This is a genomic window from Myxosarcina sp. GI1(2024) (assembly GCF_053543375.1).
Genome location: NZ_JBKGTY010000002.1, coordinates 95267 through 152294, shown reverse-complemented (window position 1 = coordinate 152294; position 57028 = coordinate 95267). Strand labels below are relative to the sequence as shown.

The 57028-nt window shown below is 42.4% G+C and carries 58 protein-coding genes and 4 pseudogenes (1 of these 62 only partly in view); 26 read left to right on the top strand and 36 right to left on the bottom strand.

What is annotated here, in order from left to right; genetic code table 11:
- The 10 genes from ACLFKQ_RS09665 to ACLFKQ_RS09620 form a co-directional block, all read right to left on the bottom strand.
- Positions 1-440 carry the start of a CobW family GTP-binding protein gene (locus ACLFKQ_RS09665; RefSeq protein ID WP_448999623.1) on the bottom strand. 532 nt of this gene lie to the left of the window's left edge, so 440 of the gene's 972 nt are visible here — the first part of the coding sequence; its start codon is at positions 438-440; the stop codon falls past the left edge of the window.
- Positions 427-783 (bottom strand): nitrile hydratase accessory protein, encoded by a 357-nt coding sequence (locus ACLFKQ_RS09660; protein ID WP_448999622.1) that lies wholly within the window; start codon positions 781-783, stop codon positions 427-429. The genes ACLFKQ_RS09665 and ACLFKQ_RS09660 overlap by 14 nt, the downstream gene beginning before the upstream one ends.
- Positions 784-833: 50 nt before the next feature.
- On the bottom strand, positions 834-1463 hold the full coding sequence (gene nthA, locus ACLFKQ_RS09655) for a nitrile hydratase subunit alpha (protein WP_448999621.1): 630 nt from the start codon (positions 1461-1463) through the stop codon (positions 834-836).
- A gap of 14 nt (positions 1464-1477) precedes the next feature.
- On the bottom strand, positions 1478-2224 hold the full coding sequence (gene nthB / locus ACLFKQ_RS09650; protein WP_448999620.1) for a nitrile hydratase subunit beta: 747 nt from the start codon (positions 2222-2224) through the stop codon (positions 1478-1480).
- A gap of 139 nt (positions 2225-2363) precedes the next feature.
- Positions 2364-3305: a formylglycine-generating enzyme family protein gene (locus ACLFKQ_RS09645; protein ID WP_448999619.1), complete on the bottom strand. Its 942-nt coding sequence runs from the start codon at positions 3303-3305 to the stop codon at positions 2364-2366.
- A 320-nt stretch (positions 3306-3625) separates the two neighbouring features.
- The gene (cynS, locus tag ACLFKQ_RS09640) at positions 3626-4072 is read right to left on the bottom strand and encodes a cyanase (RefSeq protein WP_448999618.1); all 447 of its coding nucleotides are present in this window, start codon (positions 4070-4072) and stop codon (positions 3626-3628) included.
- Between the two features lie 64 nt (positions 4073-4136).
- Entirely contained in the window at positions 4137-5024 is an 888-nt protein-coding gene (locus tag ACLFKQ_RS09635; RefSeq protein ID WP_448999617.1) for an ABC transporter ATP-binding protein, read from the bottom strand.
- Positions 5021-5851, bottom strand: coding sequence for a nitrate ABC transporter permease (gene ntrB / locus ACLFKQ_RS09630; protein ID WP_448999616.1), 831 nt, complete (start codon positions 5849-5851; stop codon positions 5021-5023). Before ntrB ends, ACLFKQ_RS09635 begins: the two co-directional genes overlap by 4 nt.
- 78 nt (positions 5852-5929) lie before the next feature.
- Entirely contained in the window at positions 5930-7579 is a 1650-nt protein-coding gene (locus ACLFKQ_RS09625) for an ABC transporter substrate-binding protein (protein WP_448999615.1), read from the bottom strand.
- A gap of 662 nt (positions 7580-8241) precedes the next feature.
- Positions 8242-9465 carry an ATP-binding protein gene (locus ACLFKQ_RS09620; RefSeq protein WP_448999614.1) on the bottom strand — a complete coding sequence of 408 codons (1224 nt, stop codon included), beginning with the start codon at positions 9463-9465 and terminating at the stop codon, positions 8242-8244.
- Between the two features lie 135 nt (positions 9466-9600).
- Here ACLFKQ_RS09620 and ACLFKQ_RS09615 point away from each other — a divergent pair, with 135 nt between their 5' ends.
- Positions 9601-10371, top strand: coding sequence for a response regulator transcription factor (locus ACLFKQ_RS09615; protein WP_448999613.1), 771 nt, complete (start codon positions 9601-9603; stop codon positions 10369-10371).
- Between the two features lie 205 nt (positions 10372-10576).
- Here the strand turns inward: ACLFKQ_RS09615 and ACLFKQ_RS09610 are convergent, their stop codons facing one another.
- The gene (locus ACLFKQ_RS09610; RefSeq protein ID WP_448999612.1) at positions 10577-10906 is read right to left on the bottom strand and encodes a hypothetical protein; all 330 of its coding nucleotides are present in this window, start codon (positions 10904-10906) and stop codon (positions 10577-10579) included.
- A gap of 856 nt (positions 10907-11762) precedes the next feature.
- Complete coding sequence (locus ACLFKQ_RS09605; RefSeq protein WP_448999611.1) at positions 11763-12704, bottom strand: DUF1186 domain-containing protein; 942 nt, start codon at positions 12702-12704, stop codon at positions 11763-11765.
- 553 nt (positions 12705-13257) lie between these two features.
- Here ACLFKQ_RS09605 and ACLFKQ_RS09600 point away from each other — a divergent pair.
- From ACLFKQ_RS09600 to ACLFKQ_RS09585, 4 genes are read left to right on the top strand one after another with little or no spacing between them, the layout of a single operon-like run.
- Entirely contained in the window at positions 13258-13581 is a 324-nt protein-coding gene (locus ACLFKQ_RS09600; RefSeq protein WP_448999610.1) for a hypothetical protein, read from the top strand.
- Positions 13582-13595: 14 nt separating this feature from the next.
- Positions 13596-15722 carry a hypothetical protein gene (locus ACLFKQ_RS09595; RefSeq protein WP_448999609.1) on the top strand — a complete coding sequence of 709 codons (2127 nt, stop codon included), beginning with the start codon at positions 13596-13598 and terminating at the stop codon, positions 15720-15722.
- Positions 15707-15883, top strand: a complete 177-nt coding sequence (locus tag ACLFKQ_RS09590; RefSeq protein ID WP_448999608.1) for a hypothetical protein — start codon at positions 15707-15709, stop codon at positions 15881-15883. Before ACLFKQ_RS09595 ends, ACLFKQ_RS09590 begins: the two co-directional genes overlap by 16 nt.
- A complete protein-coding gene (locus ACLFKQ_RS09585; RefSeq protein WP_448999607.1) occupies positions 15813-18404 on the top strand; it encodes a hypothetical protein in 2592 nt (863 codons plus the stop codon). Before ACLFKQ_RS09590 ends, ACLFKQ_RS09585 begins: the two co-directional genes overlap by 71 nt.
- Positions 18405-18663: 259 nt before the next feature.
- Here the strand turns inward: ACLFKQ_RS09585 and ACLFKQ_RS09580 are convergent, their stop codons facing one another.
- Both ACLFKQ_RS09580 and mtnA read right to left on the bottom strand, forming a co-directional pair.
- A complete protein-coding gene (locus ACLFKQ_RS09580; protein WP_448999606.1) occupies positions 18664-19275 on the bottom strand; it encodes a class II aldolase/adducin family protein in 612 nt (203 codons plus the stop codon).
- Between the two features lie 4 nt (positions 19276-19279).
- Entirely contained in the window at positions 19280-20452 is a 1173-nt protein-coding gene (gene mtnA, locus ACLFKQ_RS09575) for an S-methyl-5-thioribose-1-phosphate isomerase (protein WP_448999605.1), read from the bottom strand.
- 77 nt (positions 20453-20529) lie between these two features.
- Here mtnA and ACLFKQ_RS09570 point away from each other — a divergent pair.
- Positions 20530-20688, top strand: a pseudogene (locus ACLFKQ_RS09570) (ISAzo13-like element transposase-related protein); the annotation flags it as partial.
- Between the two features lie 46 nt (positions 20689-20734).
- Here ACLFKQ_RS09570 and ACLFKQ_RS09565 read toward each other — a convergent pair.
- Positions 20735-22447: a M48 family metalloprotease gene (locus tag ACLFKQ_RS09565; RefSeq protein WP_448999604.1), complete on the bottom strand. Its 1713-nt coding sequence runs from the start codon at positions 22445-22447 to the stop codon at positions 20735-20737.
- A gap of 329 nt (positions 22448-22776) precedes the next feature.
- Between ACLFKQ_RS09565 and ACLFKQ_RS09560 the strand changes: the two genes are divergently transcribed.
- The 5 genes from ACLFKQ_RS09560 to ACLFKQ_RS09540 all read left to right on the top strand — a co-directional run bounded on the left by ACLFKQ_RS09560 (position 22777) and on the right by ACLFKQ_RS09540 (position 27550).
- Positions 22777-22971, top strand: coding sequence for a hypothetical protein (locus ACLFKQ_RS09560; RefSeq protein WP_448999603.1), 195 nt, complete (start codon positions 22777-22779; stop codon positions 22969-22971).
- A gap of 28 nt (positions 22972-22999) precedes the next feature.
- Positions 23000-24181, top strand: a complete 1182-nt coding sequence (locus tag ACLFKQ_RS09555) for a DUF3326 domain-containing protein (protein ID WP_448999602.1) — start codon at positions 23000-23002, stop codon at positions 24179-24181.
- Between the two features lie 6 nt (positions 24182-24187).
- The gene (locus ACLFKQ_RS09550) at positions 24188-24775 is read left to right on the top strand and encodes a CPBP family intramembrane glutamic endopeptidase (protein ID WP_448999601.1); all 588 of its coding nucleotides are present in this window, start codon (positions 24188-24190) and stop codon (positions 24773-24775) included.
- Positions 24776-25164: 389 nt separating this feature from the next.
- On the top strand, positions 25165-26235 hold the full coding sequence (locus ACLFKQ_RS09545) for a hypothetical protein (protein WP_448999600.1): 1071 nt from the start codon (positions 25165-25167) through the stop codon (positions 26233-26235).
- Positions 26236-26470: 235 nt separating this feature from the next.
- Entirely contained in the window at positions 26471-27550 is a 1080-nt protein-coding gene (locus tag ACLFKQ_RS09540; protein WP_448999599.1) for an ATP-dependent 6-phosphofructokinase, read from the top strand.
- Positions 27551-27589: 39 nt separating this feature from the next.
- On the opposite strand, the gene ACLFKQ_RS09535 is transcribed toward ACLFKQ_RS09540, so the two are convergent.
- Both ACLFKQ_RS09535 and ACLFKQ_RS09530 read right to left on the bottom strand, forming a co-directional pair.
- Positions 27590-27763 (bottom strand): hypothetical protein, encoded by a 174-nt coding sequence (locus ACLFKQ_RS09535; RefSeq protein WP_448999598.1) that lies wholly within the window; start codon positions 27761-27763, stop codon positions 27590-27592.
- Positions 27754-28941, bottom strand: coding sequence for a methyltransferase domain-containing protein (locus ACLFKQ_RS09530; RefSeq protein ID WP_448999597.1), 1188 nt, complete (start codon positions 28939-28941; stop codon positions 27754-27756). Before ACLFKQ_RS09530 ends, ACLFKQ_RS09535 begins: the two co-directional genes overlap by 10 nt.
- A gap of 319 nt (positions 28942-29260) precedes the next feature.
- Between ACLFKQ_RS09530 and ACLFKQ_RS09525 the strand changes: the two genes are divergently transcribed.
- Both ACLFKQ_RS09525 and ACLFKQ_RS09520 read left to right on the top strand, forming a co-directional pair.
- On the top strand, positions 29261-30124 hold the full coding sequence (locus ACLFKQ_RS09525) for a class I SAM-dependent methyltransferase (RefSeq protein ID WP_448999596.1): 864 nt from the start codon (positions 29261-29263) through the stop codon (positions 30122-30124).
- Positions 30125-30185: 61 nt separating this feature from the next.
- A complete protein-coding gene (locus ACLFKQ_RS09520) occupies positions 30186-30878 on the top strand; it encodes an HAD family hydrolase (RefSeq protein WP_448999595.1) in 693 nt (230 codons plus the stop codon).
- Positions 30879-30935: 57 nt separating this feature from the next.
- On the opposite strand, the gene glcD is transcribed toward ACLFKQ_RS09520, so the two are convergent.
- The 3 genes from glcD to ACLFKQ_RS09505 all read right to left on the bottom strand — a co-directional run bounded on the left by glcD (position 30936) and on the right by ACLFKQ_RS09505 (position 33921).
- Positions 30936-32417 carry a glycolate oxidase subunit GlcD gene (gene glcD, locus ACLFKQ_RS09515; RefSeq protein WP_448999594.1) on the bottom strand — a complete coding sequence of 494 codons (1482 nt, stop codon included), beginning with the start codon at positions 32415-32417 and terminating at the stop codon, positions 30936-30938.
- 109 nt (positions 32418-32526) lie between these two features.
- A complete protein-coding gene (locus tag ACLFKQ_RS09510; protein WP_448999593.1) occupies positions 32527-33000 on the bottom strand; it encodes a peroxiredoxin in 474 nt (157 codons plus the stop codon).
- Between the two features lie 15 nt (positions 33001-33015).
- Positions 33016-33921, bottom strand: a complete 906-nt coding sequence (locus tag ACLFKQ_RS09505; RefSeq protein ID WP_448999592.1) for a tetratricopeptide repeat protein — start codon at positions 33919-33921, stop codon at positions 33016-33018.
- Positions 33922-34248: 327 nt separating this feature from the next.
- Here ACLFKQ_RS09505 and ACLFKQ_RS09500 point away from each other — a divergent pair, with 327 nt between their 5' ends.
- Entirely contained in the window at positions 34249-34479 is a 231-nt protein-coding gene (locus ACLFKQ_RS09500) for a hypothetical protein (RefSeq protein WP_448999591.1), read from the top strand.
- Positions 34480-34519: 40 nt separating this feature from the next.
- Here ACLFKQ_RS09500 and ACLFKQ_RS09495 read toward each other — a convergent pair whose 3' ends face one another.
- The 4 genes from ACLFKQ_RS09495 to ACLFKQ_RS09480 all read right to left on the bottom strand — a co-directional run bounded on the left by ACLFKQ_RS09495 (position 34520) and on the right by ACLFKQ_RS09480 (position 37889).
- On the bottom strand, positions 34520-34702 hold the full coding sequence (locus ACLFKQ_RS09495; protein ID WP_448999590.1) for a hypothetical protein: 183 nt from the start codon (positions 34700-34702) through the stop codon (positions 34520-34522).
- 223 nt (positions 34703-34925) lie between these two features.
- Entirely contained in the window at positions 34926-35513 is a 588-nt protein-coding gene (locus ACLFKQ_RS09490) for a DUF1802 family protein (protein WP_448999589.1), read from the bottom strand.
- Between the two features lie 109 nt (positions 35514-35622).
- Positions 35623-37728 carry a hypothetical protein gene (locus ACLFKQ_RS09485; protein ID WP_448999588.1) on the bottom strand — a complete coding sequence of 702 codons (2106 nt, stop codon included), beginning with the start codon at positions 37726-37728 and terminating at the stop codon, positions 35623-35625.
- Positions 37729-37754: 26 nt separating this feature from the next.
- Positions 37755-37889 carry a hypothetical protein gene (locus ACLFKQ_RS09480; RefSeq protein WP_448999587.1) on the bottom strand — a complete coding sequence of 45 codons (135 nt, stop codon included), beginning with the start codon at positions 37887-37889 and terminating at the stop codon, positions 37755-37757.
- A gap of 299 nt (positions 37890-38188) precedes the next feature.
- Here ACLFKQ_RS09480 and ACLFKQ_RS09475 point away from each other — a divergent pair, with 299 nt between their 5' ends.
- The 3 genes and pseudogenes from ACLFKQ_RS09475 (at position 38189) to ACLFKQ_RS09465 (ending at position 38959) form a co-directional block, all read left to right on the top strand.
- Positions 38189-38485, top strand: coding sequence for a helix-turn-helix domain-containing protein (locus ACLFKQ_RS09475; protein WP_449000323.1), 297 nt, complete (start codon positions 38189-38191; stop codon positions 38483-38485).
- Positions 38394-38654: pseudogene (locus tag ACLFKQ_RS09470) on the top strand (transposase); the annotation flags it as partial. The gene ACLFKQ_RS09475 and the pseudogene ACLFKQ_RS09470, both read left to right, overlap by 92 nt.
- Before the next feature lie 35 nt (positions 38655-38689).
- The gene (locus tag ACLFKQ_RS09465) at positions 38690-38959 is read left to right on the top strand and encodes a hypothetical protein (RefSeq protein WP_448999586.1); all 270 of its coding nucleotides are present in this window, start codon (positions 38690-38692) and stop codon (positions 38957-38959) included.
- Between the two features lie 59 nt (positions 38960-39018).
- Here the strand turns inward: ACLFKQ_RS09465 and ACLFKQ_RS09460 are convergent, their stop codons facing one another.
- On the bottom strand, positions 39019-40308 hold the full coding sequence (locus ACLFKQ_RS09460) for an MFS transporter (RefSeq protein WP_449000322.1): 1290 nt from the start codon (positions 40306-40308) through the stop codon (positions 39019-39021).
- Positions 40309-40469: 161 nt separating this feature from the next.
- On the opposite strand from ACLFKQ_RS09460, the gene ACLFKQ_RS09455 reads away from it, so the two are divergent.
- Both ACLFKQ_RS09455 and ACLFKQ_RS09450 read left to right on the top strand, forming a co-directional pair.
- Entirely contained in the window at positions 40470-40718 is a 249-nt protein-coding gene (locus ACLFKQ_RS09455) for a type II toxin-antitoxin system Phd/YefM family antitoxin (RefSeq protein ID WP_448999585.1), read from the top strand.
- A gap of 213 nt (positions 40719-40931) precedes the next feature.
- Positions 40932-41093, top strand: coding sequence for a PIN domain-containing protein (locus ACLFKQ_RS09450; protein ID WP_448999584.1), 162 nt, complete (start codon positions 40932-40934; stop codon positions 41091-41093).
- Between the two features lie 37 nt (positions 41094-41130).
- Here the strand turns inward: ACLFKQ_RS09450 and ACLFKQ_RS09445 are convergent.
- From ACLFKQ_RS09445 to ACLFKQ_RS09410, 8 genes and pseudogenes are all read right to left on the bottom strand, one after another.
- Positions 41131-41352, bottom strand: a pseudogene (locus tag ACLFKQ_RS09445) (MFS transporter); the annotation flags it as partial.
- Positions 41353-41366: 14 nt separating this feature from the next.
- Complete coding sequence (locus ACLFKQ_RS09440; protein WP_448999583.1) at positions 41367-41933, bottom strand: ABC transporter substrate-binding protein; 567 nt, start codon at positions 41931-41933, stop codon at positions 41367-41369.
- Positions 41896-42108: an ABC transporter substrate-binding protein gene (locus ACLFKQ_RS09435; protein WP_449000321.1), complete on the bottom strand. Its 213-nt coding sequence runs from the start codon at positions 42106-42108 to the stop codon at positions 41896-41898. The genes ACLFKQ_RS09440 and ACLFKQ_RS09435 overlap by 38 nt, the downstream gene beginning before the upstream one ends.
- Before the next feature lie 9 nt (positions 42109-42117).
- Positions 42118-42408, bottom strand: a complete 291-nt coding sequence (locus ACLFKQ_RS09430; protein WP_448999582.1) for a hypothetical protein — start codon at positions 42406-42408, stop codon at positions 42118-42120.
- A 56-nt stretch (positions 42409-42464) separates the two neighbouring features.
- Positions 42465-44780, bottom strand: coding sequence for a TonB-dependent siderophore receptor (locus ACLFKQ_RS09425; protein WP_448999581.1), 2316 nt, complete (start codon positions 44778-44780; stop codon positions 42465-42467).
- Positions 44781-45013: 233 nt separating this feature from the next.
- Positions 45014-45412, bottom strand: coding sequence for a PIN domain-containing protein (locus ACLFKQ_RS09420; RefSeq protein WP_448999580.1), 399 nt, complete (start codon positions 45410-45412; stop codon positions 45014-45016).
- Positions 45409-45603: a type II toxin-antitoxin system VapB family antitoxin gene (locus ACLFKQ_RS09415; RefSeq protein WP_448999579.1), complete on the bottom strand. Its 195-nt coding sequence runs from the start codon at positions 45601-45603 to the stop codon at positions 45409-45411. The genes ACLFKQ_RS09420 and ACLFKQ_RS09415 overlap by 4 nt, the downstream gene beginning before the upstream one ends.
- 93 nt (positions 45604-45696) lie before the next feature.
- Positions 45697-45909, bottom strand: a pseudogene (locus tag ACLFKQ_RS09410) (hypothetical protein); the annotation flags it as partial.
- Positions 45910-45920: 11 nt separating this feature from the next.
- Between ACLFKQ_RS09410 and ACLFKQ_RS09405 the strand changes: the two are divergent.
- From ACLFKQ_RS09405 to ACLFKQ_RS09395, 3 genes are all read left to right on the top strand, one after another.
- Positions 45921-46685, top strand: coding sequence for an NACHT domain-containing protein (locus tag ACLFKQ_RS09405; protein ID WP_448999578.1), 765 nt, complete (start codon positions 45921-45923; stop codon positions 46683-46685).
- A gap of 93 nt (positions 46686-46778) precedes the next feature.
- A complete protein-coding gene (locus ACLFKQ_RS09400) occupies positions 46779-47159 on the top strand; it encodes a hypothetical protein (RefSeq protein WP_448999577.1) in 381 nt (126 codons plus the stop codon).
- A gap of 3 nt (positions 47160-47162) precedes the next feature.
- Positions 47163-47387, top strand: a complete 225-nt coding sequence (locus tag ACLFKQ_RS09395) for a DUF1822 family protein (RefSeq protein ID WP_448999576.1) — start codon at positions 47163-47165, stop codon at positions 47385-47387.
- A gap of 440 nt (positions 47388-47827) precedes the next feature.
- On the opposite strand, the gene ACLFKQ_RS09390 is transcribed toward ACLFKQ_RS09395, so the two are convergent.
- Positions 47828-49903, bottom strand: a complete 2076-nt coding sequence (locus ACLFKQ_RS09390; RefSeq protein ID WP_448999575.1) for an HlyD family efflux transporter periplasmic adaptor subunit — start codon at positions 49901-49903, stop codon at positions 47828-47830.
- 5 nt (positions 49904-49908) lie between these two features.
- A complete protein-coding gene (locus ACLFKQ_RS09385) occupies positions 49909-52059 on the bottom strand; it encodes a peptidase domain-containing ABC transporter (protein ID WP_448999574.1) in 2151 nt (716 codons plus the stop codon).
- Between the two features lie 451 nt (positions 52060-52510).
- Between ACLFKQ_RS09385 and ACLFKQ_RS09380 the strand changes: the two genes are divergently transcribed.
- The 4 genes from ACLFKQ_RS09380 to ACLFKQ_RS09365 all read left to right on the top strand — a co-directional run bounded on the left by ACLFKQ_RS09380 (position 52511) and on the right by ACLFKQ_RS09365 (position 55372).
- Positions 52511-53593, top strand: coding sequence for a DJ-1/PfpI family protein (locus ACLFKQ_RS09380; protein WP_448999573.1), 1083 nt, complete (start codon positions 52511-52513; stop codon positions 53591-53593).
- Between the two features lie 279 nt (positions 53594-53872).
- Positions 53873-54493 carry a protein-L-isoaspartate(D-aspartate) O-methyltransferase gene (locus tag ACLFKQ_RS09375; RefSeq protein ID WP_449000320.1) on the top strand — a complete coding sequence of 207 codons (621 nt, stop codon included), beginning with the start codon at positions 53873-53875 and terminating at the stop codon, positions 54491-54493.
- A gap of 139 nt (positions 54494-54632) precedes the next feature.
- Positions 54633-54881 (top strand): UPF0175 family protein, encoded by a 249-nt coding sequence (locus ACLFKQ_RS09370; protein ID WP_448999572.1) that lies wholly within the window; start codon positions 54633-54635, stop codon positions 54879-54881.
- A complete protein-coding gene (locus ACLFKQ_RS09365; RefSeq protein ID WP_448999571.1) occupies positions 54878-55372 on the top strand; it encodes a DUF3368 domain-containing protein in 495 nt (164 codons plus the stop codon). The genes ACLFKQ_RS09370 and ACLFKQ_RS09365 overlap by 4 nt, the downstream gene beginning before the upstream one ends.
- Positions 55373-55412: 40 nt before the next feature.
- Here ACLFKQ_RS09365 and ACLFKQ_RS09360 read toward each other — a convergent pair whose 3' ends face one another.
- Positions 55413-56720 (bottom strand): APC family permease, encoded by a 1308-nt coding sequence (locus ACLFKQ_RS09360; RefSeq protein WP_448999570.1) that lies wholly within the window; start codon positions 56718-56720, stop codon positions 55413-55415.
- Positions 56721-57028 lie beyond the last annotated feature (308 nt).

Below are 57028 nucleotides of genomic sequence, written 5' to 3'. Positions count from 1 at the left end.
CCTGCTTCATCGCTATCCCAATGGTTTTGAATGTGTTTGGCATCGACCACGGTAACAATAGCATCTAATTGGGTTCGTTTATATAAAATTTCATCTACAAAAAAAGATTGAATTACGGGTGCGGGGTCGGCAAGACCAGTAGTTTCAATTACTATACAATCGAAGCGGTCGCGACGAGCGAGTAATTTACCAATTAGACGAATGAGATCGCCCCTTACGGTACAGCAGATGCAGCCGTTGTTCATTTCCAAGATTTCTTCATTGGCATCGATAACTAACTGATTGTCAATGCCTATTTCACCAAATTCATTGACGATGACCGCTACTTTTTTACCGTGTTCTTGGGTAAGAATCTGATTGAGCAAGGTGGTTTTACCCGCTCCTAAATATCCCGTCAGGACGGTTACAGGTATTTTACTTAGTCGATTACTTCGTCTCATAATGCTGACAATGAATTATCTCATTGGTGCGTCGTTCTAATTCGGCAGGGTCGATTAGTTCTGCCTCAATTGCCATTTGTTCTAAAGCCTCTAACCAGCGTTGATAGTAATCCCAACTAGGATCGTCGCGGTCGTGTTCTGATTCCCATTCGGCGATCACGGTAATTAGTTCTTGGCGAAAATCTTCCCATTCATAATGACCTTGTTTGGCTAGAGCGAGCGCCATCCCAAAAGCCAAACCTTCCCAGTCGCGATCAAACTTAAGTTCTCCGTTAGTTCTTGGGGGAGATTCTTCACTCCCCATTAAGCTGGTTGCAGCAAAATGTTCGAATTTGAGTTGCATTTTGGTGGTTAGTAGTTAGTGGTTTTGGTTAGTTGTAATCCATACTTTGTCTATGCTGAAGGTGATTCCACTAAAGCCACACCCATCATCGTTTCGGGTGTGACTAAGGCTGCTAATTCTGCTTCGCTCATGCCTTCCGTACCAGCTGGTCTTTGGGGCAAAACAAACCAGCGAATCTGTGCGCTACTATCCCAGAGGCGGATTTCTACATCGTCAGATAGTTCTACGCCAAATTCTGCTAAAACGGCTCTTGGCTCTCTGACAGCTCTAGCGCGAAATGTGGGGTCTTTGTACCAGTATGGAGGTAAACCTAGAGTGGGCCAGGGATAACAGGAGCAGAGAGTACAGATAATTAGATTGTGGACTTTAGGGGTGTTTTCCACTACTTTCATGTGTTCCCCTTCCGCTCCAGACATCCCAGGCGGCAAACCAATGTTAGAAACCGCAGCATTACAATCTTCTAGGAGACTGGCTTTAAACTCCGGGTTAGTCCAAGCTTTCGCCACAATTTTTGCCCCGTTAAATGGTCCCATTTCCGTCTCAAAATAGTTGAGAACTTTATCGATGGTTTCACTGGAGATAATGCCTTTTTCAATTAACAGAGATTCTAAAGCGCGAACGCGAGCGGCACTATAAATTTCGCGATCGCTGTCGTAACTAAAGCCGTCATATGTGGTCATAAATCATTGCTCCTCTACGCTGCTTCCAAATAGGTTTCAAATAAATCGTTATAGTAAACGTTATTTGGTTCTGCTAACTCTCCCCATAACTCGGTGGCTGCAAACTTGACGTTGTAGACTGGCATCGGTTCGCCTAAGCCGTCGGTAGTAGGAAAGAAGTAAGTGTAGGGTGCATCGTAAACTACCTCGATGGTGCCAGTTTTGCCCCTCAGGTTTCCTGGTAAACGAGTATGTTCTGTAGGTGGAATATCTTTGACTCGAATTTTGTCCCCTACCGAAAATTTTGGCGCAAACCCTACATCCCTTTGGGGCGAATCTCCCTCTCGCAAATATTTAATTACTTGTTCGTCGATCGCAGGTTCTTTTTTATCGGGTAAGGGCGCGTTATCTAAATTACCGTCTTCTAAATAGAGTGCGGTTTTGGCATCTAGCTCTGCTTCGGTGATGTAACCCTCTTCAATAAAATAGCTAGAAATTCCGCTCAACCATTTTTCGTAATAGCGGTATTTAAAGTAGTCAAAGGGATTCATTGCCTCGGCACCCTGACGCAAATGTCCCCAACTCCAGAAACTTTCAAAAGAGGTGGGTACTATACTCAAGGAATAATCGGGTAAAGCATCTGTTTCTAAATGGTTGCTCAATCCCATCATCGCTACATGAATGCCAAAAATTCTTTCTTCCCAGGGAACGACAAAGACTCGTTTTTGAAAATCAATTGCTCCTAATCCTTCTAGTCCTGCTAGATTGTGCTGTAGTTTCATACTTGTTTGTCATTAGTCATTGGTTTTTCGCTTTTGTATCAAGTTAGTAGTAATAACTTTTTCTTCTCGATTCTCTATTTCTCAGTCCTGACTTCTGCTTGCCTCTGCCGAGAACATATCTATTGAAGAGAACAAGACTTTAAAGACTCATTGCTACTCGAAACCCTACCGCTCGATTTAAAGAGTCTGCTGGATAGCCAGAACGATGTGCGGAACGACAGTGGGCTGGTTTGTTTGCCCAAGAGCCACCGCGCAGCACTCGCCATTGCGATCTGCCACCACGCTGCCAAACCGAACCGTTAGTGGGTGCGCCACCATAGTTTTCGTGCCAGGGATCGGCACACCACTCGCAGACGTTGCCGTGAAGGTCGTACAAACCAAAGGCATTAGGTAGAAACCTCCCCACCTCGGTGGTTTGATGACGATAGAAAGTTTCTGTTTCGGAGGCATAAGCATAGGTACTGCCATAGTCGGCTAATTGCCCAGTTAGAGTAGCTCCGTAGGCAAAAGGTGTTTGGGTATTTGCCCTGCAAGCGTATTCCCACTCAGCTTCACTGGGTAAGCGGTATTGCTTTCCCATATGTTGAGAAAGGCGATCGCAAAACTCTACCGCATTTAACCAGGAAACACATTCAACAGGCTGGCGATCGCTTTGGAAGTGTGAAGGATTGGGGTTTAGTTCCCGTTTGATTTTCGGTAGATTAGCTACCGTACGCCACTGTGCCTGAGTTACGGGATACTTACCTATCAAAAAATTCGGTATTCTCACTTCATGTAAGGGGCGTTCGCGATCGCTACTGAATTTCTCACTCGCTGGCGCACCCATAGTAAATTTACCACTAGGAATCTCAACCATAGCCAGAGTTTGGTAGTTGCCCAAAGGCTCGATGTAAAGACGGGCTTGATGGTAACTGTGCCTCTTGATTTCTCCCTGGCAATCGACTTTTATAGTTGCAAAATCAAAGCTCGTTTGAGTCAAATCAGAATTGGGTGCAGAAGCTATAGAACGAGTCGCCCCTATCGCCGTTGCCAAACCCGCTCCACTATAACCCGTTAGCTTAAAAAAGTTCCGTCTTTTCATTTTGAATGCGAGCTTTTATCAAAAGTAATTAGTTTTTTATAGTTATCAACAATTATAAAAACAACGCTAATACCAAAATTTTGTTAGGTGTAGCTTGCTATACCAAAAACAATAGCATTAGTGTAAAAAACTGTTAATTTTAACTATAAAAGTATTAGTTATTTTGCTTATGAAAACCAACGTTAGACTTTTTGTTAAAGTGACTAAGGAAAATTTATCAAGAAGCGATCTAACAATATAGACCTGTATTTTTAACAAATACTAACAAGCTGAAACGATCAAATGTTTCAACTTGCTAGGTATTTATCAAAGTCAGCAACTTACCATTTCTTATATGGTAAAAACTTACCACACATCACAATCTGTACGCGGTCGCCTTTGGGATCTTCTACTCTTTCTACTTCAATAGAAAAGTCGATAGCACTCATAATTCCATCGCCGAATTTTTCGTGAACCACTGCTTTTACGGGCATTCCGTAAACCTGCATGATTTCGTAAAACCGATAGATCATCGGATCGGTAGGAATTAAAGGATCGAGCGAGCCTTTTAAGGGGGCCACGGTGAGGGTTTCTGCCATCGATTCTGGTAAACCTAATGCCGTAACGATCTTGGTAGCTTCATCCATACTGGCACTGGCTTGACGATAGATTACCGAAGCAATCCAAGTTTCGTCCATACCTACAGCTTTTTCGAGATCTTCAAAAGTCATGCCTTTTTCTTTTTTGGCATCTAGTAGTTTATAGGTGATTTCGGGAAATTCTTTCATGATTTAATTCTTGCTTTATGTTTGTAATTGGTATTTGATAGGCGGGGCAGGGCGTGCCTTGCCCCTACCTGATTCTGGCTTCCTCTACGGCTTTAGTTTCGCGATATAGATGGTCTTCCATTTCTTTTTTCAATCTCATATAGTCGGGATGATTTTCCACTTCGGCGCGATCGCGAGGACGGGGAAAAGGCACTTCTAAAACCTTGGCAATATGGGCGGCAGGACCTTTGGTCATCATGGCGATGCGATCGGACAGGAGCAAAGCTTCATCGATGCTGTGGGTAATCATCACTGCCGTTTTGCGCTGCTGCTCCCAAATTCGCTCGATCTCATCTTGCAGAAAGCCGCGTGTTAGGGCATCTAAGGCACCAAATGGCTCGTCCATCAGTAAAATCTGAGGATTTATCGCTAATGCTCTGGCAATCCCTACCCTTTGACGCATTCCTCCCGATAGTTCGTGGGGATGCTTCTTTTCTGCTCCAGTCAAACCCACAAGCTGAATGTTTTCTTTGATTACTCGCTTTTGTTGTCTAACTGGCATTTTGGGATAGACCGTTTTTACGGCAAAGCCGATGTTGTCTTCTACAGTCATCCAGGGCATTAGGGCATAATTTTGAAACACCATACCGCGATCGGGTCCTGGTTTAGTTACTACGTTGCCGTTTATAGTAACGCTGCCCGTCGTTGCCGAACTCAGCCCAGCAATAATATCCAGCATGGTCGATTTGCCACAGCCAGAAGGACCGATAATCGTGACAAAGGTATTGTGAGCGATATCGAGATTAATATCCTTGAGCGCTGTAAAATCGGCTTTGGTTTTTCCCGTTAGCTTGTCTAGCAAGCCATTTTTACCAGGAAAAGTTTTAGAAACATTCCTTAGAGAAATTTCATAGGTAGTCTCCCCGTCTGTTGTGGCAGTTTCGGTGTGGTTGAGAGAAGTGTCGGTCGTCATTTTTTACCAAAAGATACTAATTTTTCTAGATAAGCAAAGATTTGGTCGAGGATAACGCCCACAATACCAATGATGAAGATAGTCACAAAAATATTCGGGATATAAAGGTTATTCCACTCGTTCCAGATAAAGTAGCCTAACCCCGTTCCCAGCAACATTTCTGCCGCTACAATTACCAGCCAAGCAATACCCATACTGATCCGTAGCCCAGAGATAATGTTGGGTAAAGCCGCAGGGATAATTACTTTAAATATGGTTCGCCACCTAGATGCGCCGAGGGTTTTGGCAACATCGAGATAATCCGAACTGACGTTAGCAACTCCAAAGGCGGTGTTGTTGAGGGTGGGCCAAATGCTGGCAATGGCAATGATAAATACTCCCGTTAATTCCGAGTCGCGGAATAAGTACAGTCCGATGGGCAGCCAAGCCAGAGGGGAGACTGGTTTTAATAATTGAAAGTAAGGGTTGAAGGCTTTAAAAGCGACTTCGGAAATGCCGACCAAAATCCCCAAAGGTACGGCAATTATAGAAGCTATAGTGTAGCCGATCGCAACTCTTCTCAAGCTAATTAGCAGATTCCAACCAATACCCAAATCGTTGGGACCGTTGTTGTAGAAAGGATGAGTTACCCAATACCACAATTCTTTGATAGTTAGAGAGGCAGTAGGCATCCCTACGGACAAGATTTTCATTCTCGCCCCTATTTCCCAAATTCCCAAGAATAGTGTTAATGAAAGAAAAAATAGCAGCAACGCTTGGACGTTTTTGTTGTCTAGGAAATTATTTTCCTGGTTACTGGCGATCGCTTTTTCTCTTACTGCGGTCATTTTTTTTGTTGGTTGTTTGACAGTTGTTGGGGTTTGGCAATGCCAAACCCTGAAAGACATTGCCGCATCCCAGCAGAATCACACGCCATATTTTTTGATTTGCTGTTGGACGTATTCCTGGGGATTTTGCGGGTCGAAGGTATCGAATTCTAGGTTTTCAGTACGATAAATATCGTCTGGTGGAGTTTGTCCCAATTCACGGGCTAACTCTCTAGCTAAATCGGTTAGAAATATATCTTTGCCAACCTCTTCATACTTACCTTCACCGAGTACTTCTTTTACTTCGCCAGTGCCTTGCAGATCCCACCGTACTAACTGGGAAGAAATCCAGTTGGCAAAACTCTGCCAGGGATAGGGATCGAAATCGATGCGATCGGGTACTACTCTTTCGTTGCCCAAACCGTCTTGGAAGTTACCAGTAAGTACTGCCTCAACAACTTCTACTGGCTGATTGAGAAACGCCCTTTCTGAGATAGCTCGAGCAATTTCAGGACGATTGGCGGGATTTTGGGCATAGCCAGCGGCTTCGATGATGGCTTTGTTCAATGCTCTAAAGGTGTTGGGATTAGAAGTTATCCAATCATCACTAGCGGTAAAGGCGCAGCAGGGATGTCCGGGCCACAATTCCTTAGTCAGTTTGTGGATGAATCCTGTATTTTCGTATACTGCCCGTTGATTGAACGGATCTGGCATCAGGTAAGCATCGATATCTCCTGCAATTAGCTGGGCAACGCTATCTGGAGGCGGTACTGGGCGAATTTTAACATCCGTATCAGGGTTGATGCCTCCCGTCGCTAAGTAGTAGCGCAGCAGGAGATTGTGCATGGAGTAGGGGAAAGGGACACCAATGTTAAAGCCGTTGAAGTCAGCAGGACCATTAATTTGCCCCTTGTATTTATTAGAGACGGTAATCGCTTGTCCGTTGATGTTTTCAATACTGGCGAGCTTAATGCCAAAGGAAGCCGAACCCAAGCCCAAAGTCATAGCGATAGGCATCGGTGCCAGCATATGATAGGCATCTAATTCTCCCGCGATCGCTGAGTCTCTTACCGCTCCCCAACTGGGCATTTTAACCACCTCTGCATCAAAACCATACTTGGAATAAAAGCCCAAAGGTTGGGACATAATAATAGGCGTAGCGCAGGTAATAGGAATAAAGCCAATTCGTAGATTTTGCTTTTCTAAGTTGGCTACGTCTTCTGGCGGCAGCGCATCAGTATCCGTTGCCTGTTGGTCATCTTCAGTAGGGGCGCAGTTGGTCAATGCCACCAAAGCCGCACCTACAGCTAAATTCTTCAAGAAGCGACGGCGGCTGAACCGACCGTAATAAATCACATCGCCAAAAAATTCTCCTGCCTTTGGACCAAAAGCGGCGGCAAAAGCATTTTCCATACCACCAGCCTGTTTTGCTAGTTCCAATACCAGTCGTTCCCGTTGGGGATCACCCTTGCCTGCTGCCTTGAGTAACAAGGTTTTACGTAAGTCGGCGGCGTTTACAGTATCGGTCATCTTAAAGACATCTGGTTTATAGATACCCATTTTAATGAGATCGTCAATCATCTCCACGGGATCTTGCGGCATATCCTCTGCCATAAATTTCCAGTGGTCGGCTGTCAGATGAAAACCACCGCAGACCATACACCATAAATTCAACTCGCTCAAATTTCCTCTTTGAGAGTCGAGATTATCCCATTTATTTGTCGCGCTTGTTGTTGAGGAAGTTACCATAATTGCATCAATAAATATTCTAATTAAACTAACTTAGAGCTTTTGTTACTAAAATTTTGGTAACCAATGATACGCGATCCCAATTGCGGGGTAAATTCGACGGAGATTTGTGACTAAATTTGCTGGCTAACTCTGAAATTGGTTCGCTATCATCTATAGTAGTTGGTCGTATTGCCACAAACAACATCGCTGTCAAGAAATTTCTTATTAGTTTGCCAAAAATGATAAATTTACAATTTCCATACTCTATGCTATTTATATTTAAAACCAATAAGAGGAAAGGACAACTTACTGGCAATTGCCTAAAATCCTAGGCTGTAAGGTCATGTTATCAGTCAGTTTTACGAGTTGACATTGAACTAATTTTAGCAAAAATAGGATTTTTTTTAGATTTTTTGTGAATGAGTATTAGGCGATTAGCCAAAGCATGGAAGCATTATATTGAGCGTTAAGCCGCTAAATAATTGGAATTACTAATTGCAGTTTTATATATAAATTATCAATTTATCGTTCTCTGTTTGTAGCTCTAAATTATTTTGTTTATTAACTCAAATAAGAACCAATTTTATAGCAGTTTTCGAGCAATATAAATTTTGTTTTTAATTAATTCGTAAAGTATTTTTATAAATTGTTTTGCTAGTATCTCATGTTTAATGCCTGAATTAATTAACAGAATCTGCTCGCTCGCCAACTACCGTTAGGGAAATTTCAATGTTTACTTGAGTGCCGCGATTTATCTGACTAGATACGTTTATTTTTCCGCCTAAAAGCTCGACAAATCGTTTGACTATGTTCAAACCCAAGCCAGTGCCTGGAATATTGCTGACGTTTTTACCTCGATGAAAGGGTTCAAAAATTTTAGGTAAGTCTTCAGAAGGAATACCAATTCCCCGATCTTCAACTAAAAAGGTAAGGCGATCGCAATTCGCTGACAGTTGAAATTGAATTTGATCGCCATTCCGTGAATATTTCACAGAGTTAGACAGCACGTTAATTAAAATCGCTCTCAATAACTGAGAATCGCTCTCAACTTTCAAATTAGCGCGATCGCTGCTAAATTGAATCTGGTTGTTTAAATGAGTTTGTTGAAATTCTGCTACTAGTTTGCGGCAAAATTTAACTACATCTAGCTGCTGTGATTCTAAATCAATTCTTTCTGTATCTATTTTCCCGATAACCAAAAAATCGTCGATCATTTGAGCCATGCGATCAATACTGATTTCAATATCTGACAAATACTCAACTTTTTGGCTAGCTGAAAGCTGGCGATCATAACGTTTTAAAGAAGATACGGAGAAGGCAATATTATTTAAAGGGTTGCGAAATTCGTGGCATACCATCGAGACAAAGCGGGAACGAACTTCATTGAGTTGTTTTAGTTGCTGATTAGCTTGACTGAGTTCGGAGGTTCGCTCTTGCACTCTTTGCTCTAATTCTTCATTAGCTAGTTGCAAAATTGCCTGGCTGAGTTTGCGTTGGGTAATATCGCGAAAGGTAACCACAGCAACTACTAACTTACCTTTTTCATTGTGTATGGGAGTACTGATGTATTCTACGGGAAAGCTAGTATCGTCTTTACGCCAAAATACCTCATTTTCGACTCGATGTACGGTTCCGTCTTTAAAAGCAGCGTAAATAGGACATTCCTCGCTAGGATAGAGCGTACCATTACTTTTGGAATGATGTAAAACAGCGTGCATCGACTTGCCAATTAGATCTTTCATTTCCCAGCCGATTATTGCTGCCGCTGCAGGATTGACAAAGGTAACGTTGCCCTCTAAATCTAAGCCATAAACCCCTTCTCCTACAGAATTGAGAATTAGCTGATGCTGACGACGCAAGTTTGCTAATTCAATGTCAGTTTGTTGGTTATTTCGCGGTTTCATTACTTCAAAACGTCAGTTTTTTCTAATTTATCTTCGTCTTTAGCAGTAATTGTAACTTTCGCTACTATGCCCTATTCAGTTCGAGTATTTATTAGAAATAAGTGGTTTTAGTTTGGTTAGAAGCAATAACTAAACATGAAAAAGATTTTAGTTATCGAAGATGAAGCACAAACGCGGAAAGTTTTACTTAACTGTCTAAAATTTGAAGGGTTCAAAGCATTTGAAGCAAATAATGGAAAAATAGGCTTAAAATTAGCCCAGGAGCGTCATCCAGATCTAATTGTCTGTGACATTATGATGTCAGAAATGGATGGTTATGAAGTACTTGCAGCTTTGCGCCGACAAGTGTCAACTTTGGCTATACCCGTCATTTTTTTAACTGCTAAAGTTTCGATGTTAGAATTAAGATTGGGCATGGATTTAGGTGCTGAAGATTATTTAATTAAGCCCTGTACTGTCGAACGCCTGTTAACCGCAATTAATACTAGATTAAAAAGAAAGAAAGAATTACAACAATATTATACTAATGCTTCTAATTCTGAATCTTTTTTTGCAACTTATAACTCATCTGAATGTCCTAAAATAAACCAAGTATTTGAATTTATTGAACAACACTATCACCGACCCCTCAAACTAAAAGAAGTAGCTGCCGCTCTCGGTTATTCTCCCGCATATTTGACTAATTTAGTTCGTCAAAAAACAGGAAGAACTGTCAAACAATGGATTATTGAAAGACGGATGAATAAAGCTCGTCAACTATTACTTAGTACGGAGCGGTCGATAACGCAAATTGCTCAAAAAACTGGCTATTTAGATACAGGATATTTTATTCGTCAGTTTAGACAGCTACACGGGACTTCACCGCACTTGTGGCGCAATAGTCGCAGGCAAAAAGAAATTGCATGATAATGTGTATTCTTGAATAGACTTTATCGGAATTAATGAAGGAAGTGAGTTGAAAGTTTTACCAGTAAAGGCTTCTGAGCACTCGATATCGAAAATAGCTAAAAGCCTTGTGCAGTAGGGAACTTAGCCGAATTCCTGGTTATTTCCGATTAAGTTTAATAAAAAGTACCGCAAATAAACGGTACCTATAGTTCCCATCTACAGCTCAATCGAGCGATAACTGTTCAATCGCCTCCGCTATCATATTCGCCGCCTTAAAGTGACTGACCCACTGCTTCCTACTCCAATAAATCGGATCGTTTTCATCTAATTGCCAGAGGTGTCCGAGTCTTATGCCGTCTGCATCGTATACATCTACAGACTTTCGATATCGGCTCTCAAGTTTCGCCCTGGCGTTATTTTGTTTTGCGATCGCCTTAACCGTATCGAACCAAGCTTCGGTCTTAATAATCGTCAATCGCTTCCAAATATCGCTCGATAGGTTATTATTCGATGCAGCAAGACCTTTGTTCGTTTTATTGTCCCGTGATATCATAGTCCTAATATGTAATATGCGATCGTAACATCGGGATCACAGTGCTACCAACTACCTAAGATCTCGATGTTTCCTTGTTTCTAGGACTATAGTACGGCGATAAGACAAGATGGGGAGCCCTTTGCCAAACATTAATTAATACTTGAAAAGTGCGCCGCTTCAGGTTTCTGCCATCGGTACTACCAATAAAAAAGCCTAGGCTAACAGCCCGGACCAAACCGTTATGATTGGGTGTAGGTTTTATTCAATCCTAAGAAATGTCTCTACCGAATTGAAAGCAGCATCAAATTTTATTCATGGGACTTTTTTGATGTCAGTGAATGTCAGTGAACTAGTACTTTTTTCCCTGACACCCGAAATTTAGACCTGGTATACTTTACGGGCTTATTGTCAGACAAGCTCAATCTTTCCCTGACATTTGACTGACACGCTTAAACCTATATAGGGCTTGACTTTTGATAACTTTTGTCAGTGAAAAGTGAGTTTTTGCTTCTCCTCTAGGGGGCACATATGCCCTAACGACTACATCATCTATGATAAATAAGCCTGTCTCCCCCTTTTTCAAGTTAAAAAAGTAAGTTTTCACTGACAAATAAGCTTCAAATGTATACCAGATCGGATTTTTACCCTGTCAGTGAAAAAAACCAGGTCAACTGACACTAAGTCCGTAATGTATACCAGGACAGAACTCCTGCTGTCAGTGAAAAATGAGTGAGTTCACTGACACCACTGACACTTCCCGAACAGGAGTACTAGAAACTCACCATTTGAGAGAGTCTCATGGTCGTAGCAGGCAATGTAGGTAGCGGAGTTCACCACCGCGCTTGAGATCGAAATCAATATATAACTGGCAAAGCTATTTTCTCTTAGCACGATTTTTTCGACGCGCTTCTTTCTGCATCTTTTTCTTGGCTTTCTTCTTGTCTCGGTCGGATTTTTTTGGAGGAGATTGATTTAAAGTACCTACTCCAAGAGGTTTATTTCTTGTCGGTTTGAGACTTCGATCGTGAAAGCAAGCCCACCATTCCAATTCTGAGATCGTATCTTCAATTAGAGAATAGTGGGAATCCTCACGAAGTCTATTTAGAGTGGCGTCTAACCCTAGCTCGAGGTAATATTCAATATCTTTGTAATTGATAAAAAACGGATCGACCAAATCAGACTCAAAAGCCCGATCGATATATGGTTTAAGCTCTAAAGGATACAGCCTAGCACTATTGATAACTAAATCACTCCATAAAAAATTAGTTTCTGTCTCTGAATTCGGCTCTTTTTCTAGTCTGCCCCCGAACAGTTGCTCGAAATACTCAATGACCGACTCTCTCGAAATAATTCCTTGAGCTACCAAAACCATTAACGAGTGTAAACCCGCGCCTCTAATAAATTCATTAGCTCGTGAATTTTCTATCAGTTGCTTGAGAGGTTCGATATTTCCGTCGCATACACTAGCTAAAATTCTGCCTAAATGTTCGGTTACGACATCTCCAGTCGCTTCTAATGCCGCATCTCCGGGAGTTGAGAAAAACTCGATAATTAAGGGATAAGCTTGAGTTTCCTTAAATTGCGCCAATAAAAACAGGGCATAGATATGTAAAAAATAGTCAGGGAGTTCCAATAACTCCTCTAGATTATCTTTCCATTTAGCTAAAGTCTCCAATAATAAAGGAGTAATCGCTTCCCGCTGTGATATTGCTTCTTCCAAAGCTTGACGGGGAAATTTTCCCGTATTGTTTTCTAGTTCGGCAATTATTTCGACCAATTCCATCTCAAAAAAGCCTGCTTGAATCTTAATGACCATAGATACTCAACCAGAAGCTCAAAACTTTACGTTTAGAATCTCTTAGGGGAAGTACGCTGAGAAAAGGAACGTAAAATCTAGAGGCTGAGCCATGACGATCCTACCATCAAGTCGAATCCACCGTTGGGATTAATCTAGATTGAGGGAACTGAGACTTGACAAGGTTTGGGGCTTAACTTATGCAGCGAGCTCGAATAATTGCCTCGATTTACTCAATACAATCCAAAATTGATAGATTATCGCTCGCTCTGGGTACTTTAAGATTAGTGAGTTACGCCCGGACTCGAACAAAACCTGCCTTAGTTAACCCACCTGAGATAATTTGCCCCCAATTTCTAAAGCGTCCAAAACCCAGACTCCATTCTCAATAACCGAAGCTTATTGACCAATAATGTGAGGTTGTCCCTTTAAATATATATATATACCCATAAATAATTTAAAGGCGGCGTAATTTTGGGATATTCATTTTTTTTTTGTTGCCGATCGCCAACCAGAAATAGTAGCTCTAGGGTGCATCATATCAGACAAGTTCATTCAAGACATTGCCCTACCCATGAAGAAGACACCTTTAAAATTAGATTGGCGTAAGCTCGTAGGTTTCGATAACATTGAGAGTTTTGTAGGGCACTTAGATGAGTACTATGCTGCTAGAGTAACTAAACCCCTAGATAAATTTGCCGCGCTAGATTACAAACTGATTGAAGAGACTTTTGAAGCGATCGACAAACAAGACCTCATGGATTCGAGAGGCAAATGGGTATGTTGGCTCTATGATGATGATTTTTTGGTAGGTTCTGAAGCTGAAGAATGTTTGCACGGGGAACGGGTTTTAATACTCGATACAGAGACTAACGGTAAAACCAAGGAACTAGGGTAGGGGTAAAAACCGGATTGCTAACGGTTCAAGCTCTAGGTACAGAAGGTATCTATTTGTGGTCGCATCCCGAACTCAAACACGGTCGTAAAGAACTCAAGAAAACCATTGAAACTGTGTCGATTGGCGAAGGACATCTAATTATCGCTCATAACTCGGCTTTCGATTACGTTCGCATTGCAGAAAGTTATTCGATTCCGCACCAGAATCTTTGGTTCGATACTATCTCGATGGCTAAAGCTGTTGATGAAGCCAATTCTCGTATGCGCTATCAGCGTTATCTACGCGAAAGTATGGGCGAGGATTTCGATAGAGTTGCCTACGGACTTCCTGGGGCTTCCCTACAAGAATTGCTAAAGTTCTACTTAGCCATGAATATCTCTAAGGACGAGCGGGAATACTTTGTCCGGGGGTTTGTGGAAGTCATACAAAACTTTGAAGAAGCCTTAACCTATAGCCTGAGAGACGTTCTCTATACTTTCAAGTTATTCCAACATCTGTGGCCGCTCTACAAGCAGTTTGTTCCCCATCCCATATCTCATTTTGCCCACGGTTGTATTGCTTCGCAAGTCATAGGAGTCAATAAAGATTACGAATCGTGGCTAAAAAATACCGAAGTTCCAATCAAAAAACTCCGCAAACGCCGCCGAGAACTATGGTTACAGCTTATTGAAGAAGCTAGAGCGGAGGAAGATTACGATCCCTGGACTAGATTGCTACCAGATGATTGGTACGAGCAGGCTTTATCTTCTATTGAGGAAAAGGGCGAGCCCAATACTCTTGTCAGAGGTTTATTGCTCAGGTTATGCTACGCTAATAAACCCATTCTACCCTTTAAAAATCGCCGAGCGCGCAATATTGTTTGGCTGACTTATGATGGGGAGAAACTGCCAGAAAATGAGCGGCTCAACGACTTTATTTCTTACGGGAAATTAGACCGCAAGAACACTCTTGAGATTATGGAATTGACGGGAGTTATCTATTCAGCCAGTCCTGGAGTAACTAAGGAAATTCTCGAACTCAACGTTCAATTAGCTTATTACAACACCTACATCAAACGCGCGCGCAACTGCCCCCGAAAGAACCGAATTTCTCCTTTAGAATGTTTGCCTCACGGCACGATCACCAAACGGGCGACGGGTGGTATTCTCATGACGGCCAAAGGTCATCCTCAAGGTTTGCCGCTTCATGAACTAAGAGCCATGTTCGGCGCCCATCGAGAAGACTACCGAATCGTTTATGCCGATTTTGACAGTCAGGAAAGTCGCATTGGAGCGATATTGGCCGATAATTTCTCTGGTCAAGGCAAGCTGGGACTAAATAAAAACTCCGAGATTGTCTTTACGGGCACTAAAGCCGAAAAAACCGACTACCACAGCATCGTAGCTCAGATGATAACGGATAAGACTGGAACCAACTGCTCCAGAGACGTCGGCAAGCAGGCTAACTTAGGTATGCAATATGGTATGGGAGTTTTAGGTCTGGCAAAAGAACTCACTCCCTATTTAAATGGCGACGCAAAGTTAGCTAAGGAAATTGCCAAATTAGCCGTAGACATTAAAAAAGGCGATCGCAATTATTTGGGCTTTTGGGAAGGCGGGCTGGATTCCAATACCTGGAACTTTTATGAAGAGAGATTAAAAGTTGACTTCAGAACCGAGCCCTTTTTGAATTTAGCATTCCCCAGGGGCTATCAACCTTCAACCCAGAGAGTTAAAGGCGATCGCCAAGACCAATTAGGGCTATGCAATTATTTTTGTCAGGGTGGCGGAGTAGCGATGCTGCATTTGACCATAGGCATTATGGAGTGGTTATTCCAGAAAGAAAAAATGAATGGTTGTTGCTATTCGTGCAGCATTCACGATGAGGTGGTATTTCTTTCACCAGAGCCGCTGGCCTACAAGACCGCTTGGTTGCTACAAGCAACTCATTTTTTAGTGTGGCATTATTTTTTAGTGTGGCATTGGTGTCAATGGAGGTTAGGTTTACCAGAGGAAATAAATGAAAGAGCCTATTTTGAAGATGTAGCCATCTCTCTTTGGTATCGCAAAGACCCAGATAAGTATGACTATAAAACCTCAACTCATGAGGGTTTTCCTCTAGAGAAAGGATATACGATGGAGCAATTATGTACTCTGATTTAGCCGATTATGATTTTTCGCCAGGAGCGGAATTACCTCGCTTCAAAGACAAGCATCCAATTTTAGAAATCGACCTCCAAGAGGATAATCCAGATGAAGACGAAGAAATTATCCCTATCTTCATACGTCCAAGCGAAGGCAAAGAAGCTGAATCGGGGAAATAAGCCTTTTAGAACTGAATGCCATTGGGCATTGGTAGATTATGATGATGCCAAAATGGTCATGGGCTACTTTGAAAACTGGGCCATTCCATTAAAAGGTCAAGAAGAAGAACGGTTGAGACTTCGGTACGAGGGGGTAAAAGCCTGGGACGACAAAAACTATGGTTCCCAAACTTTCGAGAGTGTAACGGGCAATAAGCACTCGACCTATATTTTGCGAAGAACTTTAGAAGAAAGTGAGAACTACTACTTCCTCGGTAGATTGGACATACATTCAGATATCATTATCGAGTTTCTGAAAGAAAGAAAGGAAAAAGTAGATTTATTAGCCGAACCAGATAAATTCAAAGCGTTTCTTCGCGGGCGCGAGATTGGTATACCTTTTCCACTGTCTCGATTGGCATTTCTCAACCCTCACTGGACTACTCAAGAACCATATAAAAAACGCACCACTCTAATTGACGTACCCGATGATAAAAAACTAGCCGATTGTGACGAATTCTGGCAGGTCATGAACCACGATGATTATCGGGCGATTCTGATTAAAGGCGCGAAATCTATTGGCAAAACTACGGGAATTAAGCTTTATCTTGAGAAGTTGCCCCGAACTAATCCGGTCTTATGCCTGACTCACCGTCAATCGTTGGCTGAAAATTTAGCTAAGAACTTAAATCTAACTAATTATAAGAAGTTGAGCTCTTACAATAATCCCGAAGCTACGAGGATGTCTTTGTGCATCAATTCACTGGTTAAGCTATCTCCCTATATAGACTTAGGTAGATACAAGAATGCCGTAGTTATATTGGATGAAATTATGAGCTTGCTACCTGCAATTAGCTACCAAGGCCAGAAGATTGGCATGAACGAAATCCGCGACAAAATCATGAGAGCTCTCAAAAAGCTTTTTAAAGTAGCGAGTAAAGTCATTATTATCGATGCCGACTTAGATGCTTTTGTCGCTGATTTTTGTTTGAGAATTTTTGGCGAGCAGGCTATACATATTATTCATGCTCCTAAACCACTCCCTTACTCCAAACCAGTCAAAGTAATTTCACACCAGGGTAAGCAAAGTTTGAGAAAGTACGTGTTCTCGATGCTGAACGATCCAGAAGTTTACCCTGCGATTATGTTTATAGCCAGTGTAGATGAGACTTATGAAGTAAAGTGGCTTTTTGAAGCACTCCATCCCAATTTCAACGTAGAAGATTACGAGCATGAAATACCAGAAGGTATGCATCCAGAAGTTCTCATGCTCAACAGCAATACAGGTAAGTGGCCTAAAAGCAAAGAGTTTTTTCAAGACCCCAAAGGTTACATTGAGAGGATGAAACCCAAGCTGATTGTAGCTACCAATATCGTAGACGCGGGGCTCTCAATCGATCGGTTTGACTATTTTAAGACTGTGGTTATAGCCACCACATTCAATCATATCAGCCCCCTAACTTTGGCTCAACAAGCGCCCAGACTTAGAGACTTTGAGACCCCACGTACCTTCTTTATCCCCCAAAATGTCAGCCGAACAGAATTGGATTTGGAAGCACAAAAAGAACTCACAGTAAAAGCACAACAAATAAAATGGTTGGACGAACATTTAGACAATGTAGAAGCTAGAGGTCAATTGTATAAAGCTTTAGATAACCCAGATATGTTTATTGGGTTTCGACAGTTTTTAGGACTCAGGGACTTGAAGACAACTGAAAACTTATGGATTTCTCTTTGTGGTGCGAAAGAAACAATACTGGGTGATGAAGCAACTGAGTGCAAAAGTTCGCCATACTTAGATTTGTTGTTTGATGCAATCGCCTTTGACTGCAAAATGAAAAACAACTTCTCCGAGGTGATTATTGAAAGTCTATTGCTCGATGATAATAAATTAGAATACGGTATCTTGGAGGCAATAGTTAAACCTAAACCCTTTTTTCCTAGTTTTAGTCAAGAAAAAATCGAACAAATCATCAGCCGTGATAATAAGGATGAAAAGGAGATTTATCTTAAAGGTGATGAGATAGATGAATTAGTTTATAAAATAGACAAGGAATTTGGGTTAAAAGCCCACACCATAAAGAAGTTGCTGGCGATTTACCAAAAACCAGAAATACTTGGTGCCTATCAAAAGCAAGTCAAGTTAGCTAAGAGCTTATTCTGGATTGAAGAGTCTAAAAGATTGTCCGCAAACCCTTACGTACCTGATTGGGAAGAACACGAACATCAAGCTCATACCCTCGAACTAGCGGGATTCAAGATATTTGAGCAAGAACTTATTGATGGTGCGGTAAGTCGAGGTAATGTCAGCAAAGTTTTGTATAATTTTAAAGAGGATGAGAAGCTTAAAAAACAAGCTCTCAAGCAATTTTTTGGTCCTAAGAAGAAAGACATTGCTAAAAATAGCGATGTAATCGAAATACTTGAGAGAGCTTTTGGCATAAAGTTTAACCGACGTAGACAAGGATACCATCGAATAAGCGATACAGATAGCTTGAGTTATAAGCTTTTATATGGAATCGTAAAATACGGTGAATATTGAGATAAGTAGCGGGAACTTCTTACACCCAAGCACAGTGTCATACTTTACTCGCTATCAAAATCTAAGCGCGACCAAAATTTAGAAAGCTAATCTTATAGCTGAGAAAGAACTCTATTCGCAAGCACCGCAAACGCTCTTAAATATTTTATTAGGTAATTATATTTAAAGGAGTAACTCACTATTTTTGGTCAATAGCGCAGGTTTATTGAGAATAGGAAGCTGAAATCCCGATATAACTTACACCCCCATGTTGACATCTCTAGGAGCGCAAGAAGTTCAGCAACACATTACCTGCCTCGGTCAAATCCTTGCCAAAAGTAATAATTCCCGCTTCATGACCTGCCATGACAATAATTTTTTCCTCTTTGACCTTGGTTTCCTCAAATAGCCTGATAATTTCTTCTGCCATAGTGGGAGTTCCATAGGGAACATCCTCCGCGGTAGTGAGTACTTTTCCCTTTAATGTTCGCCATAAATCCCAATTATGAACGTGAATGATCGCTTTAATTTCGGGATCGGCATCATAAACAGCACTGTGGGTCATCGATTCTGATGAAGCTTTAACGGGTCCAGCGCACACTACTTTATTTTGCTGTAGGTCATATTCTGTCACTAAGGTAAAATGCTCTTCCCTAATCGGATAAATCTTCCCAGTTTGAGTACCTGAAATTAAGATACCTGCTGTAGTTTTAACACTGATATTCCCATAACCAACCCCAAGCCCGGCATCATATCCAATCTGCTTTAGTTCGTACAAGCGATCGCGCCAAGCCATCAGTTCGGTTGGGACAGAAATAGATAATGGCTGATCAATCCAAGTCAGATCGAACTTAATATACCCCTCATCAAGGTCCCGATTGAGATCGTTCATGTCCTTAAAACTTTTCTGGAAATAATCGTTTTATACCTTCTTCAGAGGCAGCACAAACTCCCCGCTCGGTGATTAATCCAGTCACATATTTAGCGGGAGTGACATCAAAACCATAATTGACTGCTGGTGTAGATTCAGGACAGAGCAATACGGATTTAATTTCCCCGTCTACTTTGCCTTGGATGTATTTCACTTCCTTTTCATCCCTGGTTTCAATGGGAATGTCCCGCACTCCATTTTCAATCGAACAATCTAACGTCGATGAAGGTAGGGCGACGTAAAAAGGAACCCGGTTATCATGGGCGGCCAAGGCCTTGAGGTAAGTACCAATTTTATTGGCTACATCGCCATTGCGGGCCGTGCGATCGGTTCCGACAATCACTAAATCCACCATACCATGCTGCATTAAATGCCCTCCAGTATTATCGTTAATCAAGGTATGGGGTACATGCTGTTGATTTAGTTCGAACGCCGTGAGGTTTGCGCCTTGATTTCTCGGTCGAGTTTCATCTACCCAGACATGGACGTTAATACCTGCCTCATGGGCTTGGTAAATGGGGGCTGTGGCAGTACCCCAATCGATCGTAGCTAACCAACCGGCATTACAATGGGTGAGGATATTTACTGGTTTACTGATTTGATGCTCGGTTATTTCGTTTGGTTGAGAATGACTCACGGTTTTTGCTCCATGGCCATTTTTGCCCTCGGCGATGGTTTGAATAATCTTTAACCCATGCTGACCAATGCGATAACAAACATCAATATCATCCTGCTTCATCCGATTGGCTTTAGCTAAGGCAATCGCAATTTTTTCGTCTGGATCGTCGCTGACGGATAAGCTGTCACGCATTTCTTTAATTGCCCATGACAGGTTTACGGCTGTAGGACGAGTGGCATTTAATTTCTCGGCGACTTGGGTTAAATACCCATTGCGATCGCTGTGGGCTTTAGCTTCAATACAACCTAAATACATGCCATAGGCTGCTGTTACCCCAATCAACGGCGCTCCCCTGACCACCATTTCTTTGATGGCAAATGCGGCTTCATCAGTGTTGGTGATGTCAAAAATCTTAATTTCATGAGGAAAGAACCTTTGATCGAAGGCTTGAATGAGTTGGGCATTCTCTTCATTGATCCAAATCGTGTGGTAGTGTTTATGTTTATTATTGATTTTCATAAACGGGTTAATCTCAACAAAGTTGGCTAAAGAGCTTCAAAGGGACTAAGAAGTCTTGGAGCACTTAAAGCAGACAAATAAATTTCATTACCAAACCCCCTAAACAGATTCCGGAAACCGAAGCCACATTCGAACAAGTGAATCGGATTAATCAGCAAGCTGATGAGAACCCAACAAGCCTCAGAATTTCTATAGATGCGAAGGTGGGACTCAAGATAGGTGAATTCGACAAGGGTATGTAAATTTCTCTGAGAGTATCAGCTTTTCAATTTTCCGAACCAATTAATCATCGGTTTCTCGTTCTTCAGTTTCTTCTTCAATTTCTATTCCCTTACATTTTTCTTCTTCGATAATTACCCCGCGATCTTTTTTATTGCTACATTTTTCTTGCAGATATTCTTGCCACAAGCTAGCCACCTTTTCTTTCATTGCTTGGTGTTCGGTTACCCCTTCATAGGCATAACGATTTAAATTGCCCTCGATAATTAGATTTTCCATGTAGCGAATTCTTTCTTCGCTGTCCGGGTGAGTTGAAAGCCAAGCAGGAGGATTAGGGTAGTCTTCTGCTTGGTTCAATTCATCCAGTTTGACCATTAAATTGCGGACTCCATCAGCAGCATAGCCAGCTGCCGCCAACAGCCGCGTCCCAAAAATATCTGCCTGTCTTTCCATACCCCTGCTGTAGTTAAGCACGATTAGATTGGTAGCCGTACCGCCGACATAGGGAATATATTGCACTACATTGGCGGTCAAATTGCCGCTAGTGACTAACTGAAAACCATGAGACAAAGCTGCATGAGAAATTTCGTGAGCGAGTAAACCCGCCAATTCTGCTTCCGTATCGGTTTCGATAATCGCACCAGCGTTGACAAATACTTTACCTCCGGGTAGGGCAAAAGCATTGAGGCGATCGTCCATGACTACATAGAACTCATATTCAAAATCATCTCTACCAGCAACCACAGCTATCTCGTTACCAATTTCCCTAACGTAGCTCAATACTTCTTCGTCTTCCAACATCGGTAACTGTTTTTTTGCCTGTTCGGCAGTACTTTCACCAACCGCCGACTCCCCTCGTAACATCAATACGGTAGTTTCGATCGCCGAAATCGGACCGAATAAATTCCCCGTTAGCGCGAAACCTGCCGCCCCGGCGATAACATTACCAATAGCATTCCAAGTCATGTCGGAGCGTAGCTCATTGCGATATTCTTCTAAATATTCGTCCGCTAACCGAGTAAATTCTGTAGCTTGGGAATGGTCTGGATTGAATAAGGCAAACTGACGGGCGGCAATTGATGCTTCCAACCATTTTTCCGCTGCGACATCAGCCTGCATTTTAGCTTTGAGCAGTTCTGTTTCGTTGGGATAGAGATTGCTGGCTTGCTCTAAGGCTTGTAAAGCTTCCGTTTCGCGCTCGTATTCTGTTAGGGCTTTGGCATACTCGATATGACCGGGAATAAATTCTGGTTGTTGGACAATTAGTAATTCTAGAGAACTAAAAATTTTACTTTCTAACTCCTGTTGTTTCCCCTGTTGATAGTTACGCCAGTAAACTTTGCCTCCAGGACTTAATTTTGCAGGATCGTAAATTGCCTCTACGGCATCGTTGTGTTTGGTTTCCAGTTCCCAAGGCTCTTTCGCTTCCCGATAGAGATTGGCTGCTCCCACCTTGTCTCCCTTAAGATATAGTTTATCGGCAGCGGCTAATTGTTCTAAACGAGCAATTGCTTCTGGGGTGGGCTTGTCGGCTGCAGCATCTTTGGTGGGTTTCTCTGAATTTGGTTTTTCAGTCGTTTCAGGAGTTTTCTTCGGTTCTCCGCGATCGCCAAATGGCTCGGGATCTACTTTGGTAGATTCTGAGTGTTCTACCTTTTCTAAGACATCACGTTCCGCTTGAGAAATTTCTCTATTTCGCCAACTACGTTGAGCTATAGCTGTACTAGGAGCCGAGAAAATACTTAAAATTACTAATAAAAAATTTAAAGCTTTCATGAAAATATTTAGTTTATGTTTGATAATATGGAGTAGATTTTTATATTTATATGGAATTGCGAACTGATAGAGGCTCGAACTAAGTTTCGCCATCAGCCAATGGATAAGTCTCTGGGTGTTTTCAGTACTAAGTAAAAAACGCGCCAACTAATAAAGATCTAGACGCAAAAAATTAGGAAAATATCCCTATAAACACAATCGAACTAAAGAGTCAATAAACGATAAGAAATTATTAACTGTTACTATTTATTTTACAATCTGCAACTCATAGATTAGAGAATAGTTAATAAATTAATAGCTAATCAATTCATCCCAACTTCAAATTATCAATGACTACCCACTTTATTACTGCTGAAATCGATTTACACGAAAACTCCCAACAGTTACAACAAGAGATTGAAACAGAATTATCCAAACGAGGCGAACCACTGCGTTGGGCGATTACCAAAGTAGACAAACAAGGCGAAAAGGCTACCGTCGAAGCAATTGTCACTCGAGCAGAGCAAGAATTGGCAGCAGAATAATTTAAAGGTATGTCAAGAGCTAAATAATATGAATCCTTTTACAGTAGTCGCAATCGTTCCTACGGGCGTGGGAGCGGCGATTGGTGGTTATGCTGGTGATGCTCTGCCCATAGCTCGTGCCCTAGCCAAAATTAGCGATCGCCTGATTACTCATCCCAACGTCCTTAATGGCGCGCAGCTCTATTATCCTTTAGACAATACTTTCTATGTTGAAGGTTACGGACTCGATCGCTTTGCTGCCGGTGAGTGGGGCTTAAACCCAGTCAGGCAAAATCAGGTTGGATTGCTATTAGATTACAGCATCGAACCAGAACTGCGACTGCGTCATCTCCAGGCTGCCGATGCCGCCAGAGCGACTTTGGGTTTGAGTTTGACCGATTACGTAATTACCGACGCTCCGCTAAACGTAGAGATACGTGCCGCCCGCAGTGGCGCTAGTTGGGGAACCATTGGCAATCCCGGTAGTTTATTAAGAGCCGCCGAGAAATTAATTACTCAAGCAGGGGCAGAGGCGATCGCAGTTGTCGCTCGCTTCCCCGATGATGAAGATAGTTCCGATTTGCAAAATTATCGTCAGGGTCAAGGAGTAGACTATTTGGCAGGAGCAGAAGCGGTAATTTCTCATCTAATCGTGCGCGAATTTCAAATTCCTGCCGCTCACGCCCCCGCCTTGATGCCCCTACCGGTAGACGAGCGAGTCTCGCCTCGTGCCGCCGCTGAAGAATTGGGATATACTTTTTTACCCTGCGTGTTAGTCGGTTTGAGTCGCGCACCCCAATTTACAAGCGATCGCGAAGTGGATGACGGGTGGCATAAACGTCTGAGGAAACCGAGTCTTACTCGCGAGGCGAGAAGCTCAGTCCTGCACACAACGGACTTGCTTGGCAACCAGAAGACGCGCCCTTCCCTTCAGGATTATCGTCTCCCTAGTTCGACAACAATATGGTCGGAAGAAGTAGATGCATTAGTCATACCTCATACAGCCTGTGGCGGTAGTGCTACTCTCAGTTTTAGCAATTCTCCAACTACTAAAATTATTACCGTTGCGGACAATACCACCCAAATGCAAGTTCCTCCAGAACCTTTGGGTATTAAAACTATAGGAGTAAAATCATATTTGGAAGCATTAGGAGTTTTAGTCGCGCTGCGTGCTGGTGTCGATTTTCAGGTTTTCCAACCTTCTTTGTTTTCTCTTCGTTGCCTATCATAAAAACTAGTGACCAATTCAAACAATTCGGAAATAGAACCTCTCAGCCGTACTCAAATTTTAGTAGTTATGGGTGTAACGGCGGTCATTTTACTGGCAATCGTCAAAATCTGGCAGAAATTGAGTTCGGTTCGGCTACTTTCGACACACTTCGACCTTAACGCCATACTTTGGGGTTTGGGTACGGCAGCAATTATTATTGTCAGCAGTAGCATAATCTATCGTATTTGGCCTGCCTATCGTCGCAGTGCCGAGGCTTACCTAGAGTTAGTTATTAGACCTTTGATTTGGTTTGACCTAATTTGGTTAGGACTATTACCTGGTTTGAGTGAAGAACTGCTGTTTCGGGGCATGATGTTACCAGCTTTGGGCTTCAACTTAACCGCACTAATTGTCTCCAGCGTGCTATTTGGGGTTCTCCATCTCGGCGGTACGGGACAATGGCCTTATGTAGTCTGGGCGACGATTATTGGTTTCTTGCTAGGCTATTGCGCTTTGATTACAGGGAACTTATTAGTACCCATAGTGGCTCATGTAATTACTAATTTTTTATCTAGCTGTCTGTGGAAACTCAGTCATAGTAGGCAACAAAGATGAGCGCACTAGAGATGTTGAGCTTACCTCCTACGCAAATACACGAGGGATGGTTAATTGTAGATCCTAATATGAAATACTTGAATGTTTGCTACAAATGACTAAAGTAAGTGGTTGCAGTCAATAATTTCTCCTGCCTCTTGCCTTCTGGAGGGCGCGCCGCTAGAGGAGACCTCCAGAGTCAGCCTCTTGTTTATGCCGCCCGTCGCTCTGCCCGATAAGTTCTATGTGTAGCATTCTTTTTGAGATTTCATATAACTATCAACAAATTTGGCAATTGTAACTTTTTGCTGCTAGTAGAATTGACATAATTTGATTTGAAGCAGGGTATTTTCTCGCCCGCAGTAAAGGTAGGATAATTTATAGCTAGTAATCAATCAATCGCCAGATAAATGCTTGAAAATGACGGTGTGAATAGTTCTACCAACGGCAATGGAATACCCAATGAAGAAATAATTGCCGCCTTAGAAACCCCTACAGATTTTAATTTCGATTTACCCGACCCCGAAGACGAGGCAATCGAAGAGTCGGATTTTCGACAGCAGCTAGATACATTTTGGAAAATCTGCGATCGCTTCGATCTGCAAACAGATATTTGGCGCGGGCGAATTTTGAGAGCCGTGCGAGATCGGGAAAAGACAGGGGGAGAAGGTAGAGGTGCTGGTTTTATCAACTGGTTGAAAAATCGGGAAATAACCAAGTCTCAGGCATACGCTTTAATTCAACTGGCAAATAGTGCCGATACCCTGTTAGCCGAAGGACAGCTAGACCCCAATAGTATTAATAACTTTAGCAAACGGGCTTTTGTCGAAACTGCCAAAGCCGAACCCGAAATTCAAAAATTAGTCAGCGAAGCTGCTAGACAGGGCGATCGTATCACGCGGCGCGAAGTCAAACAGCTTGCCGATGAATGGACGGCGATGAGTTCGGAACTATTACCCGATGAAGTCAAAGAAAAGGCGGTTACGGGTTCGTTGCCCGCTCGTCATCTCGCTCCTCTAGTTAAAGAGATGGAGAAGCTACCAGATTTACATTTAGCCGAAATCAAAAAAGAAATTGTCGCCAGTCCCGATATCGATACGGTTAAACTGATGACTAGCGAGGCAAAAAACTTGGCAAAATATCTCGATGCTTGTGCTCAGGTACAAACCATTAGAGACTCGGCGCTCGACCTCGAAATGGCACTAGAAGAAGCTCTACGTCTAGACTGTATCAACACCGCAGCCGATTTGGTCAAGCAAGCCACTAACCTCGAACAAGCTGTAGGAAAACTCTATACTACCTGGAAACGTTTGGGTAGCGTCGCCGATCGCTTGTATGTAGAAACGGGGGCATCTAATCCTCACCTTCGAGGGTTGCTGGCTTGTTTGGAAACTCTAACTAGCGACACCATCGAAGTCTATCTCGATGATGCTGGCGATCGCCTGGTACGTTTGAAAGTAATTAGTGACGCAGAAGGGTAAAATGCGGAGTAACTGAGATCTTCTACTAGGTTCGATAAATGCACTTGCATTTAAATTTGACCACAAGGCTCAAACACAACAGGAGCAAAACTTAAACTTAATAAAGCTGCGCTCGATGTAAAAATAATTAAACTTCTTTGAATAGACGCGATCGCTTTGTAGCAATTTGTTGAGCGTCCGATCTTTTGTAACCGACAACCAGAAAAATAAGATCGGATAGTAAATCGGAAAGGAAATGTCGGAGAGAAAGCGTATTGGTATCCTCACCAGTGGTGGTGATTGTGCTGGTTTAAATGCAGTAATTCGGGCGGTTACTCGCTGTGCGGTTGATGTTTATGGATGGGAAGTATTGGGCATTTGTAAGGCAACTCACGGGTTAATGAGTCGCCCTCCTCAAGCTATGCCGTTATACGTTAACAACGTCGATCGCTTGTTAACTATGGGAGGAACAATTTTGGGCACTACCAATAAAGGTGATCCCTTTGCTTTTCCCATGTCTGATGGTTCCCTAGCAGATCGTTCCGCAGAAATCATTGAGGGCTACCGACAGTTAGATTTAGATGCTCTAATCGGCATTGGCGGCGATGGTAGTTTGGCAATTTTACGGAAGCTGGCACAGCAGGGAGGAATTAATCTCGTAGGTATTCCCAAGACTATCGATAATGATGTAGGCATTACCGAACGTTCTATTGGTTTTGACACTGCCGTTAATATCGCCACTGAAGCGATCGATCGCCTCCACTTTACTGCTGCCAGTCACAGTCGAGTGATGATCTTAGAAGTGATGGGTAGAGACGCAGGACATATTGCTCTCAATGCTGGTATTGCTGGGGGGGCGGATATCATTATGATTCCCGAATTGCCCTACAAGTTAGAAAACATTTGCCACCATATTAAGAAAAGACAGGCGATGGGACAAGATTATTCGATCGCTGTCGTCTCCGAAGCAGTCTGTACTGAGTCGGGTGATTTGTTAGAACAGGGGCATTTTGCCGACTGCCGCTTGGGAGGTATCGGTCAGTATCTCGCCGAACAAATTACTAACTTAAGCGGTGCGGAAACTAGGGTTACGGTACTAGGGCACACCCAGCGTGGGGGGATCTCTTCTCCATTAGATCGGATCTTGGCTTCTGCTTTCGGCGTAGTGGCAGTAGAATTAGTTGCTCGAGAAAAATACGATCGCATGGTTACTTGGCAAAATCGACAGGTAATTAGCGTTCCCATTGCCGAAGCGATTAAAAACTACCGCGCAGTCGATCCTAAAGACACCTTGGTCAAGACTGCTAGAGGTTTGGGTATTTGTTTGGGAGAGTGAACTCTTTAAAAATGATTGACTACTGTGCAAATACAGAATTTATTTTTTTTTGCAGCCAACAAAGGCTCGCCCGTTCACCTGAATTGAAATCAGGTGCTTGCTGGCGAGTGCATTGCGCATTTGTAGTTCATCTATCTCCGTAATTTCAGGAATTTCCTCGTCTTGAGGATCGTTGGGTAACTTTTCTCCTTTTGTCACAGGAGCTAACAGCATTCACCAGGGCTACAGCAGTCACTATCATTGGTCTGAGTTAGATTGTATTCGGAACCTTTTGTTTCTCTAGCATGGCGAACGGCTTTATTTTTGCAGTTAAATTCTTTGGCTTCTTCTAAGGGAATATTTTCATACGGAGGAATGCCGATTAGCTCTTTAGCATAGGGACCATTGGCGTTAGTCATAATTTGATAGGTCTTGTCGCAGACTGCCATTCTCTCGCCACGACAAAATACATGACCGTCATCATCCTGTACTTGTTTCCAAGGTCCTTTGTAAACTACAGATTGTTTTCTCTCCCAACACGCTCCCTCTTTGCCTTTATAGGCACGTACCGTCATCGAACGAAATTCCACACCATCGATTACTTGCCAAGGTTTTGTCTCTCGCTTGAGGATTGTTATCCCATAAAAACCAGCATTTTCAAACATTTTTAAGAAGTTGTCTTCTCGAAAAGCCCCGGCAACACAACCACTCCATAAGTCGGGATCGTTAATAATGGCAGGAGTCGGATCTTCATCGCAAACGATATCGGAAATTACTGCCCGACCACCTCGCTTGAGAACGCGAAAAATTTCCGCAAATAACTGTTGCTTGTCTTGAGGACGAACTAGATTGAGAACGCAGTTAGAAACAACTACATCAACACTATTATTGGGGATAAGGGGTTCTCGTTGACGCAGGCGATCGCATTCTGCTTCGTATTCTCCCACTTTATCGACGGAAGTAACGGGATGATCTTGCAGCCAACTCTGTAGCTTGTCTAGATCTAGCTTGAGGTCTTGAATTTTGCCCTTGACAAATTCAGTGTTGAAATAGCCCAATTTATCTGCTGTCTCCTGTTGATACTTTCTTGCCAGAGACAGCATTTCGTCATTAAAATCTACGCCGATAATTTTTCCTGACGCACCTAATTTTTGTGCCAAAATATAGCAATTTTTGCCTGCACCAGAACCGAGATCGACTACAACTTCGCCATTGTTGACGTAACGAGTCGGATCGCCACAGCCATAGTCTTTAGCGATAATTTCTTCTGGTAGGATTTCTAAGTAGTTTCCTTCATATTCGGTAGGACAGCATAAGCTTGGTTGTTGCTGTTTGGCACCCTCTTGATATCTTTCTAATACTGTCGATTCGATATTGTAATCTACAGGTTGAGAAGATCGAATTTCAGTCACAAATAAACGCTCCTTAGTAGTTAAACTTTAGCAATGAGAATGATTAATGGGCGATCGCGCCGTAGGTATAATATAATAATGTCAATGTCTGCGATTTCAGCATTATTCCGAGTTAACTAAAATCGTGCAAGCTGGATTTACTTTATTATTAAATTTAGCTTTAATGATATTTTCCTGAGAAGATACTGTAGTTTGCTTAAAAATTATCTCCAGGCAATATATCTATCAAGCCAGAAAGGATTTTGCAACTGCCTTTGTTTGCCAAAATTTTCTAAACTAGAGTAAATAAAGTTTACTAAATTTTTTGAAGCTCGACTATATGGCTAAAGGTCAGGATACGCTTTGGGAAAAATTTCTGCAGCCCCTATTTGGATTTTTCATCGATCGCCAGGCTTTAAAAGAATTATCCGACAAAATTGATTGGGAAGAAGGTTGCGATCGCCTGACTAATCCTAATTTAGTTTACCCAGAATACTATAGCTCGCAGAATTTCCACGGTATTGAGGGCGGATACTTAAATTCTGGCGCAGCATTAACCTACGACCCCGTCACCCAATTTGCTTTACCGCCTAAGGAAACCTGGAACCGGCAAGCAGTAATTGAAGCCGTGCGAGGCAAACCAGTTCGTATTCTCGATCTCGGTTGCGGTACTGGTTCTACCACACTAATGTTAAAACGAGCTTTTCCTGAGGCTGAAGTTATCGGACTGGATTTATCACCACATATGCTGGTCATGGCAGAATATAAAGCCAAGGAAGCAGGCTTAGATATTCAATGGCTACATGGCAACGCTGAGGCAACCGATTTTCAGAATGAGTCATTCGATTTAGTTACCGCCTCATTGCTGTTCCATGAAACTCCACCTACGGTAGCTCAAAACATTTTGTGGGAAGGTTTTCGTCTGCTCAAACCAGGAGGTGAAGTAATTATTCTCGATGGCAATCAAAAAGTTCTCCGTCATACTGAATGGTTAACCGATATCTTTGAAGAGCCTTATATTGAAGTTTATGCCCGAGGTAGTGTCGATGCTTGGTTAGGCGCGGCAAATTTCGTTCGGATTTATACTGAAGATGTTTGGTGGACTAATCAGATCAGTTGGGGAATCAAACCCCTAGCGGCAAATAATCTCGAACTAGAGAGAGAACTAGAATCTGAAATAGAGAAAAATTGGGTATTCGCTTAGCACCAGAGCGAACCAATTGAAAGCGTATTATATTAAGAGTCTGGTAATCGAGAACTATGCAATGAGTTTAAAAGCAGTTTTATTGGATTTTAATGGAGTAATTATTAATGATGAAGCGATTCATCAACAACTAATCAAAGAGATTTTAATCGCCGAAAATTTACGTCCAGTAAACTCCGAGTATAAGCAGTTCTGTTTGGGAAGAAGCGATCGCGGCTGTTTGAGAGATATTTTAACTAGTCGCGGTCGAGTTGTGTCAGAGGAATACATTAATCAGTTGGTCGACAATAAAGCCCAAGAGTACGTCAAAAAATTAGACCAGTTAGACACTCTGCCTTTATATCCTGAAGTTGGCGAATTTTTGACAAGACTCCAACAGCAAGGCTTGTCGATCGGCTTGGTAACTGGTGCATTGCGAATTGAAGTCGAACTGGTTTTGCACCGTGCAGCGATCGCCGAATATTTTACGGCTGTAGTAACAGGAGATGAGTTGCAGGTTAGCAAACCCGAACCAGATGGCTATATTTTGGCAATAGATTTATTTAATCGCCAAAATCCTCAGTTAAATCTCACTCCAGCCGAATGTTTGGCGATTGAAGATACTCCCGTGGGAATTGAAGCGGCGAAAAAGGCTGGTATCCAGGTTGTCGGTATTGCCAATACTTTCCCCTTGCATATGCTGCAAAGACAGGCTGACTGGACTGTAGATCGTCTTTTGGAAATCGAACTCGACCGTGTAGAGAGAGTATTATAAATTATAAACAGTACCCCGAATCTAATCTATTCTTATCGCAACCACGGGCGATCGCCTTTAATACAGTTCTGCATCCTTAAATTGCTCGATCTTCTTGGCGTTCGCCGCTTCGCCACAACTACGGGGCGTAGGAAAAACTTTACCGGGATTAGCTAAACCTTTAGTATTTATCGCATCCCGTACATAACCCATAGTTTCTAAATCCGTCTCGTCAAACATATAGGGCATATAGCAATTTTTATCCGCACCGATGCCGTGTTCCCCAGAAAGACTTCCTCCTGCTTCGACACAGAGTTTGAGAATTTCGCCGCCAATTTCTTCGACGGTTTCAAACGCTCCTTCTACGGAATTATCGTAGAGAATTAGAGGATGCAGATTACCGTCGCCAGCATGAAACACATTAGCAATTTTATAGCCGTAGCGATCGCTCAAAGCTTCAATTTCTCCCAGTACCTTAGCTAGCTGAGTACGGGGTATTACCCCATCTTGGACGAAATAGTCCGGGCTGATATGTCCTGCGGCAGCAAAAGCGGCTTTTCTTCCCTTCCACATTTTGAGGCGAGTCGTCATGTCGTTAGCAGAATCAATGTCGCCTGCATGATTGTTTTTACAGATTTCCTTAACTCGTTGTTTGTAGGTCGCTACTTCTACCGACAAGCCATCCAACTCTACCAATAATACTGCAGCAGCATTGCGATCGTAGCAACCAGTCGCCACGATATCTTCTACGGCATTAATGCTGAGGTTGTCCATGATTTCCATGCCCGCCGGAATGATGCCCGCCCCAATAATATCGGCTACGGCTGAACCGGCATCTTCTACCGTAGAGAAATTAGCTAAAACCACACACACCGACTCTGGTTGTTTGAGAATGCGTAAAGTAACTTCCGTAGCGATCCCTAACGTACCTTCAGAACCGACAAACAAGCCCGTAAGATCGTATCCAGGCATTTCGGGAACTGTTCCCCCAACATTAATTATTTCACCATCGGGAGTAACCCATTTTAATCCCAGAACGTGATTGGTAGTCACGCCATATTTGAGACAGTGTACCCCTCCAGAGTTTTCAGCTACATTGCCACCAATAGAACAAATAATCTGACTGGAAGGATCTGGTGCGTAATAAAAACCCGCACCGCTAACTGCTTGAGTTACCCAGTTGTTAATAACTCCTGGCTGTACGGTAATGTAGTGATTGTCTAGATCGACATTTAAAATCTGATTCATTCTGGCGGTAACGATTAGCACGCAATCTTCTACAGGTAAGGCACCACCAGACAACCCCGTACCAGCACCTCTAGCAACCCAGGGCAGATTGCGATCGCAACATATTTTAACGGCGGCGGCAACTTGTTCGGTAGTGCGGGGTAAAATTACCAAACCAGGACGTTGTCGGTAGCTAGGCAAGCCATCGCATTCATAAGTAAGTAATTCTTCTTTGCGGCGTACTACGCTATCTTTGCCGACTACTGTTTCGAATTCTTTGATGATGGGCTGCCATTTTTTATCTGCTGGCTTGAGAAGATTGCTAAAAATCATTTTATAAGTTGAATATAAGCTCGATCTAGTCCTATTTTAGTAACAAATGGTACTGAGCTTAAACCTTTTAGAGCTTGCAGCCTAAAGCCTAGAAACAAATACAATCGCCCTAACCTACTAATTCTTGTAGCTTAGTAAATACCCGTTCTACATGACCTTTGACTCTGACTTTATCCCAAACCCAGGCAATCTTACCGTCTGGTGCGATTAAAAAAGTCGAGCGCACCACTCCCATATATTCTTTGCCCATAAATTTCTTTAACCGCCACGCGCCATAAGCGTTAATTACCTCATGTTCTGGATCGCTTAAAAGTTGAAGTTTGAGGTCGTGCTTGGCGATAAACTTACAGTGGGATTTCTCTGAGTCGGGACTGACACCGATAATGTCTGCCCCCAATTTCCCGAAGCGATCGCTGTAGGCTGTATACTCCTGGGCTTCTGTGGTGCAACCCGGAGTATTATCTTTAGGATAGAAATATAACACTAGCCAGCGATCGCTTTTATCCCAACTGACCAAGTTGCCGTTTTGGTCTTTGGCAGTAAAACTGGGTGCGGGTTGTCCGACTCGAGGAATCTCACTCATAGTTGAAATTCTAATTTATCGACTGACTAGCATTAATAGACGGCGACGATTGTTTAAAGCCCGATCGTACTCGGGCTTAGCTTTGAGGGCTCGACTGTAAGCTTTTAAAGCTGCTCTAGTTTTTTCTAGTTTTTCTAAGGCGACACCACGATTATTCCAGGCTAGATAGCGATCTGACTTAATGGCGATCGCGCGATCGTAAGCCGCAAGAGCCTCTCGGTATTTTTTTTGCTGTAATTTAATGTTGCCTAAATTGTACCAAGCCTGGGCTTGGTAGGGAGCGATTTTTACCAACCGTCGATAGATAGCAGCGGAGGCTTCAAATCGGTTTAGTTTATTTAACAAATTTCCCCGACTGTACCAAGCTCGATAATAGTCTGGTTTGAGATACATCACTTGTTGATAGGCGGCAAGTGTGGCATTTGAATCGCCCAATTTTTCTGAAGCTCGACCCCAATAGTACCAGGCTAAATGAAATTCTGGTTTTAACTCGACAGCTTGTTTATAGGCGGTGATCGCTTGTGAGTATTCACCTAAATGTCGATAAGCGTTTGCCAAATTGTACCAGCGAGTAGGCTCTTTCGGTTCGATTTCAATTGCTTGCCGATAGGCATAAGCAGCTTGAGAATATCGTTTGAGATAACTTAGAGAAATTCCGCGATGATACCAAGCTTTTTCTAGAGTGGAATTGAGTGCCAAGGCGCGATTGAAACAAGAGATCGAGGCATGATATTGCTGCTGCTGTTGTAAGGCAATGCCGTGATTGAGCCAGATTTGATGTTGGCTTAGTCCGGGTTCGGGTTGCGATCGATCGCAATTAAAATCTCGTTCTCGTTTTGCCAAACGTTCGACTAACTCAGATCGCTGGTAGTAAGCGTAATAATCTTCTCGCTCTTTTTCTGTCGGTGATAAGTCGACCATGCTTGGAACAGCTATCGATGTTGATGAATTTAGGATTGAAATGCTTAAAGTGATTCCTGTAATAGTCAACCAGTTCTGCCATCTCATAAAAAAAATTTTACCTTAGCGAGTTTTTAACTTACTCTATTTCGCTAATTGGCAAAACACGTGCGATCGAGACTAGTTTTTAGATGAGATCCTGATACTGCTGACGAACTTAACATTGAGGCTTAAAGCGATCGCAATATCTAACTAGTGCGATCGCCGTTTTCGTTTATGTAGACAAGATGCTGCATAGCTTGTGCTGTCTTCTTTTCTCTACATCCTTGACAATTCATCTCTAGTCAAATGCTTGGATTTTTCCCGACACTCTACAGTGCGATCGCTGGCTATCAAATCCACAATGGTAACTTAAGCCCTAAATCGAACATCGAAGAATTATTCAATTCCAGAACTATTACTGCCACAGCCGATTTACCCTGTGGTTTGGATAATTTAGTCGCAAATCTTCCGTCGTATTCATCAGTTACCGCAGACAGTCTGATTCAAAACCATACTCAAAACAAATGCGTTAATTAATTATTAACGCATCTAAAAATAGTAGATTATTAAGTCTAAATTATCCTTTTTCTTTTGCTTGAGCTTGTTTGGCTTGTCCTTCGGCAATATCTCTTTCGTCATTATCCATTTTACCGATCGCCTCTTGAACTTTTCCTTCTATTTTTTCGCTTCTAGCTTCGGCTTTTTCGATAACTTCATCGACAGCATTGTGAGTTTTGCTTTGATTTTCTTCTGTAGCCATATTATTAAATTTCTCTCTTATAATTCTTAGTTCATTCTTAAATTAGCAATTAATAATTTAGTCTTACTCTATCGTGGGATTGATTGTTAGTTCATTCGAAAGCGGGAAACAAGTAAGAAATTTATCGAGCAGTTTTCCCTAATAAATTAGATACCGTCCAACTACTTAGTTTTAGTTGCTCGTTATTAATTAATTGCGATCCTAATTTCTAGCCACCGAGCGATTAACTATTAACTAGATTAATTATTTCCCCGACTCTTCTTTGATAGCTGTCGTCATCGAGAACGGGAGTTAATTCTCTTAAAGAGAGAGGTTCGACTAAATCTATCCAAGAACGACAACCTCGATATGTTTTGTCAAAAGGAATTATTTGGGGTTGGGCAAGACGATAGACTCTCAGTAATAAGACAAATAGAGGTCGATTGCTTTTCCAATTAAGTCGTTCTTCGATCGCCTGTTGATTCCAAATATGGTAATTTTGTAGAGCTTCGATTTTACAGCGATCGCTGACGGGTAAAACCTCAGTTATTTCGGCATAATTACCAATACGTACTGTTTCTGGATGCCATCCAGACTCTACTGGAGTTACCGCTGAAGCGTATTCGGGTTCGAGCAACTCTGGTTTTTGATGTTCGTAAGTAGGGTACAGCCAAACCTGCCGATATTTGGCTTGAAAATCTCCGCCAGTTTCACGAATACCACCTTTGCGAAGCAACATAATAGTTTTACCACTTTCTAGAGCTTCAATGGCGATCGCCCACTCTTTTAGAGCCTGACGGAGTTGTATGGCATTGGCAGAGATAGCAGACATCTATTTAATTAATTGGTTTTGATTGCTATCTATATCTTAGATCGCCCGCTTAAAGTCAAGAATAGAATAAGATAAAAAGAAACTACGATCGCCTCATATTACCTAACAATTAACTACGAATGCAATTAGGAAAATTATTAGCAATTCTAGGATCTAAGTTATCTGTAGGATAAGCAGTTAAAATAACTCTACCGTCTTCAGTTTTGATTACGCCTCTTGCAGGAATAATATCGCCATACTGGGTTTTAATCGGTTTAATATCTGGATACTGAGACTGTAAGCTTGGAGAGATCGTTTGTCCATCTACTATGATGGCATCAGGATTTAAGGGTTCGGTAGGTTGCTGAGAAACGCCGCCTTTACCTAAGATAGTTAGACTGCTAGAGTTTTCGGCAAGGCGATCGCTTTGACAAGCTTGAGCTACGGTTTGTTCTGGTTGAATTACGTCGGCTGGTAACTCAGACGTAGTTTCAAGAGAAGCTACATCGGGCGTAAAAATAGAAACATTACCATTCAAACCAAACTCTGAGCTAGCATCAATGTCGTTAGTCATATTAGGAGGAGTCGAATTTCTCTCTTCTAGTCCGAAGATTGCTTTAGCGATAATATCAATATTTCCACCCATTCCACCTCGAGCATTAGCAACAATATCGTTGTTTTGATTAACAAAGGCAACAATAAACTCAGCATCGATAATGATATTGCCGCCATCACCCGCTCCGCTAGCTTGAGCTGATATTCTACTGCCATTACTCAACCGGAATGTACGAGCAATTTGTAGGTTAATATTACCTTCGTTACCAGATGGCGTCCGTGCTAATAACAAAGCATTATCTAGGGTAAGAAAATTGCTCTCAATAAAAAGGTTACCCGGACTTCCCGAACCGAGTTGCGAAGATACAGAAACTTCGGCATTGTTGAGTAAATTAATCTCACTGCTCGAGCTACCTATAGATATATCACCCGCATCAGCCAAACCCAACTCGGGATCGTTACCGTGACTAATGGCTATAGTTTCTCCAGCTCTTACCGAAACCGTAGCATTGTTAACGGTAATTTCATTATTAGCATGATTGTGACCAATTGAAATATCACCTGCTGTAGCAGTTTCTGCCGCTCCTGCTGTTTCCGCTACTACGTTAGCCCGGTCGAGAATTCTGACAAATCGCGTACCATCGATAATAATATTGCCACCCTTGCCCGTTCCAAAAGCCGTAGCGGTAATATTAGTTTCTTCACCAGTAATAGTAACTCTTTGACCTCGAACAGTAATTGAACCAGCGTCTCCAGAGTCAAAATCAGTTCTAATCCCACCCGTCATTTGATTATGAGAATGAGATTCAGCAGCAATCTCACTACCACCCTCGATCGAAACGCTCTCGCTATTGATGTTACCGATAGTAATATTACCAGCATCTGCGGGCAAATCATTGTTGTCATGAAATCCATAAGTATCAGTAACAATACTAGCCTTGCTGCTTATAGCAATGTCGTCGTTGTCGGTGCTAGCCCCAATAAAAATATTACCTTCGCTGCGATCGAGATTTGATGAATTAAAATCGCCAGAGAAATTCCAAGATTCGGAAGTAATTCTGACATTCTCAGTAAGATTAATTTGTTTTCCCTCAATCGCGATCGTTCCACCAGGTAAATTGCTTAGACTATCAGCATCTATAGTGTCAATATTGTTATTAAAAGGTACTATCTCAGTAGAACCCTGGGTGATGTTGATATTTTCTCCTCGAATAGTTATATCTCCACCTCTAATTCCTCCCGTAGTAGCAATTGAAGGTCTCATAGTTTGAGACCCTTGACTGATATTGATATTTTTGCCTTGAAGAATTATATTGCCACCCGTACTTCCCCCCGTAGCGATTAGAGAAGTACCAGAAGCAATGGTAATATTGTTTCCTTGAATAGTTATGTCGCCACCTCTACTTCTATTTAGTTCTCTATTAGCTAGTATCGCACCATCCCCTATAGCACGACTACGAAATGGTGGTGCAGTTCCTAGAACGGATATTGCTAGAGTAGTACCCTGAGAAAGTTGAATATCTTGAAAATTAGTAACGGTTTCATATCCTAATTTCAAACCTTGTGATGTAGGAGTAAAGCTAACCGAACTATCGCTTCCTACACTTCCTAGTTCAATTCGGGCTTCTGGTGTAGTAATCAAACCTCCTTCAAAAAGAAGATTACCACCTACTAACGCCAATGTTTTTCCAGGATTTACCGATAAACCTAATGATTGACTTGAGTATTGACCGTATCGTCAGAAGTAATTTGAGCTAAAGCTACATGATTAATACAATACAGGCAAGCAAAAGTAGAGATATTTATAGCTATCTTAGGTAAATAATATACAGGGCGTTTCATCAAACTAATAATATTTAAATAATATTTACTTGTATAAAGTTGTAAGCATAATACAATAAAATTAATTAGATTGAAATTTATTTTAAATTTATTTGCCTTTACATTTTTGACATACTATTCTACCTAAAAAAATACTTTATAAAATAGTTGATATCAGTATTCATCTACTTAATAAATAACTCTAAAAAAAGCTATTTTTTATTTTGTAATTTAAAATATTGCTCTATACAATTATACAATTAGACCCAAATCAAAAAATGTAAACTCATACCAATTCTCAGAAGTAATGCACTAAATTAATAATAGAGAAGTGCAAGATTAATTTTCATGGGAACAAACTGAAAGTAGAAATTGCCGAAACTATTGAAGAGCTTAAACAGCAGCTCAAACACCAAAAAAAAGGTCAAGAAAAAGAACGTCTGCAAATGGTTTATTGGCTCAAGAGTGGTCAACTAACAAGCCGTCAAGAACTAGCTCACAGATTAGCTAGAAACGAATCTACGATTTACCGATGGCTCAAAAAGTATTGGTATTACTTCTTTGTCTGCCTCAAAAATACCCCCATCTTTACTTTATACCAAGAAATATTGCCCTAGAGGGGAGATGGAAAATCGGATAAAAGAACAACAATTAGATTTATTTGCCGACCGAACTTCAACACAAACTATGAGCAGTAATCAATTGAGACTTTGGCTATCTTCAATGGCTTATGTCCTGCTGCAAGCTTTCCGTCAAAATTGTTTGAACAGGACTTCTTTTGCTAAATAGTCATTTATTTTGTCGTAGTTAATTTTTTCTTGATGACTGAATTTTTGGGTTCTTTAGCCAAATTTTTGGCTCTCCAGTATCTCAAATTTCGATTATTAGAAAAAATCTTCAATTTTCAAAATCAAATTAGGCTTTCAACTCCATTTGTGAGAAATACGGGTTATGCTTGGGTTTCCCAAGCTAATAGAACCACGCTGTTGAGAATTGGTATTAGTTGCGATCGCCCCCCCCAGAAAACTAATTCAATAAGTAGCGCGATCGCCAAGATTTTTTCTCGACTAAAAGTTTGCCAGAGCAGTTAAAGCCACTAATGCAGACTAACTGAATTATTAGACTCATAAGTCGAAACGTGGGATTGAGATCAGCTATGTGAACTATCAAAATCATCTACGTCTCTCAATTCTTGGCATCGATACCCACCTAAACCCACGCTTAACATACCCAATGCACAGAGAACATATAGAAGTGACATGCCTGCGCCCTGACCAGTGCCAAATATCCTACTGAGTGTTGGAGCAAGACTACCAGATGAAGTCATTGCAGGCTCAAAAACCCGATCGGCAAGTGGTCCAGCCATGAGTAAAGCTACCGTTGAAACAACTCGCCAGATTAAGGTGTGGGCTGCAAATACCCGACCTTGCAGTTCAGGTGCAACCTGCGCTAGCCAAATCGCTTGTCTGGAACTTCGCATCAACGGAAAGCTGAAGGAGGAGCAAAACTGGGTAGGAATCCAAATCCACGCAGCTTGACCGAAACCGAAAATTGTTTTACTTACGCCTACGCCGACCATTCCCAAAAACATTCCCTTAACTCGATGGCGATCGCTGCCCCAAATGCTAACAGGTATTGCACCGAGAACACCTCCCACTCCCGCAGTCGCAGACACGCTGCCTAAGATTGCGGTATTGCTACTGGTGAGAGCCAGAATCATGGGGCTAACAATGGCGTTACTCAAGTCGCGGAAAAATTCAAACAGCAGACTGATTAACAGGAGCGATCGCAAGCCAGGGTGAGTCAGGATGTAGCGGAAGCCGAGGATGAAATTTTGTCTGAGGGAGGGAAGGGAAAGGGGAGACAATTCTGTTGGTTTGGTAGGTGAGGGAATTGACACCATGAGTAGTGTGGCGATCGCAATGGTGAATGTGGCAATGTCAATCCAGAGAATGCCGAGGAGACCGATTATGGGGTAGAGGCTGCCTGCTAGGGCTGGGGCGATAATTTTAGAACCGTAATTGACGAAAGACCCCATGCTGCTGGCGCGAGTGTAATGTTGTCTGGGCACCATCACGGTAATTGAGGTGGTGTAAGCTAAGTCTTGGATTTCGCCAAATGCGCCTTCAATTGCACCTGTGATGTAGAGATGCCAGATTTGCAAATTGTTAGTCAGATGCAGCCAGAGAATCGCCAGAGTCGCCAGGACAGCTACCGCATCACCCACCATCATCATCAGCTTGCGATTGAAGCGATCGACCATCATTCCCGCCACCAGCGACATGAAGATACTGGGTACTAGAGAAAAGAAACCCACTAGAGCGAGTGTTGTAACTTGACCCGTTAGTTCCCACGCCCAAACTTGGATCGCAAACCAGGTCATTTCGCTACCAAATCGGGAGACCAACTGCCCCAGCCAAACGACAATGAACGATCGCATAGGATTAGAATGAGTCATTACAGAACAGCGATTGCATCGCCTAAAATCATTAAATGTTTGCGGTTAGCGCGTTCGCGTCCCAAAGGATACCGCGACCCATATAGCAGGTAGTAAGTAGCAAGTATTTATAATAAGAACAGAATCTAGAGTGGGAAAAGACCATGAAACCAGTTACTATTGCTGAAGCCAGCGAAAAATTATTAGAATTGTTTGATGCAGCTTTACGCGGAGAAGAAGTAATTATCACTAAAGGCGATAAGCCTAAAGGCATGGCTTCGCTACGCACCTCTGTTAAACTCGTTCCCAATACCACTACTAAACCTCGTCCCAAGTTCGGTAGTGCTAAAGGATTAATTAAAATGAGTGATGATTTTGACGAGCCACTAGAAGACTTTAAGGACTATATGTAATGAGGCAGTTATTGGATACTCATGTTTTTATCTGGTTTGTCACTGGTAGCGACCGTATTAACAGCAAAGTTAGAGGACAAATTTAGGACAATGATAATCTACTTAGTATTGCGAGTCTGTGGGAAATTGCGATTAAGTCTAGCATCGGTAAATTAGATTTTATCCATCGAACAACTGGTTGAAGAACAAATTATTGCCAACGGAATCGAAATATTGGACATAACTACTAAACATATAGCCGTTGTTGCCGATCTGCCGTTACATCACAGAGATCCGTTTGACAGGCTAATCATCACTCAAGCTAAGGTGGAACAAATACCAGTTGTGGGAAGTGATAAAGCTTTTGATTCATATTCAGTTCAGACATTGTGGTAGTAGCTTGAAGGTTTTAAAAGTAAAAATGGTAAGTGCGATCGCCTAGAAGCATTAAATGTTGGCGGTTAGCGCGGTCTACAATAATGCCAGCGAAAACTGAAATAAAAATACGAGGTAGTAAAGAAAAGAAACCAACTAAAGCTAAAGCCGTTGCCGAACCCGTTAGTTCCCACGCCCAAACTTGGATCGCAAACCAGGTCATTTCGCTACCAAATCGGGAAACCAACTGCCCCATCCAAACGACAATGAACGAACGCATACGATGAGAATGAGTCATTGCAGGGCAGCGATAGAGGACAACGTTTCGCTCCTGCCTGAGAGATTGGTCTTGTTACCGTCTTTCTCAACCAAATACTCAAACAAATCGTCAAGAACTAAGTTGGCAGCGATCGGACCCATGTTTCCCCAATAGCCAGGAACTTCGTAAACCTCATCTTGCCGAACGGCATTTAACTTTAACCACAGAGGATCTGCTTTTAACTGTTTCAATGCGCTTTGAGCCTCCTTAGCCATTTCTGGATCATCATCAAATGTCCTGACGAAGATGACATCGCCATCTGCTATGTGAAGTGATTCCTTGCCGATTGCCATACCGAATGGGTTTTTGGGTTTTGTCTGATGAAGCGGACGGGGCAAACCTGCATCCGCTACTATCGCCCCGCTGAAACTATCTTGATAGATATATAACCCGTTCTGGAGAACGCGAACAATCGAAACTTCTGTCTTCTGTAGGCGATCGCCCATCTGCGTCTGAAACTCCTCAATTCGGGCATGGTAGTCTGCCAATATTTGCTCGGCTTTGTCAGTCTTTCCTAGGGCTTCTGCGTATTTGTTCAGCAATTTTTTTTTTCCACTCACCGCTAGTTTCTACTTCCGCAATTACGGTTGGGGCAATCTGTGACAACAGCTTGTAATTGTTTTGACTATCCCACCCTTTAGCACCCAAAATTAAGTCTGGCTTTAAGGCAGCAATCGTCTCCAGATTAGGACTGTCAAGATGTCCAACACTTTCAATCCCTCTCGATCAATCATTAAGGTAATCATATCCACGAAAATATTTTCCAGGGACTTGAGTGCTGTCGACAGGTTTTACCCCCAATGACAGAACGGTATCCAAGCCACTAGCAAGGACGACAATCCGTTGGGGATTAATAGGAACTTTGGTTTTACCCAGAGCATGATTGACAATTTTGACAGCTTCAGTTGAAGAATTGTCAACCTGAGAACTTGACTGTCGAGAAGCATTTTCCCCACAAGCAGAAACCAAGACAAAAGTAAGAATTGCTATTATTAGTAGACGGGGTGTTTTTGCCATGAACATAGAAAGCAGTAGTGCAGAAAGGCAAAAGAAGCTTAGATTCAGAGCTTTAATTAAAACTTCACTGAAACCGTACCTAGTATTGTGAACGGCGCACCTGGAATGACTTCTTGTCTGCCACTTGCACCTTCAATAAATTCGGCATCGAAAAGATTTTTAAAGTTAAGGGCAAACCGATAATTTTCTCGCTCGTAATAGATTGCAGCATCAACACGAACATAATCGTCAACAAAGAAAGAATTCTCTAAATCTCCTGCCCGTTCGCTAACATAGAAAACACCCGCACCAAATCCCAATCCTGCCAAGCTACCTTTTTGTAGGGTGTAAGTCGTCCACAGATTGAAATTATTCTCTGGCACATTAGTAAGGCGATTGCCCACAGGAATTACATTATCTTCTGTCACCTTAGCATCGGTATAGGCATAACCTGCAAAAATGTTCCAGCCAGGCAAGATTTCTCCTTGAACATCTAGTTCAATTCCCTGGCTATTTTGTTCTCCTGTCTGAACAGAAAAATTTGAGTTATCGGGGTCTTCTGTAGTCACATTAGTTAGAGTCGTGTCATAGAAAGCCAGAGTTGAAAACAGGCGGTCTGGGATAATTTCAGTCTTCACCCCAATTTCATACCCCGTTCCCCGTTCGGGATCGAATGGCTCGCTATCTATATTCACGCCGCTTACGGGAGTAAACGAGCGGGTATAGCTAGCATACAGTGAAACTGGCTGTATGGGTTGATATACTATGCCCACGCGAGGGGAGAAAGCGTCGGCTTCTGCTTCTGTTACTTCACCATCAAAAGTTTCTTCTTGACTGAAAGTATCAAACCTACCTCCTACAACCAGCTTGAGATTATCCAGTAAGGCAATTCGATCTTGTAAATAGATTCCAAACGAATCGATACTCTGTTCAAAATCGAGAGATTCAGATTCGTCAAAGGTAAATTGCCTTGAGGGGTCAAAGATATCAATTGTTGCTCCCGATCTGATTGTGGGTGTAGTGTCATAAAATGTATTGGCATATTCTAAGCCAAACAAGAGCGTATGCTCGATTGCACCTGTATTAAACTCAGCAGTTAAATCGTTTTGAATACTAAAAGTTTCAGAGGACTTATCTGACCCATTATCTGCTACAGGAAAATTACGGTCATCTTCCGACTCACCATCAATTTCTATTCTAGGTCCATTTACATTAGAAGTAGTGTAACGTAGAAGCGAACGTAGAGATAGATTGGATTTAAAGCGATGGTCGAGATAGAGTTCGGTGCGGGTTTCCTCAAAGTCTAGTCGCCCATCGGGATCGCCCAGAACGGTATCAAAGGGAATATCGGCAACTTCATCGTCACTTAAAACTACCAGTCCGCGATCTATTGGTCGAGTGTCATGTAAATAAGTAAACTCTAGAGCTAATTCTGTGTCGGGACTAATTTCCCAAGACAAAGTTGGCGCGACAAAAAACCGCTCCTCCGCTACGCCGTCGCGAAAGCTACCTGCGTTTTCATAAGCAGCGTTTAAGCGATATGCCAGATTTCCATTTTCCGTTAAAGGTCCTGAGAAATCTAAAGTCGGACGGTAGAAACTAAAGTCGCCTGCGGTAAAAGCAATCTCGTAAAACGGTTCGCTTAATGGCTTTTTGGTCACAAAATTGATAATTCCTGATGGTTCGGCACGTCCGAATAGAACTGATGCAGGACCTTTCAGTATCTCGACGCGATCGACATTGGTTAACTCAGTTTCGGTAGCAGACGAGTAAACATCATCGCGAAAGCCATTGCGAAACTGTACGGCTTCAAACCCTCGAATAATAAATCGTTCACTACGATTTCCTGCTGATTCTGCGAAGTTGACACCAGCAGCATTTCGCACAATCTCACGCGCGGTAGTCGCTCCTTGATCTTCGATTACCTGCTGTGGTATTACTTGAACCGAAGAGGGAGTATCTCGAATCGGCGTATCGGTTCTCAGGGTGCTACTCGCATTAGGTACATAATAATCATCTTCGTCTTCTGCTTCTGCCGTAGCGATAACTTCAATTTCCTCATCTGGTTCTGATTCTGCGGTAGTATCTTCAGGAGTAATGCTTAAGACTAAATCGTCTCTTCCTGGTACTACCTCCGCGCTGGGTGTCTGGTTGGTACCCGTAATGGTCACGCGAATACTGCTGTCATCAACCTTGTTGACCATAATCCTGCTAATCCCTGGTGCAGGGTTGAGTTCCTCAATCCCTCTTCTAATGGAGAATGCCAAGGTTGCATCCAGGATATCGATAATCAAATCGTTCCCTTGGGGCAAAATCAACGGCACTAATCTCTCACTCCCCGCTACCGTTTCTAGGACTAACTCCAAACCCGACTCGGTGGGATTAATCTGCACTCCCGTAACCCGCGTTAAATTATCCTGCGCTAGTAAATCTATAGATGATAGCTGACTGGGGGACTGGGTGACTTGGGTGACTAGGGGAGGATTTATCGGCTTTCCCGAAGGTGTCCCCCGCGCTCCTCGTCTCCTCGTCTCCCCGTCCCCGCGTCCCCGCGTCTAAAGAAGCTCCCTCTGACGAGGCTTCTGCTGCGATCGCCCTTCTCAATCTTAACTATAATTCAGTTTTCTCAATACAAAGAAATAGGAAGATGCTTGGAGTAATGGCTAAAATCTTTATCGCTAGTATATATCTGCATTTTCAATCTGCTAGCAACCGCACAAATCAAAAAATCAGCGTGAGAGCCTTGGACTCCCTTTCGGGGACAGATATTTGAATATTCAGCAGCAGTTTCATAGTCAACATCTATGACTGGTTCGTTGGGAAATGCTCTAAGTTTGTTCCTCAATTTTTCATAACGAGCAAGATCGCTATAGCCAGATAAAATTTCTTGTCTGATTAGACCAATAATTTTGGCGCGATTTTCCTTAATGAGTGAAGTTAATTCATTAGTGACTTCTCGATCTCTTGGTGTTTTACCCCTTAAAGCAAGTGACCAAATACAAGTATCAACAATTACACCGCTCATTTACGTCCTTGTTTGTAATCGTAGTCTTCATCACAGGGAAAGTTACCAAATAATTCAATGATTTCTTGCTGTTTTCTCCTTTGAACGAACTCTTTGAGTGCTTGATTGACGGTATCTTTTTTAGTACTAAAACCACCTATTTTTAAAGCTTCTTCTAATAATTCGGGGTCTATTGATAAGTTAGTTGCCATAGTTACACTTATTTTCACACATTTACTCACACATTATAGTATAGAAATACATTAGGCGATTCAATGGTAGCGATCGCTTTACTATAATTATTATCAATCTAAAACTGTACTGCGATTCAAAGCAATTAACTCTCTAAACTTATCGTTATCTAACTCGGTCAACCAAGATTCATCCGAACCAACTACCGATTCTGATAATCGCTTTTTATCTTCAATCATTACGTCGATCTTTTCTTCCAATGAACCCAGGGTGACAAATTTATGGACAAAGACATTTTTCTTTTGTCCGATGCGGAAAGCGCGATCGCGAACTGAGTTTGCTGCGACAATGGACGAGTGTAGATAAGTGTCGTCTGATCGGCATCTGGGGGCTCAATGGTGTGGGAAAAACCGTTTTGATGCAAAAACTAGTCCAAGAAATTAAAAGTGAATTCGAACTAGTTATTTGGCTTTCGGCAATCGAAGCTCCCACCCCTGAAGAACTGGTCAGAGAATTGTTGCCGTCTGGTTTGGCTGCAAGACCAGAGCGCGGTAATTTCCTGACTCAACTGATAGAATTGATGCGATCGCATTCCTGTTTGATTTTACTAGATGGGATCGAAACCATTATGCAGCCAGGAGCATTTAGCGGCAAATATCGCTCTGGTTATGAAGTTTATGGCGAAATATTTCGGCTAGTAGCAGAAAGTTGTCATCAAAGTTGTATAATGCTCTCCAGTCTGGAAAATCCTGGAGGAATTTTTCACCTCAAACAGCGCGATTCAGCGGTTCGCAGTCTCAAATTATCGGGATTATCAGAATCAGAAGCCAAGTTACTATTAAAAACAGAAGGACTAATTCCATCACCTACTTGGCAGAGCCTAATCGATTATTATCAAGGTAATCCGGCAATTTTGAGTATTGCCGCCCAAATAATTCGAGAGCTATTTAGTGGCAATGTTAAAGAGTTTTTAGCTCAAAAATCTTTGGTTTTTGGCGAAATCGCTCGACTGTTAAACCAATCCTTAAGTCGTTTGTCGGTTCTAGAAACAGAAATACTCTATTGGTCGATCTGCAAACCCAAACCAGTTTCTCTGAGTTAAATTGAAAACACTATTATTCCCCTGTCAATTTATCCAGTTGAATTAATCGAAGCACTAGAATCTTTGAAAGCAAGATCGCTCATAGAGACAGGTATGCGAGAAAAGCACTCGGTTTTTATCGTACCGCCACTAATCCGCGAAGTAGTCACCAATCAGTTTATCGCTCAAATTGGTGGAAATTTTTCGCCAAAAAATAGACAAAAGCTGATTTTTTCAACTAAAAAGCCAATTGAGCTTCACCGCAATGCAAAACAACCCACTCCCTTGAGTCAGTGGCTACAAAATTGTTTCGAACCGGACTGGCAACCAGTAGAAGTTATATTTGCCGCCTTAGCTAAATTCCCTTCGAGATTGCGCAGTGGATTTAATTTAAGAGAAGAAACATTGGTAAAAAGATTCAAACAAATCGAACTCGCTACTAATAAATCTCCTACCAAAGTTTTGTTGTTAGTTGCTATTAATCGAGAAGATTGAGCCTTGAAAATCTGCGTACAGGCACAACCCATACCAGAACGACAAACACTGCCAAAAAATCTTGGCTTGAGTTTAAAGGATACTGCCGATAAAATTTTGGCAGAGATAAAATCTGAAGCTCGAGATAATTTTATTCAGCTGCCCCATTTTATAGGGAACGAAGCCGAAAGTTTCAAAATTAGTTTAACTCTCGACTCTGCCAGTCACGAAGAAGAATTCGTTATTTAAGTTGGCATCGTGTAACAGATAAAAGTCTCGATTAACTCGGGCAAAAGAAGTTTGGGCTTACGATCGCCCGAGCAGCAGCGTCAATTAGAAATCATCGATCCTCGAATTTTGGTGGCAGAAATTACCGAAGCCGATACCAATCGATAACGCTATCCTCTAGAAGATAAAACATTAGCACGGGCGATCGAGATCCTGGAAGAGGTGCGACCACTGGCAATCGGTTTAGACGTTCATCGCTCTTACCCCAGAGGAGAATATTAGTGAGGGGGCTTTTTGGACTTTTGAGTAATTCCTTAGCTGGGATGGGAGATAATCTCATCCGAGTAATCTTTTATAAGATTTAGTTTAAAAACGAGCGCCGCGATCGCGCAAACTGTTTTGGTTTACCTTGAAGTCTTAGTTGGCAACTCTACACGACCTCATTGGCGGCACGACACCGATTAAAAATCTGTTACTAGTCTGGCTTTTCTGAGCATAAATTTCAGCACTGTTTCTGCTTTAGTAGTAATGTCAGTTTGACCTTCCATACCCAATTGTAAAGAACATTGGTTGTTTTTCGGTCCCAAACTCATACTTTCTGGTTCGATGGTTACTTTATAAAATGCAGGTGCTGCACCTGGGCTAGGGGAATTATTATCTAGAGGACTGGTGGTATCGGGAGCAACTTTAGTGACAACACCTTTTAAAGTGCCATAATCCGGATAGGGACAAGCAGATATTTTCGTTTGTGTCAGTTGCCCTAACTTGACTTTACCAATTTTCTGAGCGGGGATGAGAGCTTCAAGGGATAAAGAGGTATCGCTAGGAGCAATGCGGGCAATTTCTTCCCCAGAAAATACGGTTTGTCCTGGATTATTGATTTTGAGTTCGAAGAGGATGCCATCAGCAGAGGCGACAATGGTAGTTTGCCGAGCCTCTTGTTTTACCTGTGCAAGTTCTTTACGCTCTCGCTCTAGCTGCTTTTGAATTTCAATGCGCTGTTGGATCAGTGCTTCTCGTTCTCGTTTTAAACTCGCTATGGTAGCTCGACCAGTAGCTCGTTCGCGAGCGATATTTTCGGTGGCAATCTCTACTTCGGCACTACTAGGATTGACCCCAACGCGAGCATTATTCAGTCTAGCTTCAGCAGCAGCGATCGCTTGCTGCCGTCTGGCAATCTCTTGTTTTTGTCGGGCGATCGCGGCTTGTCGTACTGTAACATCGTGCTGTCGTTGTTCGACTTCTAAACTAACTTCGTCGAGTAAATTTTGCGAGATCGCTCCCGATGCCGCAATGGATTGATAGCGTTCTTTTCTGGCTTGAGCCGAATTTAAAGCTGCTCGCGCAGATTGTAACTCAGCTTCTGCGGAGGTTAACTCTGTCTGTGCTTGCGACAATTCCTCTTGGGCTAATCCCAGATTGGCTTGAGCCTCACTTACTCTGGCATTACTACTAATTTGTCTGTCTTGATGTTCTCGACGACGAAGAGCAAGTTGAGATTTAGCAGCCGCGATCGCCCGGTTAGTCTGCTCGATTTCTGCTGATAGGCGACTTTCTTGGGCGTTAATTTGGGCTTCGATTTGCTTCAGTTGCAGATTTGCTTGCTGAATGGCGATTTTTAATTGGTCGGCTCTAGTTTCCAAGCGAGAGCGATCGAGTACTGCAATCACATCTCCTTTCCGCACTAGTTGATTTTCTTCAACGCGGATCTCGGTAATCTTCCCTTCGCTTGTAGCTTCAACGAGCTTTAAGCCCTCAGCAGGACGGACTGTAGATTGAGCTTTAACGCTAACATCATAGGGAGTAAAAGCAGATAGGGCGATGGAGATAGCCACAGAACCAGCTAAAAATAGTCCTCCCAACTTCGTCCAACGACTCATAGGAGGCATGAAGTCATTTTCATCGACTACAGCCAGAGATTCCTCTGCAGGAACGATCTGATGTCGATTATCAATCAGAGATAACGAGCTGGAATTGGGTTTGGGTTCGATCGCGCTGTCTTCAGAATTAGAGGGTATATACAGTGAGATATTTTGTTGACTTGAAGGAATTTGCTGGGGAATGACTTTTGCCTGCTTTGGACGTTGGAAACTTCTGGTTTCTACTTCTTCTTTTGGTTCGGGTAAATACTTGCAAGTTGTATTTTGAATAATAGTGAGCTGAGATTCCGATGAGGAGTCGGATTTTACTTGAGTTTTAAATCCTGCGGTTTCCAACCAGTACGGAATATCTCGATAACTCTCTACCGTTTTTGATTCGATGCCGACGAGTTCTTGGACGCATTTATGCAAATTCCAAGTAATGTTAACCAGAGACTGGTGCATTTCTGAAGGCAAACAAGTAGCTATTTGTTTCGGACTGTAATTACAAAGCAATCCCCGCAAAATAGTTTTTTGTAAAGGAGTCAGTTGTTTTTCGCCAAATAATTTGTGTTTCGCCGCTGCGATTTGCTCGTAAATTACTGGTAAATTCCAGTTCTGTTCTGCTTGGGCAAACAGTTGTTCTTCCCGCTTAATATTGACGACAGTTGTATCCATAATCTTTACAGCCTCAAAAATTTGTGATGTTCTCCAGCCTGATAGTTGAGTTGTTCTGGAGCGCCTTGGAGTTGCAAACGTCCTTCCTCCAACATCACGATCCAATCTGCACGTCGGATTACTGGAGGACGATGGCTAATCATAATTGTTGTCTGCCCTCGTCTGTGTTCGAGCAACGAGTCTAATACTTGTATTTCACTTACTGGGTCGAGGGCACTAGTAGATTCATCTAAAATCAGTATCGCTGGTCGATTGACTATGGCTCTGGCAAGAGCTAACCTCTGTCTTTGCCCTCCAGAAAGATTAGAACCAAATTCTCCTAGAACGGTATGATAGCGATCGGGAAGTTTGGCAATAAATTCATCGGCACCGGTAATTTGACAAGCTTCGACAATTTGCTCGAAACTCAGCTGAGGATTACCCAAGCGAAAGTTGTCCATAATCGAACGACTCCAAAAGTGAGCATCTTGAGGAACTAGGATGACCTGTTGGCGCAGACAATTGAGAGAAATGTCTCGCTGATTGTATCCAGCAAAACTGATATTGCCAGATTGAGGTTGGTATAAATTGGCAATTAATTTAGCGAGTGTACTTTTACCACAACCAGATTTACCAATAAGAGCGATGACTTTTCCTCCAGGGATATTGACCGAGAAGTTTTCTAGGAGATCGAGTCTACCAGGGTGATGGAATTGCAGATTAGTACAAGCGATCGTGGCGTTATTGGGAATTTTGACCCGGGCTTTTTGGGTATCGTCTTTACTTTCAGGTGTGGCATCGATCACCTCGGTCAATCTTTGAGTGGCAGTTTGAGCGCGAGTAATTTCATCGACAAAACCGACCGCAGTATTGACAAAAGAGTTAAAATTACCGTTCATGCTGTTAAATGCTAGTAGCATCCCGATGGTTAACTCTCCATTTATCACCAAAGTACTGCCAAACCACAGTAAAACAATGCTACCGATGCGGGCAATAAGATCGGAAAAAATATTATTAATAAAGTTAATTTGAATAGTGCGAAAAGTATAATTGGCAAGACGACTATAACGAAGTTGAAATTCCTCCCAAAATTGAGGAGCTGCATTAGTAGTTTTGAGCGTAATCGCTCCTTTAAAAGTTTCTACCAAAATACCCTGATTTTCTGATGAAAGTACGAGGACGTTACGAACCTTTTGTTGGAGTGCAGGTAGAAAAACTAAAGTTGAAAGAGTCATCAAAATAGATGCAACTACTGCAACTGCTGTCAGTTTGAAACTATAAAACAGCATAACGCTCAGAGAAATTAGCGCGATAAAAAACTGGCTGGGTAGACTGACTACTATTTGAGAAATTAACTGGTTGATCTCTTGAATATCTTCCAGCCGACTGATAATTTCCCCACTACGACGCGATTCGTAATAACTCAAAGGTAAGCGCAAAATCTGCCGACCAAACTCAAAGATCAATCCCAGTTGTAAACGTTGAGAAAAGTGAGCGATTAAGTTAGATTGAGCTAGGCGAATGCTACTACTTATTAGATACATCACACAAACCGCGATCGCCACTCGAGCCAATAATTGAGTATCGCCGCTAATTAATACGTCATCAGTAAGAATTTGAATCAGAATCGGTGAAGCTAGAGAAAGTAAACCGAGAAAGATATTTAGTACGAGAGTTTGTCCAATCACACCTCGATAGGGCAGAACTCGCTTTAAAAATCTACTAATACCGCCAATTTTGGCTTTGTCATCCTCTTGAGACCAAAAACGACTGACATCTGGTTCTAAGAGCAGCATCACCCCATCTTGCCAACCTTTGAGGAGGCTCTGTTTTTCTAGATAGCGAATACCTACAGCAGGATCGGCAACTATAAATTTCCCACCCTTATAGCCATATAAAACTACCCAGTGTGCTCCTTGCCAGTGGATAATGGCTGGTAAAGGCACTTCATTAATGCGATCGAACATTTGAGCTGATGCCTTAACCGAGCGAGCATTAAAACCCAAGATTTCTGAACCTTGTCTGAGTCCCAATAAGGTAGTTCCTAATTGTCCCGTTCCTACTGCTTCACGAATTCTATTGAGAGTAAAAAAGCGATTATAGTACTTAGCAATACTAGCTAAGCAGGCAGCACCGCAATCTTCTTCACTATATTGTTTAACGAGTTGATATTTCATCTAACCAAAAGATTTCTAAAAGATCCTAAATTTCCTAGCTGTCATTCTCGGGACTACTAACATTTTTAGATACGTTCATTTAATGTTTTTATGCAGTAAGGAAGTACTTCTAAGGAAATCCAGTACGGCTCAGAAAACCAGATACATCTAAATAAGATATGTAGAGATTTAACAACTATTGCATCTAGATGACGTCGGTGGTATACAAATTTCGACATTCTCTCTTAACCTTCACGAGTTTCTCAAGGTTTTTGTCTAAGTTAAACATGGAGTCTTCTAAGAAGTTGCACCGGTAGCCTATGAAATAGCAATAGCTACGCGATCGCAATAAAGCTAGAGAGACCAAAGATCGGAGCGGCTCGGGTTTGGTCTTGAGAAAGAATGTAAAACAGTTGATTTTGTTTACCCAGAGCTACTCAAAATTTCCAACCGAATTCAGCAGGTAAATCATATGGCATCTACAAACCAAGCCAGTCCCAAACGAGTTGCAATTCTTATCGAAAATCAGTTTGAAGATTTCTTGTTTCGAGTTCCCTACCAAGCACTTCAGCAAGCAGGAGCCAAGGTTAGCATTATTGGTTCGAGGATGAATGAAGAATATCATGGCAAACGAGGTAAAGTATCCTGTAAACCAGACGACACGGCTACTGAAGTTCGAGTTTCCGACTTTGACGGGTTCGTAATTCCTGTAGGAAATATTCGAGCTAATCCTTTTGCCGTCCGCCTAATTGAGGATGCAATACATCGAGAAAAAGCGATCGCTGTAGTTGGTTATGGCATCCAAGTTCTCATCGAAACAGGCGAGTTACGAGGTAAAAGAGTTACGGGTTTAGAGTCGCTGCGTAAGGATATTGAAAATGCAGGAGCCAACTATCTTGGAGGACCAGTAGTCGTAGATGGCAATCTCATTACCGCAAGGCGACCTGGAGATATAGCTATCTTGACTAGTAGCCTTCTGAGATATCTCAAGCTGAAGTTTAAAGAAGAAACTCCTCCTGTTGGTAGAGATCGTACTTTTGATTGGTGGAAATTAGCCGAAGCCTGGGGTGGTTCTACTAGAAGAGAAATTGTTAATGCTCTGAATATGGCAATTATTGGCGAACACTATACGATAGAAGCTTTTAAACAGTATAGCTATCGAGTCAGAGATGAAGAACTACGGAAGCTCTTGGAAGAAATTAGCACTAGCAAACGAAATCACGTTAAGTTACTCGAAACTCGTCTCGATCGCGCCTTTAACGAACCAGTCACCTGGCAAGCGGTAGGTAGTGAAGCCTATGCTGCCCTACATAGCTGGTTGCTCTCGAGTGATGAACTGTCAATTCTGCGCCGTGCTTTAGGAGATATTCAAACCGGAGTAGTTGACACCTATCATTTGTGTCATCAACTAACCGACCCACTAACAGTTGACATTTTCGACGAAATTAAACGGGATTTATGCCAGTACGAGCAAAAATTAGGTAATATTTATCGGTCTCGTTCTGGAGAGAAAATCCAACCTCCTCTGCCAACTACCATTGCTGCTGTAAGTTAATTTCACGAGACTGTTAATCTCAGTCTCCGGGACTTACGTACTCTCTCTATCGTTACCAACTCACTGCTCGAACGAGAAAAATTCGTTCAACTGCGTAAGTCTTAACTAATTTCGAGCATGGTCAAAAGGTTAAGAACTATGAATTTTCGATTGGTATCGCTCGCTTTATTCTACTGTTACGTTTTACTAATCTGCGAATCTAGTTATGCTGCACCAGTATCCTTTGATTCCTCAGAATTTCAAAGACCGAGTATTTATTCTGCGGCAGAACAGTTTGAGATGCAGCGCAGGCAAATGGTGGAATACCAGCTAAGAGATCGCGGTATAAATGATCGCCAAGTCCTAGCCGCTATGTCTCAAGTACCTCGTCACCAATTTGTTGACTCATCTATAAAAGACTTAGCCTATAGCGATCGCCCTTTACCGATCGGACACAATCAGACTATCTCTCAGCCTTATATTGTCGCCTACATGAGTCAAGCTGCCGAAATTTCACCAGGCGATCGAGTATTAGAAATTGGAACTGGTTGTGGCTATCAAGCAGCAGTGTTAGGAGAACTAGCTCGAGAAGTATACTCGATCGAAATTATTCCTCAATTAGCCGATAGTGCACGTCAAATTTTGAGTCAACTGGGTTATCAAAACATCGAAGTAAAAACTGGTGACGGATATCGAGGCTGGAAAGAACACGCTCCCTACGATGCAATTATCGTGACTGCCGCACCAGAACAAATACCCCAGAGTTTAATCGACCAACTAGCAATTAACGGTAAAATGGTGATTCCTGTAGGTACGTGGTATCAGGAAATGTATGTGCTGACCAAAACTTTAGATGGTACCGTTAAAGAAAAAACTATTCCAGTTCGGTTCGTACCGATGAGAAGAAAATCGCTTCAATGATGATTGATTGACTGCTATGGCGATCGCATCTAAGCCCAAACCTTGAAGATAGGAAAAATTAACCAGCACCAAAACCAAAGCGATATGTAGAAAGTTTTTAGGCTACCCTTAAAAGTACGATTGATAAGATAATTCTGCTATGAGTATTGTCATTTCAGACGAAATTTTGTATGCATCTCAACTTACCCCAAGTGAGTTTCGCCAGGAAATTGCATTACACCTGTTCCAAACAGGTCGCTTAACACTCGGCTATGCTAGCCAACTAGCCCAGATGCAGCCTAGTGACTTTCGCCAACTACTCAAGCAGCGCAAAATTCCGCTCTACTCTTACGATGTCGAAGACTTTGAATTGGACTTAAAAAACTTGCGAGAGCTAGGAAGGCTTTGATTGTTATCAGCGATACATCGGTAATTACGAATTTAGCAGCAATTCAACACTTACAGCTTCTGCGCCAACTTTACAATCAGGTTATCATTCCTAAAGCAGTGTATTGTGAACTTGTGGAAATAGAACCTCCAGTTCCAGGAACTTTCGAAGTTCAGTCTGCTTCCTGGCTTGAAGTCAGGCAAGTTTTGAACCGTCAAGTTATCGAACGTCTTCAGAGCAAAGTGAGTTTGGCTCTCGGAGAATCTAAAGCGATCGCTCTTGCGCTAGAACTCAATGCTGACTTGCTATTAATTGATGAGCGTCGTGGTCGAGCAGAAGCCAATCGTCTGGGGTTGAGAATTACTGGATTGCTGGGCATTTTAGTTGAAGCGAAACACCAAAATCTAATCGTTGCCGTCAAGCCGTTGATGGATGGCTTAATCACCACGTCAGAGTTTAGAGTGTCTCTAGCCCTGTATAATCAAATTTTAGAAATAGTGAATGAAGTGTAATCTAGGGACTCCAAGTTGTTCCGATTAACTAGGCGATCGCCTAATGTTTTACCATCAGCAATAAAGGAACTCCTGACAGCAATACTCCCACTCCTACCAATGCTCCGATGCCAGTATATGTCAAACTCGCTTGTAGCAGATAGACGCAGCTAGCGCAGAAAAGTAGAGGCGTAAGGGGATATAGAGGAACGCGGAACGCACGTGTCACTTCAGGTTCGACAGTACGGAGTACAAATAGAGACAGAGTTGTCAGCAATAAAAAGAACCAAAAAACCGGTGCGGTATATTCCACCATCGTGGCAAAACCATCCCGTGTTAGAGTCCCTAATAAAATCAGAGCTAAAGCAATCACACTCTGCATCATTAAAGCATTAAGCGGTGTCTGAGTGCGCTCGTTCCAGCGTCCCAACCAGCCAAACAGCCTCCAATTCTGTCCCAAGGCATAATTGGTACGCGCCCCAGTAAAGATCGTTCCCTGCATCGCTCCCAGTGCAGAAACAGCAATTAGTAAACTAATAAACTTCGCTCCTACTTCACCCATAAACCGACGCATCAAATCTGCGCCTACCGCTTCGGAATCGGCGATCGCATTTAAGCCCAAACCTCGAAGATAAGCAAAATTAACCAGCAGAAAGACCAAAGCGATCGCAGCGATACTGCCCACCAATACTCTCACCATATTGCGCTGTACCTCTTGAATTTCTGCCGAAAGATACGCAGCTTCGCTCCAACCACCGTAAGTCAGCAACACGAAAATCATTGCCGAACCGTAAGAACCTTCGCTATTAGATGTAGAAGATGCTGCAGGATCGGAAGCTGAAGTTAAAGCCAATCCTACGCCAAAAATAAATAATAAACCCAACAGTTTGGCTGCTGTCAACCAATTCTGAAGCCACTTACTCGGCTGAATACCGAGGAGATTAATTCCAGTCAAGATAATAACTGCCAAGGCTGCATAAATCGAGCTAATGAGATCGTTTAATGGCAATAGTTGCGAGCAATAATCCCCAAACACGAAGGCGAGTAGTGCGATCGAGCCCGTTTGCATTACGCTCAAACGTGCCCAAGCAAATAGCAAAGCGATCTCTTTACCAAAAGATCGTGTCAGATAGTGATACTCTCCGCCTGCGTGGGGATAGGCAGTTGCCAGTTCTCCGTAGCATAAAGCACCCAGAAGCGAGATGGAGCCACCAAGGAGCCAAATGAACAGAAAACCGATCTCGTTACTGACATTGGCAGCAACTAAAGCAGGTGTCTTAAAAATCCCCACCCCAACCACAACCCCGACAATAACTGCTCCTGCTTCGATCGCGTTTAAAGTAGGTTGGGGTTTGGGATTATCTGTCAAAATTCACTAGTCCTGTCAATGAATTCTTTTAGCACTATAGCAATCCTATAGAAAAGTCGAAGCGCTCGCGTACATAAATAATTGGCAAATTCGGGAGGATAATTCATATTGAGAGAAGCTATTTAAAAAGTGTTCTGGTGCATAAGAAAAATTGATTCAACATAACTAGGTTCTGTTGACGTAAAGAGGCAAAGATAAGAAAGTACCTGAAGTTGCTGATTTTAGTCAAAAAATTCTTCATGAAATCTCGTGTTAAGTTGGACGATTCTGCTTGGCAGCAAATTTTCGTTGTTCTGAGCCACCAACAA

Bases quoted from the DNA above. Each gene is read 5' to 3' on its own strand.
- ACLFKQ_RS09660 (WP_448999622.1), bottom strand. From the start codon at position 783: ATGCAACTCAAATTCGAACATTTTGCTGCAACCAGCTTAATGGGGAGT.
- nthA (WP_448999621.1), bottom strand. From the start codon at position 1,463: ATGACCACATATGACGGCTTTAGTTACGACAGCGATCGCGAAATTTAT.
- nthB (WP_448999620.1), bottom strand. From the start codon at position 2,224: ATGAAACTACAGCACAATCTAGCAGGACTAGAAGGATTAGGAGCAATT.
- ACLFKQ_RS09645 (WP_448999619.1), bottom strand. From the start codon at position 3,305: ATGAAAAGACGGAACTTTTTTAAGCTAACGGGTTATAGTGGAGCGGGT.
- cynS (WP_448999618.1), bottom strand. From the start codon at position 4,072: ATGAAAGAATTTCCCGAAATCACCTATAAACTACTAGATGCCAAAAAA.
- ACLFKQ_RS09635 (WP_448999617.1), bottom strand. From the start codon at position 5,024: ATGACGACCGACACTTCTCTCAACCACACCGAAACTGCCACAACAGAC.
- ntrB (WP_448999616.1), bottom strand. From the start codon at position 5,851: ATGACCGCAGTAAGAGAAAAAGCGATCGCCAGTAACCAGGAAAATAAT.
- ACLFKQ_RS09625 (WP_448999615.1), bottom strand. From the start codon at position 7,579: ATGGTAACTTCCTCAACAACAAGCGCGACAAATAAATGGGATAATCTC.
- ACLFKQ_RS09620 (WP_448999614.1), bottom strand. From the start codon at position 9,465: ATGAAACCGCGAAATAACCAACAAACTGACATTGAATTAGCAAACTTG.
- ACLFKQ_RS09615 (WP_448999613.1), top strand. From the start codon at position 9,601: ATGAAAAAGATTTTAGTTATCGAAGATGAAGCACAAACGCGGAAAGTT.
- ACLFKQ_RS09610 (WP_448999612.1), bottom strand. From the start codon at position 10,906: ATGATATCACGGGACAATAAAACGAACAAAGGTCTTGCTGCATCGAAT.
- ACLFKQ_RS09605 (WP_448999611.1), bottom strand. From the start codon at position 12,704: ATGGTCATTAAGATTCAAGCAGGCTTTTTTGAGATGGAATTGGTCGAA.
- ACLFKQ_RS09600 (WP_448999610.1), top strand. From the start codon at position 13,258: ATGAAGAAGACACCTTTAAAATTAGATTGGCGTAAGCTCGTAGGTTTC.
- ACLFKQ_RS09590 (WP_448999608.1), top strand. From the start codon at position 15,707: ATGTACTCTGATTTAGCCGATTATGATTTTTCGCCAGGAGCGGAATTA.
- ACLFKQ_RS09585 (WP_448999607.1), top strand. From the start codon at position 15,813: ATGAAGACGAAGAAATTATCCCTATCTTCATACGTCCAAGCGAAGGCA.
- ACLFKQ_RS09580 (WP_448999606.1), bottom strand. From the start codon at position 19,275: ATGAACGATCTCAATCGGGACCTTGATGAGGGGTATATTAAGTTCGAT.
- mtnA (WP_448999605.1), bottom strand. From the start codon at position 20,452: ATGAAAATCAATAATAAACATAAACACTACCACACGATTTGGATCAAT.
- ACLFKQ_RS09565 (WP_448999604.1), bottom strand. From the start codon at position 22,447: ATGAAAGCTTTAAATTTTTTATTAGTAATTTTAAGTATTTTCTCGGCT.
- ACLFKQ_RS09560 (WP_448999603.1), top strand. From the start codon at position 22,777: ATGACTACCCACTTTATTACTGCTGAAATCGATTTACACGAAAACTCC.
- ACLFKQ_RS09555 (WP_448999602.1), top strand. From the start codon at position 23,000: ATGAATCCTTTTACAGTAGTCGCAATCGTTCCTACGGGCGTGGGAGCG.
- ACLFKQ_RS09545 (WP_448999600.1), top strand. From the start codon at position 25,165: ATGCTTGAAAATGACGGTGTGAATAGTTCTACCAACGGCAATGGAATA.
- ACLFKQ_RS09540 (WP_448999599.1), top strand. From the start codon at position 26,471: ATGTCGGAGAGAAAGCGTATTGGTATCCTCACCAGTGGTGGTGATTGT.
- ACLFKQ_RS09535 (WP_448999598.1), bottom strand. From the start codon at position 27,763: ATGCTGTTAGCTCCTGTGACAAAAGGAGAAAAGTTACCCAACGATCCT.
- ACLFKQ_RS09525 (WP_448999596.1), top strand. From the start codon at position 29,261: ATGGCTAAAGGTCAGGATACGCTTTGGGAAAAATTTCTGCAGCCCCTA.
- ACLFKQ_RS09520 (WP_448999595.1), top strand. From the start codon at position 30,186: ATGAGTTTAAAAGCAGTTTTATTGGATTTTAATGGAGTAATTATTAAT.
- glcD (WP_448999594.1), bottom strand. From the start codon at position 32,417: ATGATTTTTAGCAATCTTCTCAAGCCAGCAGATAAAAAATGGCAGCCC.
- ACLFKQ_RS09510 (WP_448999593.1), bottom strand. From the start codon at position 33,000: ATGAGTGAGATTCCTCGAGTCGGACAACCCGCACCCAGTTTTACTGCC.
- ACLFKQ_RS09505 (WP_448999592.1), bottom strand. From the start codon at position 33,921: ATGGTCGACTTATCACCGACAGAAAAAGAGCGAGAAGATTATTACGCT.
- ACLFKQ_RS09500 (WP_448999591.1), top strand. From the start codon at position 34,249: ATGCTTGGATTTTTCCCGACACTCTACAGTGCGATCGCTGGCTATCAA.
- ACLFKQ_RS09495 (WP_448999590.1), bottom strand. From the start codon at position 34,702: ATGGCTACAGAAGAAAATCAAAGCAAAACTCACAATGCTGTCGATGAA.
- ACLFKQ_RS09490 (WP_448999589.1), bottom strand. From the start codon at position 35,513: ATGTCTGCTATCTCTGCCAATGCCATACAACTCCGTCAGGCTCTAAAA.
- ACLFKQ_RS09480 (WP_448999587.1), bottom strand. From the start codon at position 37,889: ATGAAACGCCCTGTATATTATTTACCTAAGATAGCTATAAATATCTCT.
- ACLFKQ_RS09465 (WP_448999586.1), top strand. From the start codon at position 38,690: ATGACTGAATTTTTGGGTTCTTTAGCCAAATTTTTGGCTCTCCAGTAT.
- ACLFKQ_RS09460 (WP_449000322.1), bottom strand. From the start codon at position 40,308: ATGCGATCGTTCATTGTCGTTTGGCTGGGGCAGTTGGTCTCCCGATTT.
- ACLFKQ_RS09455 (WP_448999585.1), top strand. From the start codon at position 40,470: ATGAAACCAGTTACTATTGCTGAAGCCAGCGAAAAATTATTAGAATTG.
- ACLFKQ_RS09430 (WP_448999582.1), bottom strand. From the start codon at position 42,408: ATGGCAAAAACACCCCGTCTACTAATAATAGCAATTCTTACTTTTGTC.
- ACLFKQ_RS09420 (WP_448999580.1), bottom strand. From the start codon at position 45,412: ATGAGCGGTGTAATTGTTGATACTTGTATTTGGTCACTTGCTTTAAGG.
- ACLFKQ_RS09415 (WP_448999579.1), bottom strand. From the start codon at position 45,603: ATGGCAACTAACTTATCAATAGACCCCGAATTATTAGAAGAAGCTTTA.
- ACLFKQ_RS09400 (WP_448999577.1), top strand. From the start codon at position 46,779: ATGCGAGAAAAGCACTCGGTTTTTATCGTACCGCCACTAATCCGCGAA.
- ACLFKQ_RS09390 (WP_448999575.1), bottom strand. From the start codon at position 49,903: ATGGATACAACTGTCGTCAATATTAAGCGGGAAGAACAACTGTTTGCC.
- ACLFKQ_RS09385 (WP_448999574.1), bottom strand. From the start codon at position 52,059: ATGAAATATCAACTCGTTAAACAATATAGTGAAGAAGATTGCGGTGCT.
- ACLFKQ_RS09380 (WP_448999573.1), top strand. From the start codon at position 52,511: ATGGCATCTACAAACCAAGCCAGTCCCAAACGAGTTGCAATTCTTATC.
- ACLFKQ_RS09375 (WP_449000320.1), top strand. From the start codon at position 53,873: ATGCAGCGCAGGCAAATGGTGGAATACCAGCTAAGAGATCGCGGTATA.
- ACLFKQ_RS09370 (WP_448999572.1), top strand. From the start codon at position 54,633: ATGAGTATTGTCATTTCAGACGAAATTTTGTATGCATCTCAACTTACC.